We start from the raw sequence: 53,592 nt of genomic DNA, 5'->3' as shown, positions 1-53,592 counted from the left end.
GGATATCCCCTAAGTTGAAAGCCGGTGAGGCAAAAACAGCCGCCATTGTAGCGGCGAGCCGCCCACTTATCCACATGTAGGTTGATCACAGGCCAGCCAAAATCAACGTCTTAACAGCAATAAAGGCGACCAATGGTCTGTGCATAAGCTCTGTGGATAAGCGCCCTTGAGGTCGTTGTACAAGTGGGGTCAAAAGTCTGTGGGTAACTGGCCTGTGGATAACTCGCCATTCCACACACAGCTTATCCGACAGCGCAGCACAGGCAGAGCACCGTTTCTCCCCCGTGTTGTCATTCTCTGTACATCAGGTGGAACAAGGCCTCAATGCAGTTATCCACAGATGATTGCCTGCCTAGCTTTTATAAGCTTTACAGAAAAGCTTTAAATAACTTCCTTCTTTATTTTTATATCTATGCCACGAGCCAAGAAAGCCAAGCGGACAGAAAAAGGTAAATGACCGGTAGATATCTAATTAAAGGAAAAGCTGGTTGGAAATTGACCTAGAGGCTTGCTTTCTCTAGAATCGCCGGTCTCTTAAAACGGGGGCCATTCCGGCCCGTTGTGGACGAACCAGGTAACAACGCCATGAAACGTACTTTCCAACCAAGCACCATCAAACGCGCCCGTACCCACGGCTTCCGTGCTCGCATGGCCACCAAGAACGGCCGTGCTGTCCTGTCGCGTCGCCGCGCCAAAGGTCGTGCGCGTCTGGCAGTTTGATAATCCGGTACTGGTGGTGAGTCAGGACTTCAGTCGGGAAAAGCGTCTGCTAACCCCCCGGCATTTCAAGGCAGTCTTTGACTCCCCCACCGGCAAGGTTCCGGGGAAAAATCTCCTGCTCCTTGCGCGTAACAACGATCTTGATCACCCCCGTCTCGGGTTGGTGATCGGCAAGAAGAGCGTAAAGCTCTCCGTTGAGCGCAATCGCCTCAAGCGTCTGATGCGCGAATCGTTTCGCCTCCACCAGGACACTCTGGTTGGTTGGGATATTGTTATCGTCGCGCGCAAAGGCTTGGGTGATGTAGAAAACCCCGAATTGATTCAGCATTTCGGCAAGCTCTGGAAACGTCTGGCGCGTACCAACAAACCAGCTCCAGCGGCCAACGCCGAAACTGTAGGGGTAGACAGCACTGATGCGTAAACTGGCCCTCGTTCCGATCCAGTTTTATCGCTATGCCATTAGTCCTCTGATGGCCAGCCACTGTCGTTTCTACCCCAGTTGTTCCTGCTACGCGTTAGAGGCCATAGAAAATCATGGTCTTCTGCGCGGTGGCTGGCTGACCTTTCGTCGTTTAGGTCGCTGTCATCCGTGGAATCCCGGTGGTTATGACCCGGTTCCGCCTATCCCTACCTCCCGTTCTTCTTCGATGGCCGAGTAATCATGGATATTAAACGCACGATCCTGATCGTCGCCCTGGCAATCGTGTCCTACGTCATGGTTCTTAAGTGGAACCAGGACTACGGCCAAGCTGCCCTGCCGACTCAGAATGTTGCTACCAATCAGGCTGCGCCGGCTATTCCGGACACCCCGCTGGGTAACAATGCGTCCGCGAGTGCCGATGTTCCCAGCGCGAATGGCGAGACAAGCGCCCCTTTAGAGACGCCAGTGGTCACCAATAAAGACCTCATCCACGTCAAAACGGATGTGCTCGACCTGGCTATCGACCCACAAGGTGGTGATATCGCGCAGTTGAAACTGCCGCTGTATCCACGTCGCCAAGACCATCCGGATGTTCCGTTCCAACTGTTCGATAACGGTGGTGAACGTACTTATCTGGCGCAAAGCGGCCTGACCGGCACCAACGGTCCGGATGCTCGTGCTACCGGTCGTCCGGTTTATTCGACCGAACAGAAGACTTATCAACTGGCTGATGGCCAGAACCAGTTGAACGTCGACCTGAAATTCAGCCTCGACGGCGTCAACTACATCAAGCGCTTCAGCTTTACCCGTGGTCTGTACGACTTGAAGGTCACTTACCTGATCGACAACGAAAGCGACAAGCCATGGAGCGGCAACCTGTTTGCCCAGCTCAAGCGTGATGCCAGCTCCGATCCTTCTTCCAGCACTGCCACCGGCACCGCGACTTACCTGGGCGCCGCCCTGTGGACAAGTAGCGAGCCGTACAAAAAAGTGTCGATGAAAGATATCGACAAGGGCTCGCTGAAAGAAACTGTCCAAGGTGGTTGGGTAGCTTGGCTGCAACACTACTTCGTGACTGCCTGGATCCCGAGCAAAGGTGAAGCCAACCTGGTTCAAACCCGCAAGGACAGCCAAAGTAACTACATCATTGGTTTTACTGGCCCGGCGTTGACCGTCGCGCCAGGTGCCAAGGCTGAAACCAGTGCCACTCTGTACGCCGGTCCGAAAAGCCAGGCCGTACTGAAAGAGTTGTCCCCAGGTCTGGAACTGACTGTGGATTACGGCTTCCTGTGGTTCATTGCTCAGCCGATTTTCTGGTTGCTGCAACATATCCACAGCATTGTGGGTAACTGGGGCTTCTCGATCATCTTCCTCACCATGCTGATCAAGGGGATCTTCTTCCCTCTGTCGGCAGCCAGCTACAAGTCGATGGCGCGCATGCGTGCCGTGGCTCCGAAACTGGCGGCGCTGAAAGAACAACATGGCGACGACCGGCAGAAAATGTCGCAGGCCATGATGGAGCTGTACAAGAAAGAGAAGATCAACCCGCTGGGTGGATGCTTGCCGATTCTGGTGCAGATGCCGGTATTCCTGTCGCTGTACTGGGTACTGCTGGAAAGCGTGGAAATGCGTCAGGCACCGTTCATGCTGTGGATAACTGACCTGTCGATCAAAGACCCGTTCTTTATCCTGCCGATCATCATGGGCGCGACCATGTTTATCCAGCAGCGTCTGAACCCGACTCCGCCGGATCCGATGCAGGCCAAGGTAATGAAAATGATGCCAATCATTTTCACCTTCTTCTTCCTGTGGTTCCCTGCTGGTCTGGTGCTGTACTGGGTGGTCAACAACGTGTTGTCGATCTCTCAACAGTGGTACATCACACGTAAAATCGAAGCGGCTACCGCGAAAGCCTCTGCGTAATTTACTCTGTGGATAACCACTCAAGACGCCCCCTAGTGGGGCGTTTTGCTTTCCGTCACTTTAATTCTGGAACCTGCTGATGAGCGCTCCCCGTGAAACCATCGCTGCTGTCGCTACCGCTCAGGGTCGCGGCGGTGTCGGTATCGTTCGTATCTCTGGACCGCTTGCGAGTGTGGCAGCCAAGGCCATCAGTGGCCGTGAGCTGAAGCCGCGCTACGCCCATTACGGCCAGTTCCTGGATGCTGACGACAGTGTGCTGGATGAAGGCCTGGCTATCTATTTCCCGGGGCCGAACTCATTCACAGGCGAAGATGTCCTGGAATTACAGGGGCACGGCGGCCCGGTTGTACTGGATATGTTGTTGCAGCGCTGCCTGCAATTGGGCTGCCGCTTGGCGCGTCCAGGGGAATTCAGTGAGCGCGCCTTCCTGAACGACAAACTCGACCTGGCCCAGGCCGAAGCCATCGCTGATTTGATCGAAGCCAGTTCGGCACAGGCGGCACGCAATGCACTGCGCTCGCTGCAGGGCGCTTTTTCCCTGCGTGTGCATAACTTGACCGAGCAGTTGATCAGCCTGCGCATCTACGTCGAGGCAGCGATTGATTTCCCGGAGGAGGAAATTGACTTTCTCGCCGATGGCCACGTGTTGGCCATGCTGGATAAAGTGCGCGAAGAGTTATCCACAGTGCTGCGCGAAGCTGGGCAGGGCGCACTGCTACGTGACGGCATGACGGTGGTGATCGCTGGGCGACCTAACGCCGGCAAATCCAGCTTGCTCAATGCGCTGGCGGGGCGTGAAGCCGCTATCGTTACCGAGATTGCCGGCACCACTCGGGATATCCTGCGTGAACATATCCACATCGACGGCATGCCACTGCACGTGGTCGATACCGCCGGCTTGCGCGATACCGAAGACCAGGTGGAAAAGATCGGGGTGGAACGCGCGCTCAAAGCCATCGGCGAAGCGGACAGGGTGCTGCTGGTGGTCGATGCCACGGCGCCCGAAGCGATGGATCCTTTTGCATTGTGGCCGGAATTCCTCGAGCAACGTCCGGACCCGGCGAAAGTCACCTTGATTCGCAACAAAGCCGACCTGACGGGCGAAGCCATTGCGATGGAAACCAGCGCGGATGGCCATGTCACCATCAGCCTCAGCGCCAAGGCGGCGGGAGAAGGCCTGGAATTGCTGCGCGAGCACCTCAAGGCCTGCATGGGCTACGAGCAAACCTCGGAAAGCAGCTTCAGCGCGCGCCGCAGGCACCTGGAGGCGTTGCGCCATGCGAGCGCGGCGTTGGAGCACGGCCGGGCCCAGCTGACGCTGGCGGGGGCAGGGGAGCTGCTGGCTGAGGATCTGCGTCAGGCACAGCAGCTGTTGGGTGAAATCACCGGTGCATTCAGCTCCGATGATTTGTTAGGGCGGATCTTTTCCAGCTTTTGCATCGGCAAATAGCCAAGTTATCCACAGTCTCTGTGGGCACTGGCGGCCTGAAGAACATCTGGATTCTTCAGGCCGTTATCCATCACCAGTTGTACGAAACCGTCCCAAGCAGCGTACGGCTGTCGCCCCAATAGCAGCGGCCCGCATCGTTGCAACCAGATACATATTCCTTGTCGAACAGGTTCTTGGCGTTCACGTCCACAGACCAGTGTTTGTCGATCTGATAACCAACGGCTGCGTCCACCAGGGTGACGCTCCCTGCGTCCAGCTTCCCGTAAAGCGTTGGCGCCGTGTAGGAAAACGTGCTGTCGAAATACCGCACGCCGCCGCCCAGGGACAAGCCTTTGAGCTGACCGTCGAGGAAACGGTATTTGCCCCACACTGAGGCCTGGTTGCGTGGAACCCCCGTCATTTGGCGCCCCTCGACCAGCGATGTCGCCGAATCCTTGGTAATCCGAGCGTCAGTGTAGGTGTAGGCCGCTGTCACATTCAGGTTGGGTGTGATGTTGCTGTTCACCTCGACTTCCGCACCTTTGGCGCGGCTCTCGCCCACCTGGCGGTAGCTGTTGGTGGTGGCGTCCAGGTAGGTGTCGTCTTCCTTGCGCAAGTCATACACCGACAGGGTCATCGCCGTATCCCAGCCGATCGGTTCGTATTTCACACCCACTTCGTACTGGCTGCTGGTAATCGGCTTTAACGGTGAACCCGCGTTGGAGATCTGCTGCACAGGCACGAATGCGGTGGAGTAGCTGACATACGGCGTGAGGCCATTGTCGAACTGGTACATCACCCCGCCCTGGTAAGTGAACTTGCGGTCTTCCGAGCGGGTGTTGCTGGCTTTGTTGACCTTGTCGCGGAAATCGCTGTCGACCCAATCCTGACGGCCACCCAGCAGGAACAACCAATGGTCATACTTGCTTTGGACCTGTGCATAAACGCCCTTCATTTGCTGTTCGAGCAAGGTGTTTTGCACGGCCACTGGGGTAAGCGGATCGCGCAGGTACACGGGGTTATACACATTGATGGTGCCGGCGAAGCCTGCGTCCCAATCCTGGTTGAAAGAGGTGCGGTCGTAACTGGCACCGAACAGCACGGTATTTTCCAGGCCACCGACCTGGAATTTGCCTTCCAACTGGTTATCCAGGGAGTAGACCATCGACTTGTTATAGCGGTCGTAGGCGGTCATGTTCAGTTGAGTACCGAAACCGCGGTTGTTCAGCGTGCTGGGCCAGGTCTCATGGCGGTTGATGCGCGACTGCATATAGCGCGAGTTCTGACGGAACTGCCAATCATCGTTGAAGCTGTGGCTGAATTCGTAGCCGGTGCTCCAGGCTTCACGTTCGAACGTATTCCAATCCGGATCGCCGAGCATGGTGTGCTTGGACAGCTTGCCATTGGGATTTGTAAGCAAGGTGCCAGCGGCCGGTAGGCCAAGTTCGAGGTTGGTGTGGTCCTTCTGGTAATTGGCCAACAGCGTGAGGGTGTTGTAATCGTCGAAATTCAGGGTCAGTGAGGGGGCGATATACAGGCGATCATCGGGCACATGGTCAGTCTGCGTGTCGGACTTACGCCCGAGCATTACAACGCGACCAAGAATGTTGTCGCTGTCGTTGAGCGGCCCCGAGATATCCACACCCAATTGACGGCGATTATTCGAGCCATAACCCAGCTGCACTTCACCTTGCGGCGTCGCAGTAGGGTGTTTGCTCACCAGGTTCACCAAACCACCAGGCGCGTTTTCGCCGTAGAGCAGGGAAGAAGGGCCACGGAAGATTTCGACCCGTTCCAGGCCATAGGGCTCACTGGTGGTGTCGTACCGATTGCCTTGTACGCGCAGGCCATCTCGCAGCAGACCGTAGCCGTAATCCGTGGCATTGAAACCGCGAATGAAGAATAAATCACCCGCCAGACCATCGCCGGCAGCAAAAGGTGGCGCGAAGATACCTGGCACGTAACCCAATACTTCGGTCAGGGTCTGCGACTTCTGGTCCTTGATGCGCTGGCCGGTCACGACCGATACCGAACGCGGTGTTTCCGACAGAGGTGTGCTGGTCTTGGTACCAATACGGCTATTTTGCGCCTTGTAGCCCACATCCCCGGCAATCTCTTGATTGAAACCCGCCTGTTGATAAGTGCTGACGGTGGTAGGCGCGAGCGTGAGTTGCCCTGCGGGAATAGCCTGCAGGACATAACTGCCAGGCGCCTGGGTGACGGCTTGCAACCCCGTGTTCTGCAACAACAGGGCAAAGCCTTGCTCCACCGAATAGTCACCTTCCAGCCCAGTCGTGTTCAAACGCGCGGTTTGCTGGGGCGAGAACGACAAGATCACATTCGCCCTGGCGGCAAACTGGCTCAAGGCATTGTCCAGGGGACCCGCGGCAATGATGTAATGCTGCACCGCGCTGGCGGCCATGGCATCAGTAGAGAGCACAACCCCAGCGGTGGCTGCCGTGCCGAGCAGGAGGCTGCAGGTCATACCGTGGTAGGAAAGTCGCTGGCGGAGCTTGGGAGGAAGGCGCATAGGTGGATAAGCCCTGAAGGTGGCGTCGTGATTACCTGTAGGGCCGTTCCAGGTAAAAAAAAGATAACCCCTTGTGCGATTTTTTTTGCGATCAACCGATTCGTTTCACCGAAACCCAATAACGAGTGAAGTACTTCACCTGGATCGGCAGGGTTGCCTGCAGGTTGGCCAGTACTGCGTCGGTAGAATCCAGGCGGAAGGTCCCGGAAACACGTAGACGTGCCGAAGCCAAGTCGCATTGCAGGACACCCGGACGGTAGCGGGCGAGGTCTTCGATCACATCTCCGAGGCGAGCGTCCAAGACGATCAGTTGGCCATCAACCCAGGCCGCCTGTGACCCGCTATACACACGGTCCAGCCCCACGTTTTGGCGATCAAAGTCAGCGCTTTCCCCGGCCCCAAGCAGTCGTGCGTGGTTAGGTTGGTCCCCTGGCGACACGCTCACCCGATCCTCCAGGACGCCGACGCGCGTGGCGTCTGGCAACTGGCGCACAGTGAACGTGGTGCCCAACGCTTGGACTCGGCCTTGGCGGGTCTCGACATAAAACGGTGTCTGCCCACCCAATTTCCCAGTGTGGATAAGTACTTCACCTTCGCGCAGGCGCACCAATCGCTGGCGCCCGTCGAACACCACGTCAATCGCTGTGCGGGTATTAAGATCAATCCGCGTGCCATCGGCCAGTTCGATGCGCCGGCGTTCCCCCACAGACGTACGGTAGTCAGCCCACACATTGCCCAGGGGCGTGTGCTGCTGGAGATTCCAACCGAGATACCCAGTACCGCCGAGCACCAGCATCCACTTCAGTACCTGGCGACGTTGCTGGGTGGTCGACAATGCGCGGCGGGTGAAGTCCTGCGGCAGTGCGCCAAGGCTGCGCTGCAGTTGTTCCATCTGGTTCCACGCGGCCTGATGGGACGGATCGCCGTTGAGCCATTGTTGCCAGGCCAGGCGTTCGGCAGCGGTAGGCACTTGGGATTGAAACTGTACATACCAAGTGGCAGCGGCCTCAAAGGTCTTGCGATCGGGGTTCGCCATTACAGGCTGGCCATGATCAGTGAGCATTCAGTCAATGCACGGATCATGTGCTTCTTCACCGTGGTCAATGACACCTGCAGTTCATCCGCGATCTGTTGATAAGTCAGGCCCTCGACCTGCGACAGCATGAAGATCCGCCGAGCTCGCTCGCCGAGCCCGGCCAAGGCTTTATCAACGGCCACCAGTGTCTCGATGATGATGGCTTTGTCTTCTTCACTGATGGCCGTGGCGTCAGGCCGTTCGGCCAAGGTTTGCTTGTAGGCCTGCTCGATGGCATGCCGACGGTAACGATCAATCACCAGGCCCCTGGCGATGGTCGCCAGATAGTCACGTGGTTCAAGGATCTGCGCTGCATGTCGCCCACCCAAGATACGCACGAACGTATCGTGCGCCACATCGGCCGCATCGCAGGCGTTATGCAACTTGCCTTTGAGCCACCCATGCAACCAGGAATGGTGCTGCTCGTAGATGTTCTGGACCGCAGCCGTGTGTGAAGAAGGGGACATAGGGCATGACAAAGTAGGTTAATGATAATCGCTATTATTAACTGCCCCGCTGTTTTCTCACAATAGATCTCTTTTTTGGCTGTGCTTACTACCGGGTGGGAGGTTTCGGATGGCTTCGTCGTGGACGAAATACCCAGGGGTGTGGCGATTTATGTGGATTAAGCCCTGTGAATAACCGCCTCTGTGCCCAGTTGATAACAGGCCCTGAAACCTGAGTAAAAACCCTTCTGTGGATAACCATCGCTTTAATCCACAGGCTTAAAGCACTTATCCAAGGGCCTCATTGGCACATGACCACAGACTTTTGAATCTCTGTACACTAAGTAAATAGGGGCCTGTAGAGATCTATCCACAGAAAGGTTGCTCAGTATAAATAAACATAAAAACAAAGATTTAATAAATTTCTCTCTTTTAATTTCTATTGTCTGTGATTCATCCACAGCTGGTTAAATTTTGTGCAAAGGGTTCTTTAGGAAGGGCTAAGTCCCTATACTTGCCGCCAAAGCTCTAAAACTCTTTCAACAGACAATTCCTGATTACCTACATAAGCAGGCACGAGGTGCGTGGTGGATTTCCCTTCCCGTTTTGAAGTGATCGTCATCGGCGGCGGTCATGCCGGTACCGAGGCAGCACTGGCGTCAGCACGCATGGGCGTAAAAACCCTGTTGTTGACGCACAACGTGGAAACCCTCGGAGCAATGAGTTGCAACCCTGCCATCGGTGGGATCGGCAAAAGTCACCTGGTCAAGGAAATCGATGCCCTTGGCGGCGTGATGGCCATGGCTACCGATAAGGGTGGTATTCAATTTCGTGTGCTCAACAGTCGCAAAGGCCCGGCCGTACGTGCTACCCGTGCTCAAGCAGACCGCATCCTGTACAAGGCTGCCGTGCGCGAAACCCTGGAAAACCAGCCGAACCTGTGGATATTTCAACAAGCAGCGGATGACCTGATCGTCGAACAAGACCAGGTACGCGGTGTTGTCACCCAAATGGGCCTGCGGTTCTTCGCAGAATCCGTGGTGTTGACCACCGGTACGTTCCTCGGCGGACTTATCCACATTGGTATGCAGAACTATTCCGGCGGTCGCGCCGGTGACCCGCCGTCGATTGCCCTGGCAAAACGCCTGCGTGAATTGCCACTGCGTGTCGGCCGCCTGAAAACCGGGACCCCGCCGCGAATCGATGGGCGTTCCGTGGATTTCTCGGTGATGACCGAACAGGCCGGCGATACGCCGATCCCGGTCATGTCGTTCATGGGGTCCAAAGCGCAGCACCCGAAACAGGTGAGTTGCTGGATTACCCACACCAATGCCCGCACCCACGAGATCATTGCCGCGAACCTCGACCGTTCGCCGATGTATTCCGGGGTAATCGAAGGCATCGGCCCGCGTTATTGCCCGTCGATCGAAGACAAGATCCACCGCTTTGCCGACAAGGAAAGCCACCAGGTCTTCATCGAGCCCGAAGGCTTGACCACTCACGAGCTGTACCCGAACGGAATATCCACGTCCTTGCCGTTCGACGTGCAGATCCAGATCGTGCAGTCGATCCGCGGCATGGAAAACGCGCACATCGTGCGTCCGGGCTACGCCATCGAATACGACTACTTCGACCCCCGCGACCTGAAGTACAGCCTGGAAACCAAAGTCATTGGCGGTCTGTTCTTCGCCGGGCAAATCAACGGCACCACCGGTTACGAAGAAGCCGGCGCCCAAGGTTTGCTGGCCGGAACCAACGCTGCGCTGCGTGCGCAAGGCAAAGACAGCTGGTGCCCGCGTCGCGACGAAGCGTACATCGGTGTATTGGTCGATGACCTGATTACCCTGGGCACACAGGAACCGTACCGGATGTTCACTTCCCGGGCGGAATACCGTTTGATCCTGCGCGAAGACAACGCCGACCTGCGCCTGACCGAAAAAGGTCGTGAACTTGGGCTGGTCGATGATGTGCGTTGGGAAGCCTTCTGCAAAAAACGTGAAAGCATTGCATTGGAAGAGCAGCGCCTGAAAAGCACCTGGGTTCGCCCGGGGACTGAACAAGGCGATGCGATCGCTGAAAAATTCGGCACGCCGCTGACCCACGAGTACAACTTGCTCAACCTGCTGTCACGTCCGGAAATCGACTACGCTGGTCTGGTCGAAGTGACCGGCCAGGGCGCAGAAGATCCACAGGTCGCCGAGCAGGTCGAAATCAAGACCAAATACGCCGGTTACATTGACCGCCAACAGGACGAGATCGCTCGCCTGCGCGCCAGTGAAGACACCAAGCTGCCTGCGGACATCGATTACACCGGGATTTCCGGGCTGTCGAAAGAAATCCAAAGCAAGCTGGGGATAACTCGGCCGGAAACCCTGGGGCAGGCTTCACGTATCCCAGGCGTCACCCCGGCGGCGATATCGCTGCTGATGATTCATTTGAAAAAACGCGGCGCGGGCCGTCAGTTGGAGCAAAGCGCTTGAGTTCGTTGGTCACCTCGCAACACGCCGAAGAGTTATCCACAGGTGCACGCCAGTTGGGCGTCGACCTGACCCCGGCCCAGCATGAATTGCTGCTGGGCTATCTGGCCCTGTTGATCAAATGGAACAAGGCTTACAACCTGACAGCGGTGCGTGATCCCGACGAAATGGTGTCCCGTCACTTGCTCGACAGCTTGAGCGTGATGCCATTCATCGAAAACGGCCGTTGGTTGGACGTTGGCAGTGGCGGCGGCATGCCTGGCATTCCGTTGGCCATCCTGTTTCCCGGCTCCCAAGTGACCTGCCTGGACAGCAACGGCAAGAAAACCCGCTTCCTGACTCAGGTCAAACTCGAACTCAAGCTGGATAACCTGCAGGTTATCCACAGTCGTGTCGAAGCCTTCACGCCTGAACAGCCTTTCACCGGAATTGTTTCCAGGGCATTCAGCAGCATGGAGAACTTCAGCAACTGGACTCGCCATCTTGGCGACCGCGACACCCGCTGGCTGGCAATGAAGGGCGTCCATCCAAGCGATGAGCTGTTAGCATTGCCGGCAGACTTCCACCTCGATAGCGAACACGCCTTGGCTGTACCCGGTTGCCAAGGCCAACGCCATCTGCTGATACTGCGCCGCACGGCATGATTGGGAACACAAGCAAGAATGGCTAAGGTATTCGCGATAGCGAACCAGAAAGGTGGCGTGGGCAAAACCACCACCTGCATCAACCTCGCAGCATCCCTGGTCGCGACCAAGCGCCGGGTGCTGTTGATCGATCTCGATCCACAGGGCAACGCCACCATGGGTAGCGGTGTGGATAAACACGGCCTGGAAAACTCGGTCTACGACTTGCTGATTGGCGAGTGCGACCTGGCCCAGGCCATGCACTATTCCGAACACGGTGGTTATCAACTGCTGCCGGCCAACCGCGATTTGACCGCGGCGGAAGTGGTGCTGCTGGAAATGCAGATGAAAGAAAGCCGTCTGCGCAGCGCCTTGGCGCCAATCCGTGAGAATTACGACTACATTTTGATCGACTGCCCGCCGTCACTGTCGATGCTGACCTTGAACGCGTTGGTGGCCGCCGATGGTGTGATTATCCCCATGCAGTGCGAGTACTACGCGCTGGAAGGTCTGAGCGACCTTGTGGATAACATCAAGCGCATCGCCGAGTTGCTCAACCCGAACTTGCAGATCGAAGGCCTGTTGCGGACCATGTTCGACCCACGCCTGAGCCTGATGAACGATGTGTCGGCGCAGCTCAAGGAACACTTCGGTGATCAGTTGTACGACACGGTGATCCCGCGCAACATCCGTTTGGCCGAAGCCCCGAGCTACGGCATGCCGGCCCTGGCCTACGACAAGCAATCCCGTGGCGCCATTGCCTACCTGGCGCTGGCCGGCGAGATGGTTCGTCGCCAACGCCGCAACTCACGCACCGCTGCAGCCCAGCCAACTTAAGGAATCCCCATGGCCGTCAAGAAACGAGGTCTCGGACGTGGACTGGATGCACTGTTGAGTGGTCCGACCGTCACATCGCTTGAAGAACAAGCGGTGCAGGCCGACGAGCGCGAGCTGCAACACCTGCCGTTGGACCTGATCCAGCGCGGCAAATATCAGCCGCGCCGCGACATGGACCCCCAGGCACTGGAAGAACTGGCCAATTCGATCAAGGCCCAGGGTGTGATGCAGCCGATCGTGGTGCGCCCGATTGGTGGCGGCCGCTTTGAAATCATCGCCGGCGAGCGCCGCTGGCGTGCGAGCCAACAGGCTGGCAAGGAAACCATTCCGGCGATGGTGCGCGATGTGCCGGATGAAACCGCCATCGCCATGGCGCTGATCGAGAACATCCAGCGCGAAGACCTCAACCCGATCGAAGAAGCGATCGCTCTGCAGCGTTTGCAGCAAGAGTTCCAGCTGACCCAGCAACAAGTGGCCGAGGCGGTGGGTAAATCCCGCGTGACCGTGTCCAACTTGTTGCGCCTGATCGCGTTGCCGGAAGTCATCAAGACCATGTTGTCCCACGGCGACCTGGAGATGGGTCACGCCCGTGCTTTGCTCGGTTTACCGGAAAATCAACAGGTTGAAGGGGCGCGACACGTTGTCGCACGAGGGCTCACCGTTCGCCAGACCGAGGCGCTGGTTCGCCAGTGGCTCAGCGGTAAACCTGCACCGGTCGAAACGGTTAAACCTGATCCGGATATCGCTCGTCTCGAGCAGCGCCTGGCCGAGCGCCTGGGCTCTGCGGTGCAAATTCGCCACGGTAAGAAAGGCAAAGGGCAATTGGTCATCGGATATAACTCCCTCGACGAGCTTCAAGGCGTCCTTGCCCACATCCGTTGAAACATTCACTGAAACATTTGCTCATGTAGCGCGTGATCGGAAATCACTACCCGACAGTTGAATAGGGGCAGAACCGCCCCTATACTCTGCGCGCATTTTGTCGGCACAAATTATGCCAAGTTATTGATATCCGGCAGCCGACCATTGAGGAGCAAGAGTGATGGAAACCCGCACGCCAAACACGTTGCCGTTCCGTCGCTTGGCCGTTTTTCCGGTTTTATTGGCTCAATTTGTCATTTTGCTGATCGCCGCATTGGCGCTTTGGTACGGGCATGGAGTCGTTGCCGGATATTCAGGACTCTGCGGGGGCCTGATAGCCTTGCTGCCCAATATGTATTTTGCTCACAGGGCCTTTCGGTTTTCCGGCGCCCGAGCAGCCCAGGCTATCGTCCGGTCATTTTATGCCGGCGAGGCGGGGAAACTGATTTTGACGGCAGTGCTGTTTGCACTGACCTTTGCAGGTGTGAAGCCATTGGCGCCGCTGGCTGTATTCGGCGTCTTCGTGTTGACCCAACTGGTCAGCTGGTTCGCTCCCCTGCTAATGAAAACAAGACTTTCGAAACCTTAGGGCGTTTGAGGCAACCATGGCAGAAACAACCGCTTCGGGCTATATCCAGCACCACTTGCAGAACCTGACCTTCGGTCAGCTTCCTAATGGCGGCTGGGGCTTTGCCCACTCCGCAGCAGAGGCCAAAGAAATGGGCTTCTGGGCTTTCCACCTGGATACTCTGGGCTGGTCGGTCGCATTGGGTCTGATTTTCGTCTTCATTTTCCGCATGGCGGCAAAGAAGGCGACTTCCGGTCAGCCAGGTGCTTTGCAGAACTTCGTTGAAGTACTGGTCGAATTCGTCGATGGCAGCGTGAAAGACAGCTTCCATGGCCGTAGCCCGGTGATCGCACCGCTGGCACTGACCATCTTCGTCTGGGTGTTCCTGATGAACGCCGTCGACCTGATCCCGGTTGACTGGATTCCTCAGTTGGCCATGGCGATCAGCGGCGACCCACACATTCCATTCCGTGCCGTATCGACCACTGACCCTAACGCTACCCTGGGCATGGCCCTGTCGGTATTCGCGTTGATCATTTTCTACAGCATCAAGATCAAGGGCATTGGCGGCTTTATTGGCGAACTGACCCTGCACCCGTTCGGCAGCAAGAACATTTTCGTTCAAGCCCTGCTGATCCCGGTGAACTTCCTGCTGGAATTCGTGACCCTGGTCGCCAAGCCGATTTCCCTGGCCCTGCGACTGTTCGGCAACATGTATGCCGGCGAGTTGGTGTTCATTCTGATCGCTGTGATGTTCGGCAGCGGCCTGCTCTGGCTTAGCGGCCTGGGCATTGTCCTGCAGTGGGCGTGGGCTGTGTTCCACATCCTGATCATCACCCTGCAGGCCTTCATCTTCATGATGCTGACCATCGTCTACCTGTCGATGGCGCACGAAGAGAACCATTAAGACCAGTCTCGACTAGTCTGATGTCCTTCCCGGTCAAACGGGAAGGTGGCCCACCAGGGCTATGAAACGATTTGTTTTACCGCTTTAAAATCTAAAAAACCTAAACCATACGACGTAAAAGTCGGGAGGAAAGATGGAAACTGTAGTTGGTCTAACCGCTATCGCTGTTGCACTGTTGATCGGCCTGGGCGCCCTGGGTACTGCCATTGGTTTCGGCCTGCTGGGCGGCAAGTTCCTGGAAGGCGCAGCGCGTCAGCCAGAAATGGTTCCAATGCTGCAAGTTAAAATGTTCATCGTCGCCGGCCTGCTCGACGCCGTGACCATGATCGGTGTTGGTATCGCTCTGTTCTTCACCTTCGCGAACCCTTTCGTTGGTCAACTCGCCGGTTAATCACTCGTTTTTTCGAGTGATTGGTGTGTTGTGCAACGAATGAGCGAGGTATTGGCGTGAACATTAATGCAACCATTATTGGTCAGTCCTTAGCGTTCTTGATTTTTGTCGTTTTCTGCATGAAGTTCGTATGGCCTCCGGTCATCGCAGCTCTGCACGAACGTCAGAAGAAGATCGCGGATGGGCTGGACGCTGCAGCACGAGCAGCTCGCGACCTGGAGTTGGCCCAAGATAAAGCGGGTCAACAACTGCGCGAAGCGAAAGCTCAAGCAGCCGAAATCATTGAGCAAGCCAAGAAACGCGGTAACCAGATTGTTGAAGAGGCTGTTGAAAAAGCCCGTATCGACGCTGACCGTGTGAAGGTTCAGGCTCAGGCCGAGATCGAGCAGGAACTGAACGGTGTCAAAGATGCGCTGCGTGCCCAACTGGGTGCTCTGGCCGTCGGCGGTGCTGAGAAGATCCTGGGTGCCACAATCGATCAAAACGCGCACGCGGAGCTGGTAAACAAACTGGCTGCTGAAATTTAAGCGAGGGCGATCATGGCAGAATTGACCACGTTGGCCCGACCTTACGCTAAGGCAGCCTTCGAGCACGCCCAGGCCCACCAGCAGCTGGCCTCTTGGTCAGCCATGCTCGGCCTGGCTGCAGCAGTGTCGCAAGACGACACAATGCAGCGCGTGCTCAAGGCCCCGCGACTGACGAGCGCAGACAAGGCCGCCACTTTTATTGAAGTGTGCGGCGACAAGTTTGATGTGAAAGTGCAGAACTTCATCCACGTCGTTGCCGAAAACGACCGTCTCCTGCTTCTGCCGGAGATTGCCGCTCTGTTCGACCTGTACAAGGCCGAGCAAGAGAAGTCGGTAGACGTTGAAGTGACCAGTGCTTTTGCATTGAACCAAGAACAGCAAGACAAACTCGCCAAGGTTCTCAGTGCACGACTCGACCGGGAAGTGCGCCTGCAAGTTGCGGAAGACAAGTCCCTCATTGGGGGCATTGTCATTCGCGCCGGCGACCTGGTTATCGATGGCTCGATTCGCGGCAAACTCGCGAATCTTGCCGAAGCATTGAAATCTTGAGTTTGAAGGGGCAGCAGAGCAATGCAGCAACTCAATCCTTCCGAAATAAGTGAAATTATCAAGGGCCGCATCGACAAGCTCGATGTGACCTCCCAAGCCCGTAACGAAGGCACTGTCGTCAGCGTATCTGACGGTATTGTGCGGATTCACGGTCTGGCCGACGTAATGTCCGGCGAGATGATCGAGTTTCCGGGCGGCGTCTTCGGTATGGCCCTCAACCTGGAGCAAGACTCCGTAGGTGCCGTTATCCTGGGCGCTTACCAGTCTCTGGCTGAAGGCATGAGCGCCAAGTGCACCGGCCGCATCCTGGAGGTTCCGGTTGGTAAGGAACTGCTGGGTCGCGTAGTCGACGCACTGGGTAACCCTGTTGACGGCAAAGGTCCACTGGGCAACACCGAGACCGACGCGGTCGAGAAAGTTGCTCCAGGCGTGATCTGGCGTAAGTCGGTAGACCAGCCTGTACAGACTGGCTACAAGGCTGTCGATGCCATGATCCCTGTCGGCCGTGGCCAGCGTGAGCTGATCATCGGTGACCGTCAGATCGGTAAAACCGCTCTGGCGATCGACGCGATCATCAACCAGAAAGACAGCGGCATTTTCTGCGTCTACGTAGCCATCGGTCAGAAGCAATCGACCATCGCCAACGTGGTTCGCAAGCTGGAAGAGAACGGCGCACTGAAAAACACGATCATCGTGGCTGCCAGTGCTTCGGAATCGCCTGCACTGCAATACCTGGCACCGTATGCCGGTTGCACCATGGGTGAATTCTTCCGCGACCGCGGTGAAGACGCGCTGATCGTTTATGACGATCTGTCCAAGCAAGCAGTGGCTTACCGCCAGATTTCCCTGCTGCTGCGCCGTCCACCAGGCCGTGAAGCTTACCCAGGCGACGTGTTCTATCTCCACTCCCGTCTGCTGGAGCGCGCATCCCGCGTTTCGGAAGAGTACGTAGAGAAGTTCACCAACGGCGCAGTGACCGGCAAAACCGGTTCCCTGACCGCACTGCCGATCATCGAAACCCAGGCTGGCGACGTTTCCGCGTTCGTTCCGACCAACGTGATTTCCATCACCGACGGTCAGATCTTCCTGGAATCGGCCATGTTCAACTCGGGCATCCGCCCTGCAGTGAACGCCGGTGTTTCGGTATCCCGTGTGGGTGGTGCCGCTCAGACCAAGATCATCAAGAAGCTCTCCGGTGGTATCCGTACCGCTCTGGCTCAGTACCGTGAACTGGCGGCATTCGCCCAGTTCGCTTCTGACCTGGACGAAGCGACCCGTAAGCAACTTGAGCATGGTCAGCGCGTTACCGAGCTGATGAAGCAGAAGCAATACGCCCCAATGTCGATCGCTGACATGGCGTTGTCGCTGTATGCCGCTGAGCGTGGGTTCCTGACTGACGTCGAAATCGCCAAGGTCGGCAGCTTTGAACAAGCGCTGATTGCTTACTTCAACCGCGATCACGCCGACTTGTTGGCCAAGATCAACGTGAAGGGTGACTTCAATGACGAAATCGACGCTGGCCTGAAAGCCGGTATCGAGAAGTTCAAGGCCACCCAAACCTGGTAAGCCGCAGCGGGAGCCGCAAGGCTCCCGCTTGCTAACCTGATAGGTGTTACATGGCAGGCGCAAAAGAGATTCGCAGTAAGATTGCGAGCATCAAAAGCACGCAAAAAATTACCAGCGCCATGGAAAAAGTGGCGGTCAGCAAAATGCGCAAGGCACAAATGCGCATGGCTGCTAGCCGTCCTTATGCGGAGCGTATCCGCCAGGTAATTGGGCATCTGGCCAACGCCAACCCGGAATACCGCCACCCATTCATGATCGACCGCGAAGTTAAGCGTGTGGGTTATGTGGTTGTGAGCAGTGACCGTGGTTTGTGCGGTGGTTTGAATACCAACCTGTTCAAGGCCCTGGTCAAGGACATGGCGGTAAACCGCGAAAAAGGCGTCGAGATCGATCTGTGTGTTGTTGGTAGCAAGGGTGCGGCCTTTTTCCGCAACTTCGGCGGTAACGTCGTAGCAGCTATCAGCCACCTGGGTGAAGAGCCGTCGATCAATGATTTGATCGGCAGCGTGAAGGTGATGCTGGATGCGTACCTGGAAGGCCGGATTGATCGCCTCTCCGTGGTATCCAACAAGTTCATCAACACCATGACCCAGCAGCCAACCGTGGAGCAATTGATTCCACTGGTGGCGACTCCGGATCAGGAACTCAAGCACCACTGGGACTACCTCTACGAACCAGACGCCAAAGAGCTGCTTGACGGCTTGATGGTGCGCTACGTGGAGTCGCAGGTGTACCAGGCGGTGGTCGAGAACAACGCAGCTGAACAAGCGGCGCGGATGATCGCGATGAAAAACGCTACCGATAACGCCGGTGATCTGATCAGCGATTTGCAGCTGATCTACAACAAGGCGCGTCAGGCTGCGATCACCCAAGAGATCTCGGAAATCGTCGGCGGCGCTGCCGCGGTTTAACGGTTCAAATATTCAGAGGATCCAGCTATGAGTAGCGGACGTATCGTTCAAATCATCGGCGCCGTTATCGACGTGGAATTTCCACGCGACAGCGTACCGAGCATCTACAACGCGCTGAAAGTACAAGGCGCGGACACTACTCTGGAAGTTCAGCAGCAGCTGGGCGACGGCGTAGTTCGTACCATTGCGATGGGTTCCACCGAAGGCTTGAAGCGCGGTCTGGACGTTGTCGACTCTGGCGCAGCCATCTCCGTACCGGTCGGTAAAGCGACCCTGGGCCGGATCATGGACGTACTGGGCAACCCGATTGACGAAGCTGGTCCGATCGACACCGAAGAGCGTTGGGGCATTCACCGTCCAGCACCTTCGTTCGCGGAACAAGCTGGCGGCAACGACCTGCTGGAAACCGGCATCAAGGTTATCGACCTGGTTTGCCCGTTCGCCAAAGGCGGTAAAGTCGGTCTGTTCGGTGGTGCCGGTGTAGGCAAGACCGTAAACATGATGGAACTGATCCGTAACATCGCCATCGAGCACAGCGGTTATTCCGTGTTCGCCGGTGTGGGTGAGCGTACCCGTGAGGGTAACGACTTCTACCACGAGATGAAGGACTCCAACGTTCTGGACAAGGTGGCACTGGTTTACGGTCAGATGAACGAGCCGCCGGGTAACCGTCTGCGCGTAGCACTGACTGGCCTGACCATGGCCGAGAAGTTCCGTGACGAAGGTAACGACGTTCTGCTGTTCGTCGACAACATCTATCGTTACACCCTGGCCGGTACTGAAGTATCCGCACTGCTGGGCCGTATGCCTTCCGCAGTAGGTTACCAGCCGACCCTGGCTGAAGAGATGGGCGTTCTGCAAGAACGTATCACTTCGACCAAGGAAGGTTCGATCACTTCGATCCAAGCGGTATACGTACCTGCGGATGACTTGACCGACCCGTCGCCAGCGACCACCTTCGCCCACTTGGACGCCACCGTCGTTCTGTCCCGTGACATCGCTTCCCTGGGTATCTACCCAGCGGTCGATCCACTCGACTCGACTTCGCGCCAGCTGGACCCGAACGTGATCGGCCAGGAGCACTACGACACCGCTCGCGGCGTTCAGTACGTGCTGCAGCGTTACAAAGAACTGAAGGACATCATTGCGATCCTGGGTATGGACGAGCTGTCGGAAGCCGACAAGCAGTTGGTAAACCGTGCTCGTAAGATCCAGCGTTTCTTGTCGCAGCCGTTCTTCGTGGCTGAAGTCTTCACCGGTGCCTCGGGTAAATACGTTTCCCTGAAAGACACCATTGCTGGCTTCAAAGGCATCCTCAACGGTGACTACGACCACCTGCCAGAACAAGCGTTCTACATGGTCGGCGGCATCGAAGAAGCGATCGAGAAAGCCAAGAAACTGTAATCCAGGCGCCCGGAAACGGGCGCTCATCAGGTTGAGGCAATCAGATGGCTATGACAGTCCATTGCGATATCGTCAGCGCGGAAGGGGAAATCTTCTCCGGTCTGGTAGAGATGGTGATTGCACACGGCGAACTCGGTGACCTTGGTATTGCCATGGGTCACGCGCCGTTGATCACCAGCTTGAAGCCAGGTCCGATCACTCTGACCAAGCAAGGCGGGGAAAAGGAGGTGTTTTACATCTCCGGTGGTTTCCTCGAGGTTCAGCCGAACATGGTCAAGGTACTTGCCGACACCGTGCAACGTGCTGGCGACCTGGATGAAGCCTCCGCTCAGGAAGCCGTCAAGGCTGCTGAGAAGGCCCTGAACGAAAAGGGTGCGGACTTCGACTACAGCGCTGCTGCTGTACGTCTGGCCGAGGCTGCAGCTCAGCTGCGCACGCTCCAGCAGATCCGCAAGAAGTAAGCGGCCATGCCGTCATGCTTCAAGCGCGATTGATTAAAAAGGGTAGCCTCGGCTACCCTTTTTCTTTTTTTGCAAAACACTTCTTTGGTCTGAAGCCGGACCGCCTAGGATTGGTAGCCACTCATGTCTCTTGAAATCGTCATTCTCGCCGCAGGCCAGGGCACCCGTATGCGTTCGGCCTTGCCCAAGGTGCTGCACCCGGTTGCCGGTAATTCCATGCTGGGCCATGTTATCCACAGTGCCCGGCAGCTCGACCCACAGCGCATTCACGTCGTAATCGGGCACGGTGCCGATGCGGTGCGTGAACGCCTCGCCGCGGACGATCTGAATTTCGTATTGCAAGACAAGCAGCTGGGCACCGGCCACGCCACCGCCCAAGCCGTGCCGTTCATCACCGCCGACACCGTGCTGATCCTCTACGGCGACGTGCCGCTGATTGAAGTGGAAACCCTGCAACGCCTGCTCAAGCACGTAGTGCCTGGCCAGATGGGCCTGCTGACCGTTGAACTGGATGATCCCACCGGCTACGGACGTATCGTGCGCAACGCCGATGGCAAGGTAGCCGCCATCGTTGAGCACAAAGACGCTAGCGAAGCCCAGCGTGCGATCACCGAGGGCAACACCGGGATCCTGGCTGTCCCAGCCGATAAGCTCGGCGACTGGATGAGCCGCCTGTCCAACAACAACGCCCAGGGCGAGTACTACCTCACCGACGTCATCGAAATGGCCGTAAGCGATGGCCTGCTGGTTGCGACCGAACAGCCCCACGACCCGATGGAAGTGCAGGGCGCCAACGACCGCAAGCAACTGGCCGAGCTGGAGCGTCACTATCAACTGCGCGAAGGCCGCCGCCTGATGGCCCAGGGTGTGACCCTGCGTGACCCGGCGCGTTTCGATGTGCGCGGGGAAGTGACCGTCGGCCGCGACGTGCTGATCGATATCAACGTGATCCTCGAAGGCCGTGTGGTCATCGAAGACGACGTGGTGATTGGTCCTAACTGCGTGATCAAGGACAGTACCCTGCGTAAGGGCGTGGTGATCAAGGCCAACAGCCACATAGACGGTGCGGTGATGGGCGAGGGCAGCGACGCCGGCCCTTTTGCGCGGCTGCGTCCAGGTAGCGTGCTGGGAGCCAAGGCCCATGTGGGTAACTTTGTTGAACTGAAAAACGCCAAGTTGGATGCCGAAGCCAAAGTCGGTCACCTGACCTACCTGGGTGATGCTACCGTCGGCGCGCGAACCAACATCGGCGCCGGCACCATCACGTGCAACTACGATGGCGCCAATAAACACCAGACCACCATTGGTGCGGACGTGTTTATCGGTTCCAATAATTCGCTGGTCGCCCCGGTTACCCTCGACGATGGCGCCAGTACCGCCGCAGGCTCAACCATCAACCAGGATGTGGATAAGTCCCAACTGGCAGTAGCCCGCGCCCGTCAACGCAACATCGACGGCTGGAAACGCCCGGTCAAAATCAAGAAGACCTGACTTATCCACATTCTCGACAGCGACAAGTAACCCCCTGTGGGAGCGGGCTTGCTTGCGAATGCGAAGTGCCAGTCACCGGAAGTGGCGACTGGACCCGCGCATTCGCAAGCAAGCCCGCTCCCACATTCGTGTGCGGGTAAATAAAAAATGTCCTCGCCCCCTTGACGACCTTTCGACAATAGGTTTTGATTGCCTTCGTTATCTTTCGAAACGAAACTTACCGTCACCATGTCGAAACGAAATACCCCCCAGCGACGCCACAACATCCTGACCTTGCTCAATGAACAGGGCGAAGTCAGCGTGGACGAGTTGGCCAAGCGTTTCGAAACTTCGGAAGTCACGATCCGCAAGGACCTAGCCGCCCTCGAAAGCAATGGCCTGTTGCTGCGCCGCTACGGTGGCGCGATCACCATGCCCCAGGAACTGGTGGGCGACGCCACCCAGCCCATCTCGGTGTACAAGCGCGCCATTGCCCGTGCTGCCGTCATGCGCCTGCGCGAACACGCGCGCATCATCATCGACAGCGGCAGCACCACCGCCGCCATGATCCCCGAGTTGGGCCACCAGCCCGGCCTGGTGGTGATGACCAACTCCCTCCACGTCGCCCGCGCGTTAAGCGAACTGGAGCATGAGCCAGTGCTGTTGATGACCGGTGGCACCTGGGACCCGCATTCGGACTCGTTCCAGGGCCAGGTCGCCGAGCAAGTGCTGCGTTCCTATGACTTTGACCAGCTGTTTATCGGCGCCGACGGCATCGATCTGCAACGGGGTACCACCACCTTCAACGAATTGCTGGGCCTGAGCCGCGTCATGGCCGAGGTCGCTCGTGAAGTGGTGGTGATGGTCGAATCCGACAAGATCGGCCGCAAGATTCCCAACCTGGAACTGCCGTGGAGCAGCGTCCATACCCTTATCACCGATGATCGCCTGCCGCTTGAGGCCCGCGACCAGATCCAAGCCCGCGGCATTACGCTGATATGCGCGGCAATCATCTAGGAGAAACACCATGTGTGGCATCGTAGGCGCAGTCGCTGAACGCAACATTACCCCGATTTTGATCGAAGGCCTCAAGCGCCTGGAATACCGCGGCTATGACAGCGCCGGTGTGGCCGTCTTCACCAACGCCGGCAAGCTGGAGCGCATGCGCCGTCCGGGCAAGGTCAGCGAGTTGGAGCAAGCCTTGAACGGTGAGCCGCTGGTCGGCCGTCTGGGCATCGCCCACACCCGTTGGGCGACCCACGGTGCACCCTGCGAACGCAACGCCCACCCGCATTTCTCGGGTGACCTGGCGGTGGTCCACAACGGCATCATTGAAAACCACGAAGTGTTGCGTGAACAACTCAAGGGCCAGGGCTACGTGTTCACCTCGGACACTGACACCGAAGTCATCGCCCACCTGCTCAACCACAAGCTCAAGGACCTGGGCGACCTGACCGTCGCCCTCAAGGCCACCGTTAAAGAGCTACACGGCGCCTACGGCCTGGCCGTGGTCAGCGCCAGCCAACCGGACCGCGTGGTTGCTGCTCGCAGTGGCAGCCCGCTGGTGATCGGCCTGGGGCTGGGCGAAAACTTCCTCGCCTCCGACCAACTGGCCCTGCGCCAGGTCACCGACCGCTTCATGTACCTGGAAGAAGGCGATATCGCCGACATTCGCCGTGAAAGCGTGCAGATCTGGGATGTAAACGGCCAGTCCGTCGAGCGCGAAGCCGTGCAATACCGCGACGGCGCCGAAGCTGCCGATAAGGGCGAGTTCCGCCACTTCATGCTCAAGGAAATCCACGAGCAACCGTCCGTGGTGCAACGCACCCTGGAAGGTCGCCTGAGCCAGAACCAAGTGCTGGTCAACGCCTTTGGTCCACAAGCCGCCGAGCTGTTCGCCAAAGTGCGCAACGTGCAGATCGTTGCCTGTGGCACCAGTTACCACGCCGGCATGGTTGCCCGTTATTGGCTGGAAGAACTCGCCGGCATCCCTTGCCAGGTGGAAGTCGCCAGCGAGTTCCGCTACCGCAAGGTGGTGGTGCAGCCCGACACCCTGTTCGTGACCATCTCGCAGTCCGGCGAAACCGCCGACACCCTGGCCGCCCTGCGCAATGCCAAGGAGTTGGGGTTCCTGGCCAGCCTGGCGATCTGTAACGTCAGCATCAGCTCCCTGGTGCGTGAATCCGACCTGACCCTGCTGACCCAGGCCGGTCGCGAAATCGGCGTGGCGTCCACCAAAGCCTTCACCACCCAGTTGGTTGGCCTGTTGCTGCTGACCCTGTCTCTGGGTCAAGTGCGTGGCACCCTGGCCGAAGGCGTCGAAGCCACGCTGGTCGAAGAACTGCGCCGCCTGCCAGCCCGTCTCGGTGAAGCGTTGGCCATGGACAGCACCGTGGAAAAAGTCGCCGAGCTGTTCGCCGACAAGAACCACACCCTGTTCCTCGGTCGTGGCGCGCAATACCCGGTGGCCATGGAAGGTTCGCTCAAGCTCAAGGAAATCTCGTACATCCACGCCGAAGCCTACCCGGCCGGCGAACTCAAGCACGGCCCACTGGCCCTGGTGGATGACGACATGCCGGTGGTCACCGTGGCGCCGAACAACGAACTGCTGGAAAAGCTCAAGTCCAACTTGCAGGAAGTCCGCGCCCGTGGCGGCCAACTGGTGGTGTTCGCCGATGAAAAAGCCGGCATGACCAATGGTGAAGGCACTCACGTCATCAACATGCCGCATATCAACGACACCCTGTCGCCGATCCTCTACACCATTCCGCTGCAGTTGCTGTCGTACTACGTCGCTGTGTTGAAAGGCACTGACGTCGACCAGCCGCGCAACCTGGCTAAGTCGGTGACGGTGGAGTAACACGCCCCCTCCTGGAGGCCCGCCCGGGTCTCCAGGCTCCCGCGAAAGGACGCGCCCTCGATGCAACCCCCCTCCCAGATCCACCAGCGTTTGAACAACCGCCGGTTCACCGTCGCCAACAATGCCCAGGGGCTGTCCGGTTCGGGCACGGTATTTCATTACCTTGTCGAAGGTGATGCCATCTCTGGCACTTACCAGGGCGGGCGGATTCGCCTGGGCACGCAAGTGGGACGAGTGACAGGCCCGGACACTATCGAATTGCTGTTTCAGTGCCTGACCCTGGAGGGTGAGCTGCTGTCCGGTTGGTCGCGTGGCACGGTAGGCATTGATCACGCGGGTCTGACGACGCTGGCTTTTGAATGGGGCTGGTTGTCGGGGGCCATGGGCGGTGGAGAGTCCGGTTACGTGGAGTGTGTCTCCCGTTAACCAGCGCGTGTCGGTGCTGCGCAATAAGCAGCCTGATCAGGGCACAAACTCCACCTTCAACCCGCGACTCGCGCTGCGCCCCTGATCATCACTGACTCGCAACCGATACTCCCCCGACTTTCCCGGGCGCCAGTTCAGCGTGGTGTGCGGCGGACCCTGGCCGATCAAAGTTTGATCAGCAAACCAGTACAGTGTGGCAGCGTCGCTGGCGGCGTTGGCATTCAGCGGGATGCTTTCCTGGGGCTGGGACAGGCGCAATTGATAGCTCACCTGGGTCAGCGGTGAACGAATCTGCGGGGCTTCGCTCTGGTCACTGAGGCGGTTGGGCTGGCAGTTTTTCATTACGTTTGGCGGGGTACGTCGCGGCAGGCCGGCGGCGCGGTACAAGCGTTGCACGTCACTGGGCCAGAATTCGAAGACTTCTTCGCGCGTGTAGTGTGCGTCGAACGGTGGGCAGGCGGCCTTGCCGGTGCGGGTGTCGATCAGCACGGGGCGGTGCAGGTTGGACACGCGAATCGGCGACACACCGGGGATGTACCAGGTCTTGCGGGTCTGCGGGCACCAGCGGTTGGGCAACTCGCCGGACGCCGCGCAGACGTCGATGCGCACTAAGCCGGCAGGCGGTTTGTCGGCTTTGATCACCACGTTGGGCAACGCCAGGGGCAGGGCGTCGGCGATGCGGAAGAACAACGGCGCGGCGGTCTTGGCGCCGATGAATGCGGGGTTCGGCCGGCCATCGAAGTTGCCCACCCACACCACCAGCACGTAGGGACCCACCAATCCCGCACTCCACGCATCGTGAAACCCCCAGGACGTGCCGGTTTTCCAGGCGGTGCGCCAATGGCGGCCGGGCAGGCCATCCGGGCGTGGGTTTCGGCGCAGCATGTCGCGCACCATGAACGCCGCCTGGGGCGTGAGCAGTTGCGCGCCGGTGGATTGCGGTTGTTCCTGCAGATAGCGCAATGGCCGCAGGTGCCCGTCACCGGCCAGCATCACATACAGTCGCGCCAGTTCCTCCGGGGTCATTTCACCCCCACCGAGGGCCAGGGCCAGGCCGTAATGGCTTTCGTCACGCAGGCCTTTTATCCCGGCGCGTTGCAGCAATCCATACAAGGAAGGCGACTTGACTTGGCTGGCAAGCCACACCGCCGGGATGTTGCGACTACGGATCAGGGCATCCCGCGCGGTCAGCGGCCCGACAAAACTGCCGTCGAAATTTTCCGGCTGGAAGTAGCCGAAGTTACTCGGCAGGTCCTTGAGGATACTCATGGGGTGAATCACCCCTTGGTCCAGCGCCAGCCCATACAGGAACGGCTTGAGTGTCGAGCCCGGCGAGCGCCGCGACAGCACGCCATTGACCTGGCCGTGAAGGCGTGTGGATAAGTAATCCGCCGATCCCACCAGCGCCTTGACGCTCTGGTCGCGGCTGTCGATCAGGATCGCCGTGGCGTTTTCCACACCCGTGCTGCGACGCTCGGCGATGAAGCCGCTGATCAGGCGTTCGAGCAAGTGTTGCAGTGGTAGGTTGAGGGTGCTGTTCAGCTCATTGCCAGGCTGGGACGCCAGCAGTTGTTCACTCAAATGCGGCGCCAGGAACGGAATCTGCTGGCGGTTGCGCGCCTCCAGAGGCAAGTCCAGCAAACTGTCGTTACGTGGGTCTTGTGGATACGTCTCGCGCCAGTCGGCCATCAAGCGCTGCCGCGCATGTTGCAGCGACGGCCCGAAGCGCGCGCGTCGCCCCGGCTGCTGCGGAATCACCGCCAGCGCCAGTGCTTCGGACAGCGACAGCTGCGCCGCCGACTTGCCAAAGTAGATCCGGCTGGCCGCCTCGGCGCCTTCGATATTGCCGCCCATGGGCGCGAGGTTCAGGTAGGCCTCAAGGATGTCGTGCTTGCTGTAGCGCGCCTCCAGCCACAGCGCCAAGGCCATCTGCTGCAACTTGCCCGGCACCTGTCGGGTGTTCAAGTCCCACAGGCGCCGTGCCAGTTGCATGCTCAAGGTCGAGCCGCCCTGGCGCTGGCCACCGCTGTAGGTGGCCACAGCCGCGCGCACCAATGCCGGGGGGTTGATCCCCGGGTGCCAGTAGAAGTTGCGGTCTTCCTTGAGCAGCAAGGCTTCGACCAGTGAAGGCGATATCCGCTCCAGCGGTAGCCAAAGTCGGTATTGCCCGTCATCGGCCAACGTCATGCGCAGCAGCGAGCCGTCATCGGCCAACACCACGCGTGATGACGTGACTGCTTGCTCCAGCGGGACATGGGGCCACAGCCGCAACCCCGCCAGCATCACCGCCGCTGCGAGCAGCGGCGTCAGGCGCTTAAGGCTGGGTGATTTCAAGCTGGCCTACTTTACCGCGCCCTTGCAGGGTGGTTTCGTACATGCCTTCGGCGTAGGCCGGTGGCGTGTTGAAGGTGCCGGCGTTGGTGGCACGCACGCGGTAGACGAAGGTGCCTACATCGCGCAGTGCGGTGCCGTACAACACCACTCGATCATCACGTACGTCCACGTACTCCGGCTGCCAGTTGCTCAGCTCGGTTTCGCCGATAGGTGCTTGCCAGCTTTCTTCTTCCTGGCTGTCCTCTTCCACGTACTCGGACGCTTCGCCTTCACCGTCCTCGCTGCTGACGGCTTCTGGCTCCGGCGGCAAGTTATACACAGGCTCGACGCCACCGGGCAGCAGGTCGACCACCGCCACTTGCTGCACCTGGTCACGGTCGATCGCGCGCAGACGCAGGCGCACCAGGAACTCATCGCCTACCGCGACCGTGCTCACTGGCTCTCCCTTGAGGTCGAGGTATTCGTGGATGATCTCCAGGCCATTGTTGATCGGCTTGAGCTTGGCGCCCTTGTCGAAACCGGCTTCGCTGAGCATGTAGAACGCTGCCGGGCCGTCGGATTTTTCCATCACCAGCTTCTGCGTAGCGCCCGGCACAGCGGCGCGCGGCGGTTGCCCGGCCATCTCCAGCAATTGCTGCTGTTTGTCCCCCAGCCAGGCCGTGGCCTTGAGGGTCATGTCGCTTTGCGCACGTTGGCCGTAATTGTCCAGGGCGCGCAGCAGCAGGGCCGCCGACAGCGAGTTGTAACGCTGCTCGTTGAGGCGCTTACCGAGTTTATCCAGCAGCGCTGTAGGCACATCGTCCATCAGCTCTGGGAAGTGCCGCGCCAGCAGGTGCAAGTGTTCGGCATCGTGCACCAGTGGGTCGTAGTAGAGGCCATCGCTGTCCCACTTATCCACAAGTGAGCGCCAAGGGATTTTGCGGAACAGCGTGTCAGCCTGGCGATCCTGTTTGAGCAGTTTATAGCTGGCCGCCAGGTAGGCGGCGCCCAAGTCGTTCTGCCAGCTGTCCTTGAAGTAGTTTTCGTAGCGCTCGCGGATATCGCTCAATGCGCCGCTTACCAGAATCCCCTGACGGCTCAGCAGGTAACTGGCGTAGGCGCGGTTGCGCAATTCCGACAGGCCTTCGCTCGGGCCATTGGCCAGGTCCGTCAGATAGGCATTCGAACGCACCAGCAGATCTTCCGGCACCGGCAAGCCGCGCTCCCTGGCTTCGATCAGGAAGTCGGTGGCGTACAGGCTGGCGTACGGCGCCACGTCCGGGTTTGCCGCCCATAAACCGAAGCCGCCGGCCTGGTTCTGGCGCTGGCGCAGCATGCGTACCGCACTGCCGAAGGCTTGTTCGGCTTCCGGCGCGTTACCGCCCCAGATCAACGCCGGCATGGCCTTGGACACCAGCTGCTCGGTGCAGGCGTAGCCGTAGTCGTCCAGGTAATGCTTAAGGCCGTTGGCCCACACCAGCGGCGACGCCGCCACGCCCAGTTGTACGTCACGCAGTTGGCTGAACAGCTCGCGGGTGGGCTTGAGCTCTTTGCTGGCGCTGTCGAAGCGGCCCAGGCTCAGGGCGACCCGATGCTCGCTCAGTGGGCGAATCGAGGTGGTTTCGGCCACCTGGATACGTTTGCCGTCCGGCAACACTGCGACAAAACGCAAGTCCGCCGAACCCAGGGTTTCGCCGACCTTGATCTTGAACTCGGCGGTGCCTTCCTTGCGCGGTTGCAGGGACAGGGTGCTGCCCTTGTCACCCTGTACCTTCAGGCCATCGCTGGTCTGCAGTTCAAACTTCACATCCGCCGTGGTGTCGAGGTTGCTGAACACCCCGGCGCTGACGTTGAACACATCCCCCGGTGCCACAAAGGCAGGCACGTTTGGCGTGATCACGATCGGGCCGCGTACTTCGGTATTGGTTTCGCTGACACCCACACTGTCGGTGTCCACCGCCACCGCAAACAGGTGCAACTTACCGTTGAAGCTGTCCGGCACCTGGTAATGCAGCACGGTTTCTCCGGCGGGTAGATCGACCAGTCCAGACCACCAAGCCACCGGCGGCTGATGTTTGCGTTTGAACGGGTTGAGGTGATTGGCCAGGGCGCCTTCCGTATCGCCACCGGGCGCTGCCCCACTGAGCAGACGGCTGAATTCCGGCAGGATCAGGTCAAGGATCTGACTGGTGCCTACCTCCAGCGCACGCTTCTGGAAGAAGAAGCCCAACGGGTCCGGCGTCTGGTAACGCGCCACTTGCAGAATGCCTTCGTCTACCGCGTAAACCACCGCGCGGCCCGGACGGTCAGCGTTAACCTTGATATCCAGCGTCTGCCCCGGCTCGATCTTCGCCGGGCCTTCAACCTTCAATGCCATGCGCCGCGCATCCAGGTTGATGCTGAACGGCACCACGCCGTAGGACAGCGGGCTCATGTACACCTCGGCCGAGCCCATGTCGCGCACAAACTGCACGTTGACGTAGGCATTGCCCTCAAGCCCTGCCGGTACGCGGATGTGTTGCACGCTGTTGGTGCTGTCGGCCTTGAACCACTGCTGGGTGTAGACCTTGTCGCGTTCGATGGTGATCAAGCCGGCACCGGTATACGGGGCACGAATGCTGATGGCGATCTCATCACCGGTGGCGTAGCTGGGTTTATCCAGACGCAGTTGCAGCTCGGCGTTGCGTTCCAGGGAGCGCGATGTGTTGCCGTGCCCGGCCACGCTGTAGTCGACCTGGTTGAGCAGGTTGCCGTTGGCGTCCTTTAACTGCAGGGTGAAATCGCCCGGCGTTGACGTGTTCAACGTTTGCTTGGCGCCTTCTTTCGTCATCACCAGCGGTGAGGCGGGTTGGCTGATGTTCTTGATGCGCGACTCGTACTTGTAGGTGCCGTTGGACTGTTTCACCAGCACCGACACATAACGGTGCTCGACCACTTCGCTGGTCAGGCCGTCCACCGCCAGTGGCGAAAGGTCCGGCGCGACGGCCAGCCATTGCACCTGGCGCGGCGCGTCCTTGGCGACGTACGACAGCGAGTCCTGACTTTTCACACCGACCAGATAAGGTGCGGACGACACCAGCAAGGCACTTTGCGCCGCCACATTACGGCCGCCTTCGGCTTCGAACACCTGGCTCATTACCTGCAGGCGGTAGGTGCTGTTGGCGAAGCGTTGCAGGTTGAGGTCGAGCACGGCCTGGCCGTTGTCGTCGACGGTGGTTTCCGCCAGGTCTTCAGTGGTGGCGTCTTCCAGGGAGTCGTTGAGGCGGAAACGGTAATCCGGGTAACGGTCAAACGCCGCGAGCGTCGGGCTCAGGGACATCTTCGCGGTGACACGACGCCCTGATGCCGGAGCGCCGAACAGGTGCATGGCGGTGACCTTGGCCACCACCTGGTCCGGTGGAATCCAACCCTGAACAGGTGTGTCATGCAGGCTCAGGCTGACCTTCATGCGGTCCGGCTCGAAGTCGCGGACCTTGAAGCTCACGCTGCCCAGGTCGGTGCGGGTCTGCTTTTGGCCGATCAACTGCAAGGTCGCGGTGTATTCCCCGGCGGGGGCGACTTCGCTGCTGGGGAAATCAAAGGTTTCAAAACCGCTGGCGGACAGCTTCAACGGCTGGCGAATCACTTCCAGTCCGCGCGGGTCGGTGATTTGCAGTTCCACCGGCAAGCCTTGCAGGGCGCCTTTCCAATTGCCGCTGCGCACGATCATGCCCAGATGCGCGGTTTCCCCAGGCCGGTACAGGCCGCGGTCGGTAAACAGGTAGGCGCTGAGGCGATCGATCGCACCGTCTTCTTCCAAACCGCCTACATCGAATCGCGACAGATCCAGTTGCTGGGACTGACGGGCGATCGGCAGGAACGACTGGTCATTGCCGCGAGTGACTACATACATCAGCGGCGTTTTCTCACGGCGCAGTTCATCCAGCTTGGCGAAATGCGCGTGGCCTTCGCCGTCAGTGTGGCCGCTGCTCACCGGCAAACCGTTGCGGCCGATGATGTCGACTTGCGCGTCGGCGACGGGCGAACCATTGCCGATGGACTGCACATACACATCGTGGCTGCCATCGCTGGAACGCTTGGCGATGATGCCCAGGTCCGTCACCACGATAAAACGCAGGTCGCTGGTGCTGCTGCGGTCGTATTCGAAGGTGCGCTGGGCCGGATCATCCTGGGGGCTCAGCTTGAGCACGAAAATGCCGCGGCGCCTGCCATTGGCCGTGAGGTAGTGGCTGAGGTCCACATTGTCGTAGACGGTTTTCGCGGGGTCATTGGACGACAGCGGGATGTCCAGCGATTGACGCTCAACCATGCGGTCGAAGTATTCGTTGCCGAAGTTCGGCCGGGCAAAGCTGCCGCTGCTCTGGTCCACCAAGTGTTGCAACTGGTTGGGCAGCAGGCGGGCGATTTCCACATGGGCGCCAGGCACACCACGGGCCATGAAGCCCAGGCGTTTTTCACCGTTGAGGCTGAGCAAGGCGCCTTCAGACAGGAACTGCAGGGTGCGCGGGTACGCGGGCATGCTGATCAGCGACGCCGTAGGATTCTTCGCCAGGTAGCCGCCGATGGCTTCCAGGTTGGCGGGTACGCGTACATACACGGCGCGACCCGCCGGGGCCTTGAATTTGAAGGCGTGCAGGGTATTCAGCGGTTCGACGCTCGGCACGTGGGTCAGGTTAACCTTGCTGCTGCGGGCGAGCAGGGCGTCGTCGATGTCGTTGCTGCTGTAGGGGCGCGTGTCGTCCTGGGCTTTTTCCGGCAACAGCCAGGCCTGGACCTTACCGGCGATGGTGTCGTCGGCTACAGCGTTGGAGCTGCTGAACATCAACACCGGCTCTGGTTCACCACGCGCGTTGTCGACAAAACTCACTTCGGCGCCGGTAAAGGTCAGGCGATAGCGACCGGGCACGGTGACTTCCGCCACCAGCGGCGCGGTGCTGGCGTTGCCACCGTCGCGGGCCTTGATACCTTCGTCGAGCTTGGCGCTGACCGGCGTGCTTTCAAGTGGCGTGGCCAGGGCGGCGGAGCGTACGTAGGCGTTGAGTTTTTTCTCGTCGAAGGTGATTTCCGGGCGGTTGGGCAATTGGGCGTCGCGGTAGGCCAGGCCTTTGCCGAGGGTTACCGTGACGCGCTTGCGTAGGTTGTCTTCATCCACCGGGTGGGAAAAATGGAAGGTCGCCACCAGCTGTTTCAGCGTCGGGTTGGACGGGTCCTGGTACAACTCGTTTTGTGCCAGGGTGGCGCGAAACGGTTGGGTGGAAAACTGCGTGCTGTATTGGTCCAGTAACACGCCATCGGCCAACAGGTCTTTCTTCGCCATGTCCAAGGTGTAATGGGCGTCGATGGGCCAGTCTTTTTCCGGTACGAACAACAGGCTGCGGTCATCTGCCCAGCGCCAGGTGCCCGCAACCGCTGGTTTGAGGGTGATGCCCTCGGTAACCGGCTTGCCGATGGCCGACAGCGGCGCCACGGATTCGCTGAAGCGCACCTGCAAGTTATCCACAAGCGGGGTTTGCTGGGTGTAGTCGGTGAGGTTCGGTTTGTGCAGCGAATAGCTCGCGGTATGCGGCTGCGGCAGGTTGGAATACCAGTGCCAGCCGTAGAAGCCGGCGGCCGCCAGCAACACCAGACCCAATAAGCCGGCACCGGTTTGGCGCGGATAAGCGCGCGCCTTGTTGCCCAGGTTCGCCAGCCCACGGCCGATGGCACGCAACCAGAACGGCGGATGCCATTGACCAAAGACGGCCCCCACCACAGTCAATAACGCACCGACAACACGGCGGCTGATCGCTTTGAACGAATCGAACATGGTGAGCATCCCTGGCTAAGTGCGGCGTATCTTACACGCCTCTTTGACACAAAAGATGACGCCGATACGCTGCGCCGCTAGGCGTGTTGTACAAAAGTGAGACGCACCGCAAAACCGATCAAAAGACTGCCGAATAACCACTGCTGCATACGCTGCGCCGAGCGATTGCGCGCCAGCCACTGGCCGATGCGCGCGCCGGTCAGTGCGTAGCAACAGTCGAACACGAAACCGACGGCCACCAGGATCACGCCCAGTAACGCAAACTGCGCCGCCACCGGGCCGGCTTGGGGGTTGATGAATTGCGGCAGCAGTACCGAGCAGAACAGCAGCGCCTTGGGGTTGAGCAGGTTGGTCAGCAAGCCGCGTTGAAACGCTGCACGCCAAGCATGGGCTGCCAGCGGGGTGTTTGCCATTTCCAGAGGCGGCAGCATAGACGCGCGCAGGCATTGAATACCAAGCCACAACAGATAGGCCGCGCCACCCAGGCGCACGACATCAAAGGTCCACGGCGCCACCTTGAACAAGGTCGCCAGCCCCATGCCCGCCAAGGCCACATGGCAGGCGCGGGCCAGTCCCAAGCCAATCGCCGTGGTCAGCGCCAGGGCTTTGCCCTGGCGGGCTCCGGTCTGCAGCAGCAGGATCATGTCCGGCCCGGGCAACAGGTACGCCACCGACAGCGCCACCAAAAACAACCAAAGTTCCGCCATGTAAAGTTCCGCCATGTCTCACCCCCTAGTGTGTTGGCCAATTCTAGGGCTGAAGGGTGGGGCAGGTGCTTGCGTAGTCAGCCACAAAAGCGTCTAGTCTTGGCATTCTCTGCCACTGATAACCTGATCGGCCATTCACTTATGCCAAACCTGAAACTCGATGCGTTTGACCGCAAGATTCTCGAAGCCCTGCAACGCGACGGCCGCCTGAGCAATGTGCAACTGGCGGATGAGATCGGCCTGTCTGCCTCACCCTGCCTGCGGCGCGTGCGTCTGCTGGAAGAAGCCGGTGTGATTCGGGGTTACCAGGCCACGCTGGACCGTGACGAAGTGGGCCTGGGGATGATGGTGTTCGTTGGCGTGAAGGTGGAGCGGCACAACGACACCGAGGCCAACGCCTTTCGCGAAGCGGTGATGGCCTTGCCCGAGGTGATCTCGGCGTTCCTGGTGTCGGGGGAATCGGACTTTCTGTTGCAGGTGGTGGTGCCGGATCTGCGCGGCTACGAACGATTTGTCACGGGCAGCCTGTTGAAACTGCCGGGGGTGAGGGACATCCGCAGCAACTTCGCGATCCAGACCGTGAAAACCCCAGGCGCTTTGCCGCTGGGGCATTTGCCAGGTTGATGTCTGAGCCCCTGTAGGAGCGTCAGGTCCACCAGTAGCGCACGAGGTGGAAGAAGATGGGGGCGGCGAAGCACACCGAATCCAACCGATCCAACATCCCGCCGTGCCCTTCGATCATATGGCCCCAGTCTTTCACGCCCCGGTCGCGTTTGATCGCTGACATCACGATGCCGCCGGCAAAGCCGAGCAGGTTGATCAGCAGCGCAATCAAGAACGACTGCCACGGGTTGAATGGCGTAGTCCACCACAGTGCCGCGCCGATCAGGGACGACAACAGGATCCCGCCGACAAAGCCTTCCACGGTTTTCGACGGCGACAGGTTGGGCGCGATCTTGTGTTTGCCGAACAACTTCCCACACACGTACTGCAATACGTCCGACAGTTGCACCACGATCACCAGGTAGGCAATCAGCAGCAGGTTGCGGCCTTCGTAGCCGGGAATGTCGAGGGTGAGCAGGGCGGGTACGAAAGACACGCAGAACACCGCGATCATCAGGCCCCATTGCACCTTCGACGCGCGTTCCAGGAAGTGCGTGCTGTCGCCACCCAGCGAAGCGAGGATCGGCAGCAGCAGGAACACGTACACCGGGATGAAGATCGAGAACAGCCCGTACCAGTCTGAATAGATCAGCAGGTATTGCAGCGGCAGCGCCAGGTAGAACGCGGCGACCAGCGCCGGGTAGTCGCTGCGGCGGGTGGGCGTAAGGGTGAGGAATTCACGCAGGGCGTAGAAGGACACCGCGTAGAACAGCAGGATCACCGCGCCGGTGCCGAGCCAGAAGGCGATGCCGATGACTACCACCATGACCCACCAGGCGTTGATGCGGGCGTTGAGGTTGTCGATGACGGCGTTTGGGCTGCCACGGGTGCGTAGCTTGAGGATCAGGCCGATCAGCGAGGCGAGCACCAGGATCGCGCCGATGCCGCCGAACAACATCAGGGTTTGGCTATCCATGTCAGACATGCTCCGGGGCAAGGGCGAGCAGGGCGTCGCGGGTGCGGGCGAGGAACAGCGTTTTTTCTTCGCCTTCTTCCAATTGCAGCGGCGCGCCGAAGCTGGTGGTGCACAGCAGGGGCAGCGGCAGTACGCGGCCCTTGGGCATGACCCGATTTAGGTTGGCGATCCACACGGGGATCAATTCGGCCTGTGGGTAACTTTTCGCCAAGTGATACAAGCCACTTTTGAACGGCAGCAAACCGTCTTCGAGGTTGCGCGTGCCTTCCGGGAAGATGATCAAGGAGTCGCCGCCTTCGAGCGCGGACAGCATGGGCTGCAGTGGGTTATCCACAGGGTCCTTGCGTTCGCGGTCGATCAGCACGCCGTTGAACACCCGGTTGATGATGTAGCGACGCAAGGCGCTTTTATTCCAGTAATCGCTGCCGGCCACCGGGCGCGTGAATTTGCGCAGGTTCTGCGGCAACGAGGCCCACAGCAACACGAAATCACCGTGGCTGCTGTGGTTGGCGAAGTAGATGCGTTGCACCGGCACCGGCGCGCACCCCAGCCACAGGCTGCGGGCACCGGTGACAGTGCGGGCCATGGAGGTAATCAGCGTGGCGACCACGGGTTCGAACATGGGAATTCCTTATCCGGCGAAAGGCAGCCAAGGGCTGGCGAGGATCACGCCCAGGGTCAGCAGCGCTTGCGCGCCCAGCAGCCAGGCTTGTTTGCGCAACAGTTTAAGGGCGCCGCGACGGCGTTCGGTCCAGGGCCGGCCAATGCGCTTGGCCGATTGCAGGCCAAGGGTTTGCAGGGCCTGGTCAAGGTCCGGGGTGCGGTCGATGTCGCGGGCCAGCAGGGCGAACAGGTCGGCGTCGAAGGCCACGCGCAACGCCCAGTATTTTTGCAGCAGCCCCAGAATAATCATCCACAGGCTGAGCAGCAGGCAGATGGTTGAAATACTCGCCATCAGCAACTGGGCGAGGCCAAATAACACACCGGCCACGGTCAGGCTTGTGGATAACTGATCCAGTGAACGGCCACGGCGCAGCAGGCTGGCGACCACCTGGAGTTCCATATCAGTGGGCATGGGGCAAACCCTCCAACGCTTGACGATGAGCAGGATGCAGGACCACATGGGCCCGCGCTGTACGAATAATAGCCAGCGCCTGGTCCACCGTGGCGGCGCGCCCGCTGTGCAGCAGCCAGGCGGCGACCGCGGTGGCGCTGCGTGAGTAGCCAAGGGCGCAGCACACCAGCACCGGGCCGCTTGAACGCAGACGCTCGATGGCCTCGGCGGCTTGCTGGCATTCGGTGGGTGTCGGAGCGATCAGGTCCAGCACGGGGATGCTTTGATACGCGCGACCCTGTGGATTAATTGGCAACTCGGCACAGAGGTCGACGATGGCGTTGAATGAATCCTGCTCTTTCGCACTGGGAATCCGTCCAAGCCACACGTTATCCACAATCAGGTCCGGCTGTGGGTGTTTGCGTGTCCACAGGCGCGAATTTATCCACGCCCCGGCCAGGTAAGGTGCATACAGCCAACGCGCCGCGGGTGTGAGCCGGCCATCGGTGCGTTTCTGAAAGCCCGACGCGCCGAGCACTAGGTAATTCACCTTGATCAGGCCCAGGGACACCGCCGGCCAGAGCAGCCATAACCAGGCGCCGCCCAGGGAAAATGCGAGTACTGCCAGTGCCAACGTCCCCAGGCCGTAGCGCAGACCCAAGCGCCAGCGCTTCGAATCCCGGGTAAGCCGTGCATTCAGCAATGGGCTTGGATGTTCCACCGGCCACAACCACACACACAGCCAACCGGCGAGGGCGCCTGTGGGTAAGTCGATAAAGTGATGTTGATAAGTGGTCAGCACCGAAATGCCGATCAACGCGAACCAGCCATGCACCAGCCAGCGCCATAACCCCTGGGTGTGGCGCTGATACATGACCCACAGGATCACCAGCAGCGCGATATGCAACGAAGGCGCCTGGTTGAACGGTTTGTCGAACCCCGCCAGCACGGCAAACAGCCAGCCGAACACGCCATTCAGTTCCGGCCGCTCGAAGGTGAAGCGCAGCGGCCAGATCAGGAAGCAACTCACGGCGATCACCTGGGCACTCAGCAAGCGCAGCGCATGCTGTTTCAACTCATGCCGGGTGTTGGGCAGCAGCAGGGAAAACCCGTAGAGCAGGTCGATGGACCAGTAGGGCACGATGGTCCAGGCCCAGAACGGCATATGGGTTTCCCAATCGAACACCAGCGTGCCGACGTCGCTGCGTTGGCTGGTCACCCACGTGGCAAAGCCGTAAGTGCTGAAGAACAGCGGCGCCAACAGCAGCAGCCACAGGACCGCGGGTTTCAACAAACCGGGTTCGCGCATGCTCAGATCTTCTGTGCCAGGGACACGGTGAAAATGCCCCATTCATCCACACGCTGGGTGATCTTGCGGAAACCGGCAGCTTCCACCAACTGATCCATTTCCGCTTGGCTACGGCGGCGCATGACCCAGGCCTGCCCCTGGCGGTGGCTGGTCAGCGCACGGGCGATCAGCTCCAGTTGCGGGTGCCATGGCTGGCCGGTGTAGACCAGATAGCCACCAGGTTCCACGGCTTCAGCGAGGCCCGCCAGTGAATTGCCAACCATGCCGTTATCGGCAAACAACTCATACAGTCCGGACACCACCGCCAGCGTCGGCTTGGGTTCCAGCGCAGCCAGATCCAAACGGTCGAATGCATCGCCTTTGACGAACTGCGCAATGTCCCCCAGGCCTTTCTCGCGAATCAGCGCGCCACCGTCGCGCACGTTGATGTCGCTGTAGTCGCGCAGCAGGATCGATTCCGGCAGCGGCGACACGCCCTGCAAGGCTTCCAGAATATAGCGGCCATGACCGGCGGCGATATCCACGATACGGACTTCGCGACCCTCCCCACGCAACTTCGCCATTGCCAGGCGCAGGAGCTCTTCGACGTTCAACTTGCGTTGGCGAATGCCACGCCAGCCGATGGAGTTGAGGTAGTTGGTGTCGATCATCCGCCCCAGCCCGCCCTTGCCGGTAGGTGTATTGCGGTACACGTAGTCCAGGGTGCTGCCGGAGTCGAAGCCGGTGTCGAAGCCCAGCTTTACGCCGTCCGACAGGCTCTTGCCCAGGCCCATGCTGGCGCGGGTCATGCGCCAGTACAGGTCGCGCAAGGAGTTGCGCGGCAGGGGGGCGGCGAGGGCTTCGGACTCGGCACAGGTGGCGCCCAACTTGTCGGCATCCAACAGTGATGCACGGTCCAGCGGGTGTTCGAAATTTTGCAGGATGAAACGCCGGGCGCTGTTCACGGCGGTGGCGCGGTCGCGTTCGCCCAGGGTGTCGTGGAAGAAACCGGGGAGGATGTGCAGCTCTTTTTTCAGGCTCCCAAGGCGGTCGAAAAATTGCTGCTGGGGTTTGCGGTGCACCACAAAGTCCGAACCCGAGATCAGCAGCTGCGTCGGCACCTGGATCGCCTGGGCATCGGCGACAACCCGGTCGGCCGCTTCGTAGAGGCCGAGCAGCACATTGACCGATATCGCCTTGGTGATCAGCGGGTCGCTGTCATAGGACGCGACCCGCTCCGGGTCATGGCTGAGGAACTTGGCCTTGACGTAACTATTGACGAAAAAGTTGCCACGGAACTTGCGCATCAACGCCAGGCCTGGCCGCGCAAAAGGCACGTAGAGCTTGACCTTGAAAGCGGGGGAAGCGAGCACCAGCGCGCGGATTTTCGGCGCGTAATCGTGCACCCAAGTCGCGGCAATCACCGCGCCAACGCTTTGCGCGATGACCGCGAAGTTCTCTTCCTCTATGCCATAGGTGGCGCCGATGTGGTCACAGAAGGTCTGCACATCACGGGCGCTGGTGGCGAAGCTGGGGCTGTCACCGCGTTCGCCGGGGGACTGGCCGTGGCCACGGGCGTCCCACGCGAAAAAGTCGAAGTGCGGCAGGTTCAGTTCATCCACCAGGTGGGCGATACGCCCCGAATGCTCATGGCCGCGATGGAACAGCACGATAGCCTGGCGCGGCCCGTCGCTCTGCGTGGCCGGCCAGTGCCGGTAGAAAAGCTCGACGCCGTCATGGGTGCTGAAGGTGTGCTGTTGCTGTTCGCGCATTGCAAAGTCCTTATGCAGAAGGGGAGGTTTCTGGTTGTTCTTTGAGGCCCTGACGCACCCGATTGACCATGGTGTAAGCGAGCAGGGCGGCCACCAGCCACATCACCGTGTCGACCCAGCCCGCGCCCAGCCAGCCCAGCGCCACGCCGGTGGCCAGTACGCCGAGTACGAACGCGCGATCGCTTTTGCCCATCGGCCCGTCATAGCGCCGTGATGCGCCCACCATCGGCCCCAGCACGCCGGCGTATTCGCTGAACACCGCCAACAACGCCACCAGCAGCACCGGCGCCAGGCTCACGCCGGGGATCAGCGCGAACGGCAGGATCAGCGCACTGTCGGCGATCACATCACACAGTTCATTCAGGTAGGCACCCAGGCGCGACTGCTGGCCGAATTCCCGGGCGAGCATGCCGTCGATGGCGTTGAGAGCCATGCGCAGGATCATCCACAGCGGGATCAGGGCAAACAGCCACAGGTGTTGGGCGAAGCCGGCGATCAGCAGGCCGACCAGCAAGGAAATCACGCCGGCCAGCACGGTGATCTGGTTGGCGGTGGTGCCATTGTCATAGAGGCGCTGCACAAGAGGGCGCAGCAGGTTTTGAAAACGCGGCTTGAGCTGATAGATCGAAATCATGGGAGGTGACGCTTCCTTGTCCGTGGACCCGCGAAAAACTGTTCTGGAGTGTGCCGATTAATCGTGGCCTGCACCAGTGATGGCGCGTGTTTCTGGGGGTTTAGTCACGGTCTGCTCTTAAGCAAACAAAAATTTCACGCCGTGTGTTATATCGTAACTAATTGTGTACAAGCGGACGTAAGTGGATGCGAGTGGATCTGGAAGCTGACGGCGCTTCAGCGCAAGGCCTTCCGCGTTTTCAACAGGGGCTGTTCCATGCGCGCCGAGTGCGCCAGGCCGGTATCAGCCTGACGGTGCTGGCCATTGCCGGCTGGGTGCTGGCGTTGTTTGTCGCGTTGTTTGCGCCGCTGTCGATCTGGCCGGTGGTATTGATTAACTGCGCGTCGGCGTTGCTGCTGCTGGTGGCCGGATTGCAATCGGCGTGGTGGGTGGCGGATTGGCGCGCCCAGGTGTTGGAAGAACCGTTGGTTCAGCTACCGGTTGAAGACGCGAGCCGTTACGCGCGTCTTGTGGAGCGCTTTGGCCAACAGATTGGCACGCCAGTGTTGTGGCTGGGGGGGTGGTCGTTGCTGGCGCTGGTCAGCATTGTCGAGTTCTGGAACCTGGCCTTGCCCGCCGCACCGGTCGGTCAATCGGCAAGCGTTGGAGCCGCGCTCGCGTTGGGATTGGCGTTTGGTTTGCTGGTGTTTGAACGCCGCCTGGCCCAGGAGACCGCCGCGCAATGGCCGGAAGCGTCGCAACTGGCGCAATTGAGCCGGGTAGCGATTATTTGCCTGGTGGTCAGTGCGGTGTGCCTGCTCTTTGCCGGTGCGAACGCCGTCTGGCCCCTAAGGTTGGCCGTAGGGATCGGCTTGCTGCCAGCACTGGTCTCGCTGGAGTTTCTATTAAGAGCGGTGCTGTCCCTGTTCAGCCCGCGCGAGCCACGCCTCGAGCCCCGGCTGATGGCGCAAAGCTTTATCGCCGGGCTGCTGCGCTGGCCGCCGCAACCCTTGCTCGCGCTGCAGCATGAATTGCACAACCGCTTTGGCATCGACCTGCGCCAGATCTGGGCGTTTACTTACATGCGTCGGGCGTTCCTGCCGGTGTTGCTGGTGGTGTTGGCGGTAGGCTGGACGCTGACCGGCGTGCACGAAGTGCCCCTGCAAGGCCGTGGGATCTATGAACGTTTTGGCAAGCCGGTACAGGTCTTCGGCCCAGGCCTGCATGCGGGATTGCCGTGGCCATTGGGCCGCGTCATCAACGTGGAAAACGGCGTAGTGCATGAACTGGCCACCAGTGTCAGTGAAGCGGCCACGCCGGAACTGGCCCCTGCCGAAGGCCCGGCGCCGTTGATTGCCAACCGTTTGTGGGACGCCAGCCATGTGAATGACAAGTCTCAGGTGATCGCCAGCAGCAGCGGCGACAAACAGAGCTTCCAGATCGTCAATATGGATGTGCGTTTCGTCTACCGCATCGGCCTTACCGATCAGGCCGCGCTCGCCGCCACCTATAACAGCGCGGACGTAACAACCCTGCTCCGCAGCACCGCCAGCCGCATCCTCGTGCATGACTTTGCCTCGCGCACCCTCGACGAATTGCTCGGTGAACAACGCACCCGCCTGGCTGACGAAATCGGCCGCGCCGCACAGGCCGATCTGCAAAAACTCGACAGCGGCGTGGAAATCCTCGCCACGGTGGTGGAGGCGATCCACCCTCCGGCCGGTGCCGCCAACGCTTACCACGGTGTGCAGGCTGCACAGATCGGCGCCCAGGCCCTGATCTCCCGCGAACGCGGCGCGGCCAGCGAACAAACCAACCAGGCGTTGCTGCAAGCCAGCACCGCCCGCGACCAGGCCACGGCCACAGCCCGCGAAGTGAACGCGAGCGCGCAAGCGGCCAACCTGCGCTTCGCCGCCGAACAAAAGGCCTACGCCACGGCGGGGCAGGCGTTCGTGCTGGAACAGTACCTGGGCCAACTCAGCCAGGGCCTGGCCCACGCCAAGCTGCTTATTCTGGATCATCGCCTGGGTGCCGACGGCGCGCCGACGATCGATCTACGTTCTTTTACCTTGCCGGCCGATCCTTCGGTGCCGCGTAAAGCCGTTCAATAAGGAGTCGGTCTGTTGAGCGCTCATTCTCACGATCACGGTCATCATCACGGCCATCACCACCACCATCATCACGGTGATGAACAGGCTGCCGGCCCGTTCCCCTGGCGGCGTATGACCTGGGCGCTGTTGCTGGTGCTGTTTGCAGTCGCCGCCGCCAGCCTGGTGCAAGTGCGATCCGGCGAAGCTACGGTGATCACGCGTTTCGGCAACCCATCGCGGGTGCTGCTGGAACCGGGCCTGGGCTGGCGCTGGCCGGCGCCGTTCGAAGCGGCGATCCCGGTCGATTTGCGCCTGCGCACCACTTCCAGCGGCTTGCAGGATGTGGGCACCCGCGACGGCCTGCGCATCATCGTGCAGGCGTACGTGGCGTGGCAGGTACAGGGCGACGCGGACAACGTGCAGCGCTTCATGCGTGCGGTGCAGAACCAGCCGGATGAAGCGGCGCGGCAGATTCGTACCTTCGTGGGTTCGGCGCTGGAAACCACGGCGGCGAGCTTCGACCTGTCCAGCTTGATCAACACCGACGCCAGCCAGGTGCGTATCGCTGATTTCGAAGCACAGTTGCGCCAGCAGATTGATCAACAATTGCTCACTACCTACGGTGTGCGCGTGGCCCAGGTCGGCATTGAACGCCTGACCCTGCCGTCGGTGACCCTCACCGCCACCGTCGACCGCATGCGTGCCGAGCGTGAAACCATTGCCACCGAACGCACCGCCGTGGGCAAGCGTGAAGCTGCGCAGATCCGCTCCGCCGCCGAGCGTGATGCGCGGATTGTGCAGGCCGATGCCACGGTGAAGGCCGCCGATATCGAGGCCCAGTCGCGGGTCGAAGCGGCGCAGATTTATGCTCGCGCTTACGCCGGTAATCCGCAGCTTTACAACCTGCTGCGGTCCCTGGACACCTTGGGCACGGTTGTCACACCGGGCACCAAGATCATCCTGCGCACCGACGCCGCACCGTTTCGCGCCTTGGTGGACGGGCCAAAGGATGTCCAGCCATGACCGAGCGTGACACCCCGGACAGCCCATGGATCCAGGCCGGGCGCCTGGCCTTCCTGGCGTTGTACGCGGTGACTGTATTGGCGGCGCTGGCCTGGGCGTTTTCCAATGTGCGTCAGATTGACCCGCAGAACCGCGCGGTAGTCCTGCATTTCGGCGCGCTCGACCGTATCCAGAATGCCGGGTTGTTGGTGGCGTGGCCGCAGCCGTTCGAGCAAGTGGTACTGCTGCCGGCTGCTGACCGCGTGATCGAACGCCGCGTGGAGAACCTGCTGCGCTCCGACGCAGCGATCCAGGCCGACCGTGTGGCCAGTTTCGCGACGCCATTGAGTGATGCGTTGGCCGGTTCCGGTTACCTGCTGACGGGCGATGCCGGTGTGGTGCAACTGGATGTGCGGGTGTTCTACAAGGTCACTGAGCCCTATGCGTTTGTGTTGCAGGGCGATCATGTGCTGCCGGCCCTGGATCGGGTGGTGACGCGCAGCGCGGTAGCCCTCACAGCGGCGCGGGACTTGGATACTATTTTGGTCGCGCGCCCCGAGTTGATCGGCACCGACAACGGCGCCGCTGAACGCCGTGAGCGGTTGCGCGGCGACTTGGTGCAAGGCATCAATAAACGCCTTACGGAGTTGGCGTCCACTGGTTTGGGGCTGGGCATCGAAGTGACCCGTGTCGACGTGCAATCGAGCCTGCCGGGCCCGGCGGTGAATGCGTTCAACGCCGTGCTGACTGCCAGCCAGCAAGCCGACAAGGCCGTGGCCAATGCGCGCACCGACGCGGAAAAACTCACCCAGACAGCGACCCAGCAGGCCGACCGCCTGGTGCAAGTCGCCCACGCCCAGGCCAGCGAACGTCTGGCCAATGCCCAGGCGCAAACCGCGACCGTTGTTAGCCTGGCCCAAGTGAAAGACCCGGGCCTGTTGCTGCGCCTGTACCGTGAGCGCTTGCCGAAGATTCTCGGCCAGGCCGGTGCCGTGACCACGGTGGATCCGAAAGACGACTCCCGCTTGATCATTCAGGGAGCCGAACAATGAGCGCACCCATGCTGACCTCCGCCGAGCAGCGCAGCGCTGCCCGGCAATTGACCCTGGCGATGCTGGCCCTGGGTTTGCTGGTACTGGGCCTGGCATGGCGCTGGCTGGCGCCGGACCAATCCGGCGTGAGCCAACTCCTGCTGGGCGTCGCGTCGTTGCTGGTGGCCGTGCCGGTGATGCGTTCGGCCTGGTACAGCCTGCGGTTTCCCAGCCTGCATGGCATCACCGACCAACTGATCGCCCTGGCCATGCTCGGCGCCTGGGCGACGGGCGATCTGCTGACTGCCGCGTTGTTGCCGATCATCATGATCTTCGGTCACGTACTGGAGGAGCGCAGCGTGATCGGCTCCCAGGAAGCGATCCACGCGTTGGGCAAGCTGACTCGCAGCCATGCGCGGTTGGTACAGGCGGATGGCAGCATTGTCGAAGTGGATAACGGCACGCTGAACACCGGCGATGTCGTCGAAGTGCGGGCCGGTGATCGGGTGCCGGCAGATGGCGTGGTGCTGTCGGGCCAGGCGAGCCTGGATACGGCGCCGATTACCGGTGAGTCGGTGCCGTTGGAAGCCAGTATGGGCGTGCAGGTGTTTGGTGGGGCGATCAATCTCGACGGCCTGCTGCGCCTGCAAGTGACCCGCACGGGTAATGAGTCCACGTTGGGCAAAGTCATCGCGTTGATGCAGAACGCCGAGCGGTCCAAGCCACCGATTACGCGGCTGCTGGAACGCTATGCCGGCAGCTATATGGTGCTGGTGTTGCTACTGGCGGCGGTGACCTGGTTCGTGACCAACGACGCCCAGGCGATGCTCGCCGTGTTAGTGGCGGCGTGCCCGTGCGCGTTGGTGCTGTCGGCACCAGCCACCGCGATCGCCGGGATAGCCGTCGCGGCGCGGCATGGAATCCTGATTCGCAGCTCCGCGTTCCTGGAGGAGCTGGCGGACCTGACCTCATTGGTGGTCGATAAGACCGGGACGCTGACCTTCGGCACCTTGCGCCTGCACTCCATCGAAACCACTGCGCCGGATCGGCAGGTGCTGCTCAACCTGGCGGCCAGTCTCGGCTCCGCCAGCAGCCATCCGGTCAGTCGGGCGTTGGCGGGTTTGGCAACACAGGAACAGCTGTTGGTGTTGACGGATATTCGTGAGCGTCAGGGCTTGGGGGTAGTGGCGCAGACTGATCGGGGTGAAGCGGCCTTGGGTCGGCCGGAATTGTTTGAGCAACTGGGTATCACCACCACCGCCGTGCCGAATCACGATGGCCCCATCGCCGGGCTGGCGCTGAACGGGCAGTTTCTCGCCTGGTTGCTGCTGGCCGACAGCGTCAAGCCGGAGGCACGCCAGGCTCTGCAAGAGCTGCGTGACCTTGGCCTCGGTCGCCAACTGCTGCTCACCGGCGATCGCCAAAGCGTGGCCAACAGCCTGGCGCTGGAGGTAGGCATCAGCGATGTCGAAGCCCAGGCCTTGCCCGAAGACAAGCTCAACCGCGTGTTGGGTGAGATCAGCAACGGCTTCCGCCCGATGGTGGTGGGCGACGGCATCAACGACTCCCTGGCGCTCAAGGCCGGTGTGGTTGGCGTGGCCATGGGCGCGGGTGGGGCGGATATTGCCCTGGCGTCTGCGGACGTGGTGCTGATCGGCAGCGACTTGCGACGCCTGGGCACGTGTGTGCGCTTGAGTCGCCAGTGTCGGCAGACTTTGCAGGTCAACGTGATCATCGGCCTGGGCTGGACCTTGGCCATTGTCGTGTTCGCCGCTTTCGGCTGGTTGGGTGCGGCGGGCGCCATGATTGCAGCGGTGTTGCATAACCTCAGCACTTTGCTGGTACTGGGAAACGCGGGGCGGTTACTGCGCTTTCAGGAACCGCTTTTGAAGCTTGAAGAGTAATTTCAGAAATATTTGCACACCGCTGTAACGCCGATGAGGGGCCTCACTCTAGTGGTGTGTCGAGACTGAACAACCCGTTCGGACCGACACCCCTACGATCATGAGGAATACAACAATGAACATCAAATCCGCTGCTGCCGGTGCCGCTCTCGCAATGGCCGCCGCTACCCTGTTCGCCGGTGTTGTCACTCAGGCTCAAGCCGCCGACACCGCCGTTCACTGCTACGGCATCAACGCGTGCAAAGGCCAGAACGATTGCAAAACCAAGGACCACGCCTGTAAAGGCCAGGGTTCTTGCAAAGGCCAGGGCTTCAAGGCGATGGCCAGTGCCGATGCCTGCACCAAGGCTGGCGGCAAAGTCGGCGAATAACCGACAGCTCAGTGCACCCGCAGCGGTCGCCCCCACCGCTGCGGACACTTTCCCAGGAGTGTCTTATGCCTACCTCTCTTCCGAGCCTCGGTTACGGCCTGGGTTTACGCAGCGAGTACTACCAGCAGATCCTTGAACAATCGCCACCTGTGGATTGGTTCGAAGTGATCTCCGAGAATTACCTGGTCCAGGGCGGTAAAGCCTTGTATTACCTGGATGCGATAGCCGAGCGCTATCCCCTGGTGATGCACGGTGTGTCCCTGTCCATCGGCGGGCCCCATCCCCTCGATACCGATTACCTGCAGCAGATCAAACAGCTCGCTGAGCGTATCCAGCCGGCGTGGGTGTCCGATCACCTGTGCTGGAGCCGCGGCAGCGCCCACCAGTTGCATGACCTGCTGCCGCTGCCCTACACCGAAGAAAGCCTCTACCACGTGGCCGCCCGTGTGCTCCAGGTGCAGGACGTGCTGCAACGCCCGTTGGTGCTGGAAAACGTCTCCAGTTATGTGCGTTCGAAAGCGGACGAATTCACCGAATGGGAATTCCTCAATGCCTTGGCCCACCTGTCGGGCTGCCAGCTGTTGCTGGACGTCAACAATGTGTACGTCAGCTCGCGCAATCATGGCTTCGACGCCTGGACGTTTATCCGCAACCTGCCACCGGAGAGTATCCGCCAACTGCATCTGGCGGGGCATATGGATTATGGCGACTACGTGGTCGACACCCATGACCATCCGGTGTGTGACCCGGTGTGGGCGCTTTACCAACAGACGCTTGAATATCTGGGACCCGTGTCGACGCTGCTGGAGCGGGACGACCATTTCCCACCCTTTGAAGAGCTGCTCACCGAACTGAACAAGGCCCGTGAACTGGGCGCGACGGCACTGGCCAGGAGGCCGTTATGCGCCTGACCGATTGGCAGTTGGCCTTCGAACAGCACCTGCTGACGGAAACCTCGACTGCCCGCAGTGACTTCGCCGCCACGTTGCTCGGCGGGCCGACGCTGGATGTGGACACGGGCCTGGCGATTTACCACAACGCCTACCTCTCACGGTTGCAGGAAGTCTTGCGGCATGACTTCAGCGCCCTCCTTTATTGGTTGGGCGATGACGAGTTTGCCGCGTTGACCGAGGCTTACCTGCGTCGCTACCCCTCGGCTCATTACAGCCTGCGCTGGCTGGGCGAGCGTTTCCCGGCGTTTATCCTTGAGCATTGGAGGGTGGAGCAGAGTGCGCCATTGGCGGAGCTGGCGCGCTTGGAATGGGCGTTTACCCTGGCATTTGATGCGCCGCAGGGTGAACCGCTGACGCTGAACGACATGGCGTCGTTGCCGCCCGACGCGTGGCCGGTGTTGCAGGTCTCCCTGGCGCCCTCGGTGCAACCGCTGCTGTGCCGGTTCAACAGCGTAGCCATCTGGCGTGCCAGCAAGGACGAATCCGACTTCCCCGACAGCCACACGCTAGCCCCGGCGCAGATGTGCCTGGTGTGGCGCCATCAGAATGTCTGCCATTACCGTAGCCTGGAGCCCGCCGAAGCCTCTGCCTTGACAGGAATGGCGACCACCGGTTGGAGCTTTGCCGAACTGTGCGCCGAGTTGGCAGTCACTCATGCAGAGGGTGCGCCACTGCAGGCCGTCACATGGCTGAAGCAATGGGTCCAGGACGGGTTGCTCGAGCGCCGAGCCCCATAGTAGAGCGCTATCAAATCGATAGCCTCCTACTTTGTCTTCGGATGGTCTAACCTCTCAGCAGACGTCTGAAACAAGGGGGGATCATCCATGCTCGCGCAACTTCCACCGGCCTTACAGAATCTTCAGCTACCGCTGCGTCTTCGACTCTGGGACGGCCATGAATTCAACTTGGGCCCCGAGCCCAGTGTGACCATCGTGGTGAAGGACCCCACGGTCGTGACCCAGCTGTCCCATCCAACGCTCGATTCACTGGGCGAAGCCTTCGTCGAGGGAAAGTTGGAGCTGGAAGGCTCCATCTCCGAGGTCATCCGGGTTTGTGATGAATTGAGTCACGCCCTGATCGCAGACGACGAGGGGAGTCGTCCGGTGCGCTCGATCCACGACAAGGCCACTGACGCAGCGGCTATTTCCTACCATTACGACCTGTCCAATGAGTTCTACCAGCTGTGGCTGGACCAGGACATGGCGTACTCCTGCGGTTATTTCGAAACCGGCAGCGAATCCATCGATCAGGCCCAACAAGACAAATTCCGCCACCTGTGCCGCAAGTTGCGGTTGCAGCCAGGTGAGTACTTGCTCGATGTCGGCTGTGGCTGGGGCGGGCTGGCGCGGTTTGCTGCGCGGGAATTCGGGGTCAAGGTGTTTGGCATCACCCTGAGCCGGGAGCAGTTGGCGCTGGCGCGGGAACGGGTCAAAGCCGAAGGCCTGGAAGAACAGGTGGACCTGCAATTGCTCGACTACCGTGACCTGCCGCAAGACGGCCGTTTCGACAAAGTGGTCAGCGTGGGTATGTTCGAACACGTCGGCCACGCCAACCTGGCGGAGTACTGCAAGATCCTGTTCGGCGCGGTGCGCGAAGGCGGCCTGGTGATGAACCACGGCATTACCGCCAAGCACACCGACGGTCGTCCTGTAGGGCGCGGCGCCGGGGAGTTCATCGAGCGTTACGTGTTCCCCAACGGCGAACTGCCGCATTTGGCGATGATGACGGCCGAGATCAGCGAAGTCGGGCTGGAAGTGGTCGACGTCGAAAGCCTGCGCCTGCACTACGCGCGCACCTTGGACCATTGGAGCGAGCGCCTGGAAGACAACCTTGAAGCGGCGGCGAAAATGGTGCCGGAGCAAGCGTTGCGCATCTGGCGGCTGTACCTGGCGGGTTGTGCGTATGCGTTTGCGCGGGGCTGGATCAACCTGCACCAGATTCTGGCGGTGAAACCCCATGCCGATGGCAGCCATGACCTGCCTTGGACACGGGAAGATATCTACCGTTGAGTGGGTTACAAAATCGGTGAAATCAGCCGCGCAACCCGCATGCCCAGTTGTTGAAGGCGGCGGGTTTCGCGGCTTTCTGCCTGGCTGACTTCATGGGCCAGGGAGAAGTCGTCCAGCAGCATGTGTTCGACTTCCTTGGCGAAGGCCTCGTCGACCGTCAGCAACATCACTTCGAAATTCAGCCTGAACGAACGGTTGTCCATGTTCGCACTGCCGATGGCGCTGATTTCGTTGTCAACCAACACCACCTTCTGATGCAGGAAGCCTGGGGTATAGCGGAACACCCGCACGCCAGCTCGCACGGCTTCGATCGCGTAAAGGCTGGACGCGGCGTAGACGATGCGGTGATCAGGCCGTGAGGGCAGCAGAAGGCGCACATCGACACCCCGCAGCACTGCCAGGCGCAGGGCGGAAAACACCGCTTCGTCGGGGATGAAGTAGGGGCTGGTGATCCATACGCGCTCAGTCGCTGCATGGATGGCTTCGACGAAAAACAGTGAGCAGGTTTCATAGGGGTCGGCTGGACCGCTGGCGAGCAATTGGCAGAGCACGCCGTCTTCGGGGTAGGCGTCCGGCAATATCAGTGGCGGCAGTTCTCGCGCAGCCCAGAACCAGTCTTCGGCAAACGATTCCTGCAAGCACGCCACCACCGGGCCGATCACCTGCACATGGGTATCGCGCCACGGTGCCAGCGGTGGTTGCTTGCCCAGGTATTCATCGCCGACGTTATGCCCGCCGACAAACCCGGTGATGCCATCCACCACCACGATCTTGCGGTGGTTGCGGAAGTTGACCTGAAAGCGATTGAGCCAGCCGCTGCGGGTGGCGAAGGCTTTCACGTTGACTCCGGCGTCGCGCAGGGATTGCACATAACGATGGGGCAGGGCGTGGCTGCCGATACGGTCATACAGCACGTAAATGGCGACACCCTCTGCGGCCTTTTCCTTCAATAGGACGTGCAACTGTCGGCCAAGGTCGTCGTCATGAATGATGAAAAACTGGAACAACACCGCCGTCCTGGCGTTGCGAATCGCCTCGAATATCGCGCCGAAGGTGGCGTCGCCATTGATCAGCAAACGCACTTCGTTGTTGGCCAGGCACGGCATGCGGCCCAGCTTGGGCATGGCGCGCAGCGAGGCATAGGCGCTGGAGTTACGGGCGGCCAGGGCTTCTTCGACCCATGGGCGCCAGTTCAGCTCGGCAATGGCGGTGTGCATTTCCTGGTTGGCCTGGCGACGGGCCTGGATGTAGGCGTCGAACGTGCTCCGGCCGAAGATCAGGTACGGGATCAGCGTGAGGTAGGGCATGAACATCAGCGACAACGCCCAGGCGATCGAGCCTTGGGCGGTCCTGACGGTCAGCACCGCGTGAATCGCGGCGAGGGTCCCGAGAAAATGCAGCGTGGCGATGAAGTAGGCGAGCAGGTGCGGGCCAAAAAAATCCATGGACGACGTTACTCCAGGCAATCCAAGTGCCTAACAGACCATGTCTGGTCAGGAATGTCGCTATTTTATTTGCCGTGCAACCCTGGCACCTTTGCGGCGTCTAACGCCCAACATTACCCAGGAGTTACCCGATGAATGCTCGTCTGATGTCTTTGGCCATGATGATTGGTTTGTCGCTGCCGGTGGCGGCGCAGGCGCAGATGCTGGCGCCGGGCTTGTGGGAACTGACCACCAGCAATATGAAAGTCGATAACCAGGACCTGCCGGACCTGTCGCTGATCCTCGGTCAGCTTAAGCAACAGATGACCCCGGAACAGCGCGCCATGCTGGAAAAACAAGGCATCACCATGGCCGGTAAAGGCGTGCAGGTGTGCCTGACCCCAGCTCAAGTCGCCTCCGATTCGATCCCGCTGACCGACCCACAATCGGGCTGCAAACAGGAAGTGACCGACAAGACCGGCAATCAGTGGAAATTCCGCTTCAGTTGCCCGAAAGCCCAGGGCACTGGCGTCGCTACCTTCCAAAGCCAGAAAGAATTCAGCACCACCGTCAACGGCACCTTCAATGCCACTGGCATTCAGCAGAAGGGCAGCCTGGACAGCCATGCCCAGTGGCTGGGCAACGATTGCGGAACGGTCAAGCCTCGCGCCTGACTTCCCCCTCTGTAGGCGCGAGCTTGCGCCTACAGGTGTGCGTGGGGTCAGCGCTCAAAGTGCAGAGGCAGACCCTGGCAACTGTCGACGACCTGACCGTTGTGCCAGGCCAAGTGGCCGGAAACCAGGGTGGTGCTGACGCTGTGGCGAAAGCTGCGTTCGGCGAAGGGCGTCCAACCGCAGCGGGCCAGGATCGGCTGGCTGCTGACGGGTTTGCCTTCGGGCTCCGGTTTGATCAACACCAGGTCGGCCCAATAACCCTCACGTAGGTAGCCGCGATCCGGGATGGCGAACAAGTCGGCCACACGGTGACTGGTTTTCGCCACCAGGGTGGTCAGCGGCAGCAGCTCGTCGGCCACCAACTCCAACAACGCCGGCAGCGCGTGCTGCACCAGGGGTAATCCCGACGGCGCCTCGCGATAACGCAACTGTTTTTGTGCCCACGTATGCGGCGCATGGTCACTGCCAATCACGTCCAGACGATCACTCAACAAGGCTTGACGCAAGGCGTCGCGGTCGGCGCGGGTCTTGATCGCCGGGTTGCATTTGATCTGATGGCCGAGGCGGTGGTAGTCGCGGTCATCGAACATCAAGTGGTGCAGGCAGACTTCGGCGGTGATGCGTTTTTTGCTCAAGGGTTTGTCTTCGAACAGCGCCAGCTCGCGTGCGCTGGTCAGGTGCAGCACATGCAGGCGGGTGCCGTGGCGCTTGGCCAATTCCACCGCAAAGGATGAAGAGCGATAGCATGCCTCGGCATCGCGGATCAGCGGGTGCGCGACGGCGGGGATATGCTCGCCGAAACGCTCACGCAGCCGCGCTTCATTGGCCTGGATGCTTGGTGTGTGTTCGCAATGGGCCAGCAGAATCGTGGGAACTTCGGCAAACAGGCGTTCCAGGATCCGCGGATCGTCGACCAACATATTGCCGGTCGAAGCGCCCATGAACACTTTGACCCCGGCCACCTCGCGCGGGTCGAGGGCGGCGACGGTGTCGAGGTTGTCGTTGCTTACGCCGAAGTGAAAGCCATAGTTGGCTACCGAGTGCAGGGCGGCGCGGCGTTTCTTGTCGGTCAGGGCATCCAGGTCAAGGGTGGCGGGATGGGTGTTGGGCATGTCCATGAAGCTGGTGATACCACCGGCTACCGCTGCCCTGGATTCGCTGTAGAAACTGCCTTTTTCCGGCGCGCCAGGTTCGCGAAAGTGCACTTGGTCATCGATCATTCCGGGTAGCAGCCATTGGCCTTGAGCGTCGATTTCCACGAGCTCGTTGTAGCCTTGCAGGCTGCTGGCAATTTTCTCGATACGGCCATTGGCGACCAGCACATCGGCGTCGAATTCCTGGCCTTCGTTCACCAGGCGGGCGTTGCGGATCAGCAGGCGGCTCATGGTTCAGAACTCGTTTTGCAGGGCTTTGTAGCCGCGCACCAAATCAACGTTGGTGCGTGCCACGTCTTCGGAAAATTCCGAGGCGCTGACGCTCACGGGGGGGAACTGCGAGAGGTCGGTGTGTGGCCCGATGCGGGTCGTGGAGGGCACATAGAACGCGGCGGGCAAGTCGCGGCCGTCGACCACCGAGTTGTGGCGCACCACGCAGCCGTCGCCCACGGCGCAGTTGAACAACA

At 60.1% G+C, this 53,592-nt stretch carries 47 protein-coding genes (1 of these 47 running past the window's edge); 32 read left to right on the top strand and 15 right to left on the bottom strand.

Translation table 11 applies throughout. The annotated features are described in order from the left end of the window. Nucleotides 1-585: 585 nt before the first annotated feature. From rpmH to mnmE, 5 genes are all read left to right on the top strand, one after another. Nucleotides 586-720, top strand: a complete 135-nt coding sequence (gene rpmH / locus PF1751_RS28010) for a 50S ribosomal protein L34 (protein WP_003213577.1) — start codon at nucleotides 586-588, stop codon at nucleotides 718-720. Nucleotides 721-736: 16 nt separating this feature from the next. Further along, nucleotides 737-1,141 (top strand): ribonuclease P protein component, encoded by a 405-nt coding sequence (gene rnpA, locus PF1751_RS28750; RefSeq protein WP_029529038.1) that lies wholly within the window; start codon nucleotides 737-739, stop codon nucleotides 1,139-1,141. Continuing rightward, nucleotides 1,134-1,379, top strand: coding sequence for a membrane protein insertion efficiency factor YidD (yidD, locus tag PF1751_RS28745; protein WP_010207715.1), 246 nt, complete (start codon nucleotides 1,134-1,136; stop codon nucleotides 1,377-1,379). The genes rnpA and yidD overlap by 8 nt, the downstream gene beginning before the upstream one ends. A 2-nt stretch (nucleotides 1,380-1,381) precedes the next feature. Then, entirely contained in the window at nucleotides 1,382-3,064 is a 1,683-nt protein-coding gene (yidC, locus tag PF1751_RS28000) for a membrane protein insertase YidC (protein WP_044288090.1), read from the top strand. Between the two features lie 79 nt (nucleotides 3,065-3,143). Beyond that, entirely contained in the window at nucleotides 3,144-4,514 is a 1,371-nt protein-coding gene (gene mnmE, locus PF1751_RS27995; RefSeq protein ID WP_042571104.1) for a tRNA uridine-5-carboxymethylaminomethyl(34) synthesis GTPase MnmE, read from the top strand. Nucleotides 4,515-4,584: 70 nt separating this feature from the next. Here mnmE and PF1751_RS27990 read toward each other — a convergent pair whose 3' ends face one another. From PF1751_RS27990 to PF1751_RS27980, 3 genes are all read right to left on the bottom strand, one after another. After that, complete coding sequence (locus PF1751_RS27990) at nucleotides 4,585-7,023, bottom strand: TonB-dependent siderophore receptor (protein WP_029529037.1); 2,439 nt, start codon at nucleotides 7,021-7,023, stop codon at nucleotides 4,585-4,587. A 91-nt stretch (nucleotides 7,024-7,114) separates the two neighbouring features. Next, complete coding sequence (locus PF1751_RS27985; protein ID WP_010207708.1) at nucleotides 7,115-8,059, bottom strand: FecR domain-containing protein; 945 nt, start codon at nucleotides 8,057-8,059, stop codon at nucleotides 7,115-7,117. Beyond that, complete coding sequence (locus PF1751_RS27980) at nucleotides 8,059-8,565, bottom strand: sigma-70 family RNA polymerase sigma factor (protein ID WP_029529036.1); 507 nt, start codon at nucleotides 8,563-8,565, stop codon at nucleotides 8,059-8,061. The genes PF1751_RS27985 and PF1751_RS27980 overlap by 1 nt, the downstream gene beginning before the upstream one ends. A 566-nt stretch (nucleotides 8,566-9,131) precedes the next feature. Here PF1751_RS27980 and mnmG point away from each other — a divergent pair. From mnmG to PF1751_RS27895, 17 genes are all read left to right on the top strand, one after another. Continuing rightward, entirely contained in the window at nucleotides 9,132-11,024 is a 1,893-nt protein-coding gene (gene mnmG, locus PF1751_RS27975) for a tRNA uridine-5-carboxymethylaminomethyl(34) synthesis enzyme MnmG (protein WP_010207706.1), read from the top strand. After that, nucleotides 11,021-11,665, top strand: a complete 645-nt coding sequence (gene rsmG, locus PF1751_RS27970; protein ID WP_038454092.1) for a 16S rRNA (guanine(527)-N(7))-methyltransferase RsmG — start codon at nucleotides 11,021-11,023, stop codon at nucleotides 11,663-11,665. Before mnmG ends, rsmG begins: the two co-directional genes overlap by 4 nt. Nucleotides 11,666-11,683: 18 nt before the next feature. Then, nucleotides 11,684-12,481, top strand: a complete 798-nt coding sequence (locus tag PF1751_RS27965; RefSeq protein WP_010207696.1) for a ParA family protein — start codon at nucleotides 11,684-11,686, stop codon at nucleotides 12,479-12,481. A 9-nt stretch (nucleotides 12,482-12,490) separates the two neighbouring features. Then, entirely contained in the window at nucleotides 12,491-13,363 is an 873-nt protein-coding gene (locus PF1751_RS27960; RefSeq protein WP_010207694.1) for a ParB/RepB/Spo0J family partition protein, read from the top strand. Nucleotides 13,364-13,523: 160 nt separating this feature from the next. After that, nucleotides 13,524-13,931 (top strand): F0F1 ATP synthase subunit I, encoded by a 408-nt coding sequence (locus tag PF1751_RS27955; protein WP_010207692.1) that lies wholly within the window; start codon nucleotides 13,524-13,526, stop codon nucleotides 13,929-13,931. A 16-nt stretch (nucleotides 13,932-13,947) separates the two neighbouring features. After that, the gene (atpB, locus tag PF1751_RS27950; protein WP_010207690.1) at nucleotides 13,948-14,817 is read left to right on the top strand and encodes a F0F1 ATP synthase subunit A; all 870 of its coding nucleotides are present in this window, start codon (nucleotides 13,948-13,950) and stop codon (nucleotides 14,815-14,817) included. Between the two features lie 133 nt (nucleotides 14,818-14,950). After that, the gene (gene atpE, locus PF1751_RS27945) at nucleotides 14,951-15,208 is read left to right on the top strand and encodes a F0F1 ATP synthase subunit C (protein ID WP_002555987.1); all 258 of its coding nucleotides are present in this window, start codon (nucleotides 14,951-14,953) and stop codon (nucleotides 15,206-15,208) included. Between the two features lie 56 nt (nucleotides 15,209-15,264). Then, nucleotides 15,265-15,735 carry a F0F1 ATP synthase subunit B gene (locus PF1751_RS27940; RefSeq protein ID WP_008439543.1) on the top strand — a complete coding sequence of 157 codons (471 nt, stop codon included), beginning with the start codon at nucleotides 15,265-15,267 and terminating at the stop codon, nucleotides 15,733-15,735. A gap of 12 nt (nucleotides 15,736-15,747) precedes the next feature. Continuing rightward, nucleotides 15,748-16,284, top strand: a complete 537-nt coding sequence (locus tag PF1751_RS27935) for a F0F1 ATP synthase subunit delta (protein ID WP_010207689.1) — start codon at nucleotides 15,748-15,750, stop codon at nucleotides 16,282-16,284. Between the two features lie 21 nt (nucleotides 16,285-16,305). Further along, on the top strand, nucleotides 16,306-17,850 hold the full coding sequence (gene atpA, locus PF1751_RS27930) for a F0F1 ATP synthase subunit alpha (RefSeq protein WP_010207686.1): 1,545 nt from the start codon (nucleotides 16,306-16,308) through the stop codon (nucleotides 17,848-17,850). 50 nt (nucleotides 17,851-17,900) lie between these two features. Next, the gene (gene atpG / locus PF1751_RS27925) at nucleotides 17,901-18,761 is read left to right on the top strand and encodes a F0F1 ATP synthase subunit gamma (RefSeq protein ID WP_010207685.1); all 861 of its coding nucleotides are present in this window, start codon (nucleotides 17,901-17,903) and stop codon (nucleotides 18,759-18,761) included. Nucleotides 18,762-18,788: 27 nt separating this feature from the next. Further along, on the top strand, nucleotides 18,789-20,165 hold the full coding sequence (gene atpD, locus PF1751_RS27920) for a F0F1 ATP synthase subunit beta (protein WP_010207684.1): 1,377 nt from the start codon (nucleotides 18,789-18,791) through the stop codon (nucleotides 20,163-20,165). A 44-nt stretch (nucleotides 20,166-20,209) separates the two neighbouring features. Then, on the top strand, nucleotides 20,210-20,626 hold the full coding sequence (locus tag PF1751_RS27915; RefSeq protein ID WP_003177061.1) for a F0F1 ATP synthase subunit epsilon: 417 nt from the start codon (nucleotides 20,210-20,212) through the stop codon (nucleotides 20,624-20,626). A gap of 123 nt (nucleotides 20,627-20,749) precedes the next feature. Next, a complete protein-coding gene (glmU, locus tag PF1751_RS27910; protein ID WP_042571103.1) occupies nucleotides 20,750-22,117 on the top strand; it encodes a bifunctional UDP-N-acetylglucosamine diphosphorylase/glucosamine-1-phosphate N-acetyltransferase GlmU in 1,368 nt (455 codons plus the stop codon). 228 nt (nucleotides 22,118-22,345) lie between these two features. Beyond that, the gene (locus tag PF1751_RS27905; protein ID WP_010207681.1) at nucleotides 22,346-23,113 is read left to right on the top strand and encodes a DeoR/GlpR family DNA-binding transcription regulator; all 768 of its coding nucleotides are present in this window, start codon (nucleotides 22,346-22,348) and stop codon (nucleotides 23,111-23,113) included. 10 nt (nucleotides 23,114-23,123) lie between these two features. Further along, on the top strand, nucleotides 23,124-24,956 hold the full coding sequence (gene glmS, locus PF1751_RS27900; protein ID WP_010207680.1) for a glutamine--fructose-6-phosphate transaminase (isomerizing): 1,833 nt from the start codon (nucleotides 23,124-23,126) through the stop codon (nucleotides 24,954-24,956). A gap of 60 nt (nucleotides 24,957-25,016) precedes the next feature. Next, nucleotides 25,017-25,382 (top strand): avidin-fold protein, encoded by a 366-nt coding sequence (locus PF1751_RS27895; RefSeq protein ID WP_021491439.1) that lies wholly within the window; start codon nucleotides 25,017-25,019, stop codon nucleotides 25,380-25,382. 36 nt (nucleotides 25,383-25,418) lie between these two features. On the opposite strand, the gene pbpC is transcribed toward PF1751_RS27895, so the two are convergent. From pbpC to PF1751_RS27880, 3 genes are all read right to left on the bottom strand, one after another. Further along, entirely contained in the window at nucleotides 25,419-27,716 is a 2,298-nt protein-coding gene (pbpC, locus tag PF1751_RS27890; protein WP_044288089.1) for a penicillin-binding protein 1C, read from the bottom strand. Continuing rightward, complete coding sequence (locus PF1751_RS27885; protein WP_044288173.1) at nucleotides 27,697-33,501, bottom strand: MG2 domain-containing protein; 5,805 nt, start codon at nucleotides 33,499-33,501, stop codon at nucleotides 27,697-27,699. The genes pbpC and PF1751_RS27885 overlap by 20 nt, the downstream gene beginning before the upstream one ends. A gap of 77 nt (nucleotides 33,502-33,578) precedes the next feature. Then, a complete protein-coding gene (locus tag PF1751_RS27880; protein WP_044288172.1) occupies nucleotides 33,579-34,208 on the bottom strand; it encodes a LysE family translocator in 630 nt (209 codons plus the stop codon). A gap of 150 nt (nucleotides 34,209-34,358) precedes the next feature. Here PF1751_RS27880 and PF1751_RS27875 point away from each other — a divergent pair, with 150 nt between their 5' ends. Next, the gene (locus PF1751_RS27875) at nucleotides 34,359-34,832 is read left to right on the top strand and encodes an Lrp/AsnC family transcriptional regulator (RefSeq protein WP_029529034.1); all 474 of its coding nucleotides are present in this window, start codon (nucleotides 34,359-34,361) and stop codon (nucleotides 34,830-34,832) included. Between the two features lie 22 nt (nucleotides 34,833-34,854). On the opposite strand, the gene PF1751_RS27870 is transcribed toward PF1751_RS27875, so the two are convergent. Genes PF1751_RS27870 through PF1751_RS27845 form a run of 6 tightly spaced genes read right to left on the bottom strand, consistent with a single transcriptional unit; the run spans nucleotide 34,855 to nucleotide 40,535 of the window. Beyond that, nucleotides 34,855-35,787 (bottom strand): phosphatidate cytidylyltransferase, encoded by a 933-nt coding sequence (locus PF1751_RS27870; protein WP_010207670.1) that lies wholly within the window; start codon nucleotides 35,785-35,787, stop codon nucleotides 34,855-34,857. 1 nt (nucleotide 35,788) lies between these two features. Further along, complete coding sequence (locus PF1751_RS27865) at nucleotides 35,789-36,409, bottom strand: lysophospholipid acyltransferase family protein (RefSeq protein WP_021491443.1); 621 nt, start codon at nucleotides 36,407-36,409, stop codon at nucleotides 35,789-35,791. Between the two features lie 9 nt (nucleotides 36,410-36,418). After that, complete coding sequence (locus PF1751_RS27860; protein WP_044288088.1) at nucleotides 36,419-36,862, bottom strand: hypothetical protein; 444 nt, start codon at nucleotides 36,860-36,862, stop codon at nucleotides 36,419-36,421. Further along, nucleotides 36,852-38,150 carry a phosphatase PAP2/dual specificity phosphatase family protein gene (locus PF1751_RS27855; protein ID WP_044288087.1) on the bottom strand — a complete coding sequence of 433 codons (1,299 nt, stop codon included), beginning with the start codon at nucleotides 38,148-38,150 and terminating at the stop codon, nucleotides 36,852-36,854. Before PF1751_RS27855 ends, PF1751_RS27860 begins: the two co-directional genes overlap by 11 nt. A gap of 2 nt (nucleotides 38,151-38,152) precedes the next feature. Next, a complete protein-coding gene (locus PF1751_RS27850) occupies nucleotides 38,153-39,901 on the bottom strand; it encodes a bifunctional alpha/beta hydrolase/class I SAM-dependent methyltransferase (RefSeq protein WP_044288086.1) in 1,749 nt (582 codons plus the stop codon). A gap of 10 nt (nucleotides 39,902-39,911) precedes the next feature. Next, nucleotides 39,912-40,535, bottom strand: coding sequence for a CDP-alcohol phosphatidyltransferase family protein (locus tag PF1751_RS27845; protein WP_010207663.1), 624 nt, complete (start codon nucleotides 40,533-40,535; stop codon nucleotides 39,912-39,914). A gap of 185 nt (nucleotides 40,536-40,720) precedes the next feature. On the opposite strand from PF1751_RS27845, the gene hflK (PF1751_RS27840) reads away from it, so the two are divergent. From hflK (PF1751_RS27840) to cfaB, 8 genes are all read left to right on the top strand, one after another. Beyond that, nucleotides 40,721-42,625, top strand: a complete 1,905-nt coding sequence (gene hflK, locus PF1751_RS27840) for a protease modulator HflK (protein WP_044288085.1) — start codon at nucleotides 40,721-40,723, stop codon at nucleotides 42,623-42,625. A gap of 12 nt (nucleotides 42,626-42,637) precedes the next feature. After that, nucleotides 42,638-43,627 carry a protease modulator HflC gene (hflC, locus tag PF1751_RS27835; protein WP_031290624.1) on the top strand — a complete coding sequence of 330 codons (990 nt, stop codon included), beginning with the start codon at nucleotides 42,638-42,640 and terminating at the stop codon, nucleotides 43,625-43,627. After that, a complete protein-coding gene (hflK, locus tag PF1751_RS27830; RefSeq protein WP_021491449.1) occupies nucleotides 43,624-44,658 on the top strand; it encodes a protease modulator HflK in 1,035 nt (344 codons plus the stop codon). Before hflC ends, hflK (PF1751_RS27830) begins: the two co-directional genes overlap by 4 nt. Beyond that, the gene (locus PF1751_RS27825) at nucleotides 44,655-46,541 is read left to right on the top strand and encodes a cation-translocating P-type ATPase (RefSeq protein WP_044288083.1); all 1,887 of its coding nucleotides are present in this window, start codon (nucleotides 44,655-44,657) and stop codon (nucleotides 46,539-46,541) included. Before hflK (PF1751_RS27830) ends, PF1751_RS27825 begins: the two co-directional genes overlap by 4 nt. A gap of 115 nt (nucleotides 46,542-46,656) precedes the next feature. Further along, complete coding sequence (bufA2, locus tag PF1751_RS27820; RefSeq protein ID WP_010207657.1) at nucleotides 46,657-46,911, top strand: BufA2 family periplasmic bufferin-type metallophore; 255 nt, start codon at nucleotides 46,657-46,659, stop codon at nucleotides 46,909-46,911. Nucleotides 46,912-46,976: 65 nt separating this feature from the next. After that, nucleotides 46,977-47,822, top strand: coding sequence for an MNIO family bufferin maturase (gene bufB, locus PF1751_RS27815; protein WP_044288082.1), 846 nt, complete (start codon nucleotides 46,977-46,979; stop codon nucleotides 47,820-47,822). Further along, nucleotides 47,813-48,601 (top strand): HvfC/BufC N-terminal domain-containing protein, encoded by a 789-nt coding sequence (locus tag PF1751_RS27810; protein WP_010207654.1) that lies wholly within the window; start codon nucleotides 47,813-47,815, stop codon nucleotides 48,599-48,601. The genes bufB and PF1751_RS27810 overlap by 10 nt, the downstream gene beginning before the upstream one ends. Nucleotides 48,602-48,688: 87 nt before the next feature. Continuing rightward, nucleotides 48,689-49,873 carry a C17 cyclopropane fatty acid synthase CfaB gene (cfaB, locus tag PF1751_RS27805; RefSeq protein WP_042571095.1) on the top strand — a complete coding sequence of 395 codons (1,185 nt, stop codon included), beginning with the start codon at nucleotides 48,689-48,691 and terminating at the stop codon, nucleotides 49,871-49,873. Nucleotides 49,874-49,878: 5 nt separating this feature from the next. Here cfaB and cls read toward each other — a convergent pair whose 3' ends face one another. Further along, entirely contained in the window at nucleotides 49,879-51,318 is a 1,440-nt protein-coding gene (gene cls, locus PF1751_RS27800; RefSeq protein WP_044288081.1) for a cardiolipin synthase, read from the bottom strand. A 131-nt stretch (nucleotides 51,319-51,449) separates the two neighbouring features. Here cls and PF1751_RS27795 point away from each other — a divergent pair, with 131 nt between their 5' ends. Next, nucleotides 51,450-51,971 (top strand): DUF3617 domain-containing protein, encoded by a 522-nt coding sequence (locus tag PF1751_RS27795; RefSeq protein WP_021491453.1) that lies wholly within the window; start codon nucleotides 51,450-51,452, stop codon nucleotides 51,969-51,971. A 47-nt stretch (nucleotides 51,972-52,018) separates the two neighbouring features. Here PF1751_RS27795 and PF1751_RS27790 read toward each other — a convergent pair whose 3' ends face one another. Beyond that, nucleotides 52,019-53,356, bottom strand: a complete 1,338-nt coding sequence (locus tag PF1751_RS27790) for a dihydroorotase (RefSeq protein ID WP_044288080.1) — start codon at nucleotides 53,354-53,356, stop codon at nucleotides 52,019-52,021. A 3-nt stretch (nucleotides 53,357-53,359) separates the two neighbouring features. Further along, nucleotides 53,360-53,592, bottom strand: partial view of a gamma carbonic anhydrase family protein gene (locus PF1751_RS27785; protein ID WP_010207647.1) — the end only. 328 nt of this gene lie beyond the right edge of the window; the window shows 233 of its 561 coding nt (coding positions 329-561); the start codon falls outside the window, past its right edge — the gene reads right to left on this strand; its stop codon occupies nucleotides 53,360-53,362.

Source organism: Pseudomonas simiae, assembly GCF_000934565.1.
Classification (GTDB): Bacteria; Pseudomonadota; Gammaproteobacteria; order Pseudomonadales; family Pseudomonadaceae; genus Aquipseudomonas; species Aquipseudomonas simiae.
This window is presented reverse-complemented; position numbering and strand designations above follow the sequence as displayed.

What these genes read in the sequence shown, in the direction of transcription:
- PF1751_RS27865 (WP_021491443.1), bottom strand. Translation starts at nt 36,409, where the DNA reads ATGTTCGAACCCGTGGTCGCCACGCTGATTACCTCCATGGCCCGCACT.
- atpB (WP_010207690.1), top strand. Translation starts at nt 13,948, where the DNA reads ATGGCAGAAACAACCGCTTCGGGCTATATCCAGCACCACTTGCAGAAC.
- PF1751_RS27935 (WP_010207689.1), top strand. Translation starts at nt 15,748, where the DNA reads ATGGCAGAATTGACCACGTTGGCCCGACCTTACGCTAAGGCAGCCTTC.
- PF1751_RS27790 (WP_044288080.1), bottom strand. Translation starts at nt 53,356, where the DNA reads ATGAGCCGCCTGCTGATCCGCAACGCCCGCCTGGTGAACGAAGGCCAG.
- bufB (WP_044288082.1), top strand. Translation starts at nt 46,977, where the DNA reads ATGCCTACCTCTCTTCCGAGCCTCGGTTACGGCCTGGGTTTACGCAGC.
- PF1751_RS27845 (WP_010207663.1), bottom strand. Translation starts at nt 40,535, where the DNA reads ATGATTTCGATCTATCAGCTCAAGCCGCGTTTTCAAAACCTGCTGCGC.
- PF1751_RS27965 (WP_010207696.1), top strand. Translation starts at nt 11,684, where the DNA reads ATGGCTAAGGTATTCGCGATAGCGAACCAGAAAGGTGGCGTGGGCAAA.
- PF1751_RS27850 (WP_044288086.1), bottom strand. Translation starts at nt 39,901, where the DNA reads ATGCGCGAACAGCAACAGCACACCTTCAGCACCCATGACGGCGTCGAG.
- yidC (WP_044288090.1), top strand. Translation starts at nt 1,382, where the DNA reads ATGGATATTAAACGCACGATCCTGATCGTCGCCCTGGCAATCGTGTCC.
- atpE (WP_002555987.1), top strand. Translation starts at nt 14,951, where the DNA reads ATGGAAACTGTAGTTGGTCTAACCGCTATCGCTGTTGCACTGTTGATC.
- PF1751_RS27795 (WP_021491453.1), top strand. Translation starts at nt 51,450, where the DNA reads ATGAATGCTCGTCTGATGTCTTTGGCCATGATGATTGGTTTGTCGCTG.
- PF1751_RS27905 (WP_010207681.1), top strand. Translation starts at nt 22,346, where the DNA reads ATGTCGAAACGAAATACCCCCCAGCGACGCCACAACATCCTGACCTTG.
- atpD (WP_010207684.1), top strand. Translation starts at nt 18,789, where the DNA reads ATGAGTAGCGGACGTATCGTTCAAATCATCGGCGCCGTTATCGACGTG.
- PF1751_RS27860 (WP_044288088.1), bottom strand. Translation starts at nt 36,862, where the DNA reads ATGCCCACTGATATGGAACTCCAGGTGGTCGCCAGCCTGCTGCGCCGT.
- PF1751_RS27980 (WP_029529036.1), bottom strand. Translation starts at nt 8,565, where the DNA reads ATGTCCCCTTCTTCACACACGGCTGCGGTCCAGAACATCTACGAGCAG.
- PF1751_RS27810 (WP_010207654.1), top strand. Translation starts at nt 47,813, where the DNA reads ATGCGCCTGACCGATTGGCAGTTGGCCTTCGAACAGCACCTGCTGACG.
- atpA (WP_010207686.1), top strand. Translation starts at nt 16,306, where the DNA reads ATGCAGCAACTCAATCCTTCCGAAATAAGTGAAATTATCAAGGGCCGC.
- PF1751_RS27825 (WP_044288083.1), top strand. Translation starts at nt 44,655, where the DNA reads ATGAGCGCACCCATGCTGACCTCCGCCGAGCAGCGCAGCGCTGCCCGG.
- PF1751_RS27915 (WP_003177061.1), top strand. Translation starts at nt 20,210, where the DNA reads ATGGCTATGACAGTCCATTGCGATATCGTCAGCGCGGAAGGGGAAATC.
- bufA2 (WP_010207657.1), top strand. Translation starts at nt 46,657, where the DNA reads ATGAACATCAAATCCGCTGCTGCCGGTGCCGCTCTCGCAATGGCCGCC.
- PF1751_RS27985 (WP_010207708.1), bottom strand. Translation starts at nt 8,059, where the DNA reads ATGGCGAACCCCGATCGCAAGACCTTTGAGGCCGCTGCCACTTGGTAT.
- atpG (WP_010207685.1), top strand. Translation starts at nt 17,901, where the DNA reads ATGGCAGGCGCAAAAGAGATTCGCAGTAAGATTGCGAGCATCAAAAGC.
- PF1751_RS27955 (WP_010207692.1), top strand. Translation starts at nt 13,524, where the DNA reads ATGGAAACCCGCACGCCAAACACGTTGCCGTTCCGTCGCTTGGCCGTT.
- glmS (WP_010207680.1), top strand. Translation starts at nt 23,124, where the DNA reads ATGTGTGGCATCGTAGGCGCAGTCGCTGAACGCAACATTACCCCGATT.
- PF1751_RS27855 (WP_044288087.1), bottom strand. Translation starts at nt 38,150, where the DNA reads ATGCGCGAACCCGGTTTGTTGAAACCCGCGGTCCTGTGGCTGCTGCTG.
- cls (WP_044288081.1), bottom strand. Translation starts at nt 51,318, where the DNA reads ATGGATTTTTTTGGCCCGCACCTGCTCGCCTACTTCATCGCCACGCTG.
- yidD (WP_010207715.1), top strand. Translation starts at nt 1,134, where the DNA reads ATGCGTAAACTGGCCCTCGTTCCGATCCAGTTTTATCGCTATGCCATT.
- rpmH (WP_003213577.1), top strand. Translation starts at nt 586, where the DNA reads ATGAAACGTACTTTCCAACCAAGCACCATCAAACGCGCCCGTACCCAC.
- glmU (WP_042571103.1), top strand. Translation starts at nt 20,750, where the DNA reads ATGTCTCTTGAAATCGTCATTCTCGCCGCAGGCCAGGGCACCCGTATG.
- PF1751_RS27880 (WP_044288172.1), bottom strand. Translation starts at nt 34,208, where the DNA reads ATGGCGGAACTTTGGTTGTTTTTGGTGGCGCTGTCGGTGGCGTACCTG.
- PF1751_RS27990 (WP_029529037.1), bottom strand. Translation starts at nt 7,023, where the DNA reads ATGCGCCTTCCTCCCAAGCTCCGCCAGCGACTTTCCTACCACGGTATG.
- PF1751_RS27895 (WP_021491439.1), top strand. Translation starts at nt 25,017, where the DNA reads ATGCAACCCCCCTCCCAGATCCACCAGCGTTTGAACAACCGCCGGTTC.
- hflK (WP_044288085.1), top strand. Translation starts at nt 40,721, where the DNA reads ATGCGAGTGGATCTGGAAGCTGACGGCGCTTCAGCGCAAGGCCTTCCG.
- cfaB (WP_042571095.1), top strand. Translation starts at nt 48,689, where the DNA reads ATGCTCGCGCAACTTCCACCGGCCTTACAGAATCTTCAGCTACCGCTG.
- PF1751_RS27885 (WP_044288173.1), bottom strand. Translation starts at nt 33,501, where the DNA reads ATGTTCGATTCGTTCAAAGCGATCAGCCGCCGTGTTGTCGGTGCGTTA.
- mnmE (WP_042571104.1), top strand. Translation starts at nt 3,144, where the DNA reads ATGAGCGCTCCCCGTGAAACCATCGCTGCTGTCGCTACCGCTCAGGGT.
- PF1751_RS27870 (WP_010207670.1), bottom strand. Translation starts at nt 35,787, where the DNA reads ATGGATAGCCAAACCCTGATGTTGTTCGGCGGCATCGGCGCGATCCTG.
- PF1751_RS27960 (WP_010207694.1), top strand. Translation starts at nt 12,491, where the DNA reads ATGGCCGTCAAGAAACGAGGTCTCGGACGTGGACTGGATGCACTGTTG.
- hflK (WP_021491449.1), top strand. Translation starts at nt 43,624, where the DNA reads ATGACCGAGCGTGACACCCCGGACAGCCCATGGATCCAGGCCGGGCGC.